At 59.5% G+C, this 57,671-nt stretch carries 47 protein-coding genes (1 of these 47 running past the window's edge); 9 read left to right on the forward strand and 38 right to left on the reverse strand.

Annotated features, from left to right (window positions below):
* From JH15_RS14835 to fliD, 13 genes are all read right to left on the reverse strand, one after another.
* Positions 1–1,591, reverse strand: a 1,591-nt coding sequence (locus JH15_RS14835) for a methyl-accepting chemotaxis protein (protein ID WP_043531796.1), incomplete at its 3' end; no start/stop codon positions are given.
* 66 nt (positions 1,592–1,657) lie between these two features.
* Entirely contained in the window at positions 1,658–3,361 is a 1,704-nt protein-coding gene (locus JH15_RS18485) for a methyl-accepting chemotaxis protein (RefSeq protein WP_043531798.1), read from the reverse strand.
* A 210-nt stretch (positions 3,362–3,571) separates the two neighbouring features.
* Positions 3,572–4,063 carry a chemotaxis protein CheW gene (gene cheW, locus JH15_RS14845; RefSeq protein ID WP_043531800.1) on the reverse strand — a complete coding sequence of 164 codons (492 nt, stop codon included), beginning with the start codon at positions 4,061–4,063 and terminating at the stop codon, positions 3,572–3,574.
* Positions 4,060–6,150 carry a chemotaxis protein CheA gene (gene cheA / locus JH15_RS14850; protein WP_043531802.1) on the reverse strand — a complete coding sequence of 697 codons (2,091 nt, stop codon included), beginning with the start codon at positions 6,148–6,150 and terminating at the stop codon, positions 4,060–4,062. The genes cheW and cheA overlap by 4 nt, the downstream gene beginning before the upstream one ends.
* Positions 6,151–6,208: 58 nt before the next feature.
* On the reverse strand, positions 6,209–7,156 hold the full coding sequence (gene motB / locus JH15_RS14855; protein WP_043531804.1) for a flagellar motor protein MotB: 948 nt from the start codon (positions 7,154–7,156) through the stop codon (positions 6,209–6,211).
* On the reverse strand, positions 7,153–8,028 hold the full coding sequence (gene motA, locus JH15_RS14860) for a flagellar motor stator protein MotA (RefSeq protein ID WP_043532495.1): 876 nt from the start codon (positions 8,026–8,028) through the stop codon (positions 7,153–7,155). Before motA ends, motB begins: the two co-directional genes overlap by 4 nt.
* A gap of 188 nt (positions 8,029–8,216) precedes the next feature.
* Entirely contained in the window at positions 8,217–8,798 is a 582-nt protein-coding gene (flhC, locus tag JH15_RS14865) for a flagellar transcriptional regulator FlhC (RefSeq protein ID WP_043532497.1), read from the reverse strand.
* 12 nt (positions 8,799–8,810) lie between these two features.
* Positions 8,811–9,134, reverse strand: coding sequence for a flagellar transcriptional regulator FlhD (gene flhD, locus JH15_RS14870; protein WP_043531806.1), 324 nt, complete (start codon positions 9,132–9,134; stop codon positions 8,811–8,813).
* Positions 9,135–9,450: 316 nt separating this feature from the next.
* A complete protein-coding gene (locus tag JH15_RS14875; protein ID WP_043532499.1) occupies positions 9,451–9,738 on the reverse strand; it encodes an EscU/YscU/HrcU family type III secretion system export apparatus switch protein in 288 nt (95 codons plus the stop codon).
* On the reverse strand, positions 9,728–10,999 hold the full coding sequence (fliK, locus tag JH15_RS14880) for a flagellar hook-length control protein FliK (protein WP_052384152.1): 1,272 nt from the start codon (positions 10,997–10,999) through the stop codon (positions 9,728–9,730). Before fliK ends, JH15_RS14875 begins: the two co-directional genes overlap by 11 nt.
* Complete coding sequence (locus JH15_RS14885; RefSeq protein ID WP_043531808.1) at positions 10,996–11,373, reverse strand: flagellar protein FliT; 378 nt, start codon at positions 11,371–11,373, stop codon at positions 10,996–10,998. Before JH15_RS14885 ends, fliK begins: the two co-directional genes overlap by 4 nt.
* A gap of 17 nt (positions 11,374–11,390) precedes the next feature.
* Entirely contained in the window at positions 11,391–11,810 is a 420-nt protein-coding gene (gene fliS / locus JH15_RS14890; RefSeq protein WP_043531810.1) for a flagellar export chaperone FliS, read from the reverse strand.
* Positions 11,811–11,865: 55 nt separating this feature from the next.
* Positions 11,866–13,212, reverse strand: a complete 1,347-nt coding sequence (gene fliD / locus JH15_RS14895) for a flagellar filament capping protein FliD (RefSeq protein ID WP_043531816.1) — start codon at positions 13,210–13,212, stop codon at positions 11,866–11,868.
* 353 nt (positions 13,213–13,565) lie between these two features.
* Between fliD and JH15_RS14900 the strand changes: the two genes are divergently transcribed.
* Genes JH15_RS14900 through JH15_RS14910 form a run of 3 tightly spaced genes read left to right on the forward strand, consistent with a single transcriptional unit; the run spans position 13,566 to position 15,865 of the window.
* On the forward strand, positions 13,566–14,069 hold the full coding sequence (locus JH15_RS14900; RefSeq protein WP_043531818.1) for a hypothetical protein: 504 nt from the start codon (positions 13,566–13,568) through the stop codon (positions 14,067–14,069).
* Between the two features lie 7 nt (positions 14,070–14,076).
* Positions 14,077–14,643, forward strand: coding sequence for a hypothetical protein (locus JH15_RS14905; RefSeq protein WP_043531821.1), 567 nt, complete (start codon positions 14,077–14,079; stop codon positions 14,641–14,643).
* On the forward strand, positions 14,633–15,865 hold the full coding sequence (locus JH15_RS14910; protein ID WP_043531823.1) for a CynX/NimT family MFS transporter: 1,233 nt from the start codon (positions 14,633–14,635) through the stop codon (positions 15,863–15,865). The genes JH15_RS14905 and JH15_RS14910 overlap by 11 nt, the downstream gene beginning before the upstream one ends.
* Before the next feature lie 11 nt (positions 15,866–15,876).
* Here JH15_RS14910 and pyrC read toward each other — a convergent pair whose 3' ends face one another.
* The 21 genes from pyrC to JH15_RS15015 form a co-directional block, all read right to left on the reverse strand.
* The gene (gene pyrC / locus JH15_RS14915; protein ID WP_043531825.1) at positions 15,877–16,923 is read right to left on the reverse strand and encodes a dihydroorotase; all 1,047 of its coding nucleotides are present in this window, start codon (positions 16,921–16,923) and stop codon (positions 15,877–15,879) included.
* A 110-nt stretch (positions 16,924–17,033) separates the two neighbouring features.
* Positions 17,034–18,017 carry a glycosyltransferase family A protein gene (locus JH15_RS17595; protein ID WP_081949060.1) on the reverse strand — a complete coding sequence of 328 codons (984 nt, stop codon included), beginning with the start codon at positions 18,015–18,017 and terminating at the stop codon, positions 17,034–17,036.
* Between the two features lie 31 nt (positions 18,018–18,048).
* Positions 18,049–19,053 (reverse strand): UDP-glucuronic acid decarboxylase family protein, encoded by a 1,005-nt coding sequence (locus tag JH15_RS14925; protein WP_052384155.1) that lies wholly within the window; start codon positions 19,051–19,053, stop codon positions 18,049–18,051.
* 42 nt (positions 19,054–19,095) lie between these two features.
* Positions 19,096–26,955 (reverse strand): malectin domain-containing carbohydrate-binding protein, encoded by a 7,860-nt coding sequence (locus tag JH15_RS14930; RefSeq protein ID WP_043531827.1) that lies wholly within the window; start codon positions 26,953–26,955, stop codon positions 19,096–19,098.
* A gap of 275 nt (positions 26,956–27,230) precedes the next feature.
* Positions 27,231–28,517, reverse strand: coding sequence for an O-antigen ligase family protein (locus JH15_RS14935; RefSeq protein WP_081949061.1), 1,287 nt, complete (start codon positions 28,515–28,517; stop codon positions 27,231–27,233).
* A gap of 6 nt (positions 28,518–28,523) precedes the next feature.
* Positions 28,524–29,702: a DegT/DnrJ/EryC1/StrS family aminotransferase gene (locus JH15_RS14940; protein WP_231566454.1), complete on the reverse strand. Its 1,179-nt coding sequence runs from the start codon at positions 29,700–29,702 to the stop codon at positions 28,524–28,526.
* Positions 29,703–29,717: 15 nt separating this feature from the next.
* Complete coding sequence (locus JH15_RS14945; protein ID WP_231566455.1) at positions 29,718–30,380, reverse strand: sugar transferase; 663 nt, start codon at positions 30,378–30,380, stop codon at positions 29,718–29,720.
* A complete protein-coding gene (locus JH15_RS14950) occupies positions 30,377–31,585 on the reverse strand; it encodes a carboxylate--amine ligase (protein WP_043531831.1) in 1,209 nt (402 codons plus the stop codon). Before JH15_RS14950 ends, JH15_RS14945 begins: the two co-directional genes overlap by 4 nt.
* A gap of 10 nt (positions 31,586–31,595) precedes the next feature.
* Positions 31,596–32,558: a phosphoribosyltransferase family protein gene (locus tag JH15_RS14955; RefSeq protein WP_043531834.1), complete on the reverse strand. Its 963-nt coding sequence runs from the start codon at positions 32,556–32,558 to the stop codon at positions 31,596–31,598.
* 29 nt (positions 32,559–32,587) lie between these two features.
* Entirely contained in the window at positions 32,588–33,391 is an 804-nt protein-coding gene (locus tag JH15_RS14960; RefSeq protein WP_052384157.1) for a glycosyltransferase family 2 protein, read from the reverse strand.
* A gap of 21 nt (positions 33,392–33,412) precedes the next feature.
* The gene (locus tag JH15_RS14965) at positions 33,413–34,333 is read right to left on the reverse strand and encodes a glycosyltransferase family A protein (protein WP_043531836.1); all 921 of its coding nucleotides are present in this window, start codon (positions 34,331–34,333) and stop codon (positions 33,413–33,415) included.
* Between the two features lie 3 nt (positions 34,334–34,336).
* Complete coding sequence (locus tag JH15_RS14970) at positions 34,337–36,250, reverse strand: polysaccharide biosynthesis protein (RefSeq protein WP_043531839.1); 1,914 nt, start codon at positions 36,248–36,250, stop codon at positions 34,337–34,339.
* Positions 36,251–36,314: 64 nt separating this feature from the next.
* On the reverse strand, positions 36,315–37,283 hold the full coding sequence (locus JH15_RS14975; protein ID WP_043531841.1) for a D-2-hydroxyacid dehydrogenase: 969 nt from the start codon (positions 37,281–37,283) through the stop codon (positions 36,315–36,317).
* Entirely contained in the window at positions 37,277–38,128 is an 852-nt protein-coding gene (locus tag JH15_RS14980) for an aldolase/citrate lyase family protein (protein ID WP_197053334.1), read from the reverse strand. Before JH15_RS14980 ends, JH15_RS14975 begins: the two co-directional genes overlap by 7 nt.
* Positions 38,125–38,769: a sugar transferase gene (locus JH15_RS14985; protein ID WP_043531842.1), complete on the reverse strand. Its 645-nt coding sequence runs from the start codon at positions 38,767–38,769 to the stop codon at positions 38,125–38,127. Before JH15_RS14985 ends, JH15_RS14980 begins: the two co-directional genes overlap by 4 nt.
* Positions 38,766–39,905: a glycosyltransferase family 4 protein gene (locus tag JH15_RS14990; RefSeq protein WP_043531844.1), complete on the reverse strand. Its 1,140-nt coding sequence runs from the start codon at positions 39,903–39,905 to the stop codon at positions 38,766–38,768. Before JH15_RS14990 ends, JH15_RS14985 begins: the two co-directional genes overlap by 4 nt.
* Positions 39,906–39,969: 64 nt before the next feature.
* Positions 39,970–41,145, reverse strand: coding sequence for an O-antigen ligase family protein (locus tag JH15_RS14995; protein WP_043531846.1), 1,176 nt, complete (start codon positions 41,143–41,145; stop codon positions 39,970–39,972).
* A gap of 27 nt (positions 41,146–41,172) precedes the next feature.
* Positions 41,173–42,981, reverse strand: coding sequence for an ABC transporter ATP-binding protein (locus tag JH15_RS15000; RefSeq protein ID WP_043531848.1), 1,809 nt, complete (start codon positions 42,979–42,981; stop codon positions 41,173–41,175).
* Positions 42,982–43,020: 39 nt separating this feature from the next.
* Positions 43,021–45,291 (reverse strand): polysaccharide biosynthesis tyrosine autokinase, encoded by a 2,271-nt coding sequence (locus tag JH15_RS15005; protein WP_043531849.1) that lies wholly within the window; start codon positions 45,289–45,291, stop codon positions 43,021–43,023.
* A 72-nt stretch (positions 45,292–45,363) separates the two neighbouring features.
* A complete protein-coding gene (locus JH15_RS15010; protein ID WP_081949062.1) occupies positions 45,364–46,503 on the reverse strand; it encodes a polysaccharide export protein in 1,140 nt (379 codons plus the stop codon).
* 482 nt (positions 46,504–46,985) lie between these two features.
* A complete protein-coding gene (locus tag JH15_RS15015; protein ID WP_043532516.1) occupies positions 46,986–47,423 on the reverse strand; it encodes a low molecular weight protein-tyrosine-phosphatase in 438 nt (145 codons plus the stop codon).
* A gap of 116 nt (positions 47,424–47,539) precedes the next feature.
* On the opposite strand from JH15_RS15015, the gene JH15_RS15020 reads away from it, so the two are divergent.
* Complete coding sequence (locus JH15_RS15020; protein WP_052384158.1) at positions 47,540–48,031, forward strand: hypothetical protein; 492 nt, start codon at positions 47,540–47,542, stop codon at positions 48,029–48,031.
* Between the two features lie 36 nt (positions 48,032–48,067).
* Here JH15_RS15020 and JH15_RS15025 read toward each other — a convergent pair whose 3' ends face one another.
* From JH15_RS15025 to JH15_RS15040, 4 genes are all read right to left on the reverse strand, one after another.
* The gene (locus JH15_RS15025; protein ID WP_043531850.1) at positions 48,068–48,940 is read right to left on the reverse strand and encodes an OmpA family protein; all 873 of its coding nucleotides are present in this window, start codon (positions 48,938–48,940) and stop codon (positions 48,068–48,070) included.
* Positions 48,933–49,784: a motility protein A gene (locus JH15_RS15030; protein WP_052384159.1), complete on the reverse strand. Its 852-nt coding sequence runs from the start codon at positions 49,782–49,784 to the stop codon at positions 48,933–48,935. The genes JH15_RS15025 and JH15_RS15030 overlap by 8 nt, the downstream gene beginning before the upstream one ends.
* Positions 49,785–50,090: 306 nt before the next feature.
* The gene (locus tag JH15_RS15035) at positions 50,091–51,371 is read right to left on the reverse strand and encodes an ArgE/DapE family deacylase (RefSeq protein WP_043531851.1); all 1,281 of its coding nucleotides are present in this window, start codon (positions 51,369–51,371) and stop codon (positions 50,091–50,093) included.
* 47 nt (positions 51,372–51,418) lie between these two features.
* A complete protein-coding gene (locus JH15_RS15040) occupies positions 51,419–52,108 on the reverse strand; it encodes a GntR family transcriptional regulator (RefSeq protein WP_043531852.1) in 690 nt (229 codons plus the stop codon).
* A gap of 233 nt (positions 52,109–52,341) precedes the next feature.
* On the opposite strand from JH15_RS15040, the gene JH15_RS15045 reads away from it, so the two are divergent.
* The 5 genes from JH15_RS15045 to JH15_RS15065 all read left to right on the forward strand — a co-directional run.
* Positions 52,342–53,892: an ABC transporter substrate-binding protein gene (locus JH15_RS15045; RefSeq protein ID WP_043531853.1), complete on the forward strand. Its 1,551-nt coding sequence runs from the start codon at positions 52,342–52,344 to the stop codon at positions 53,890–53,892.
* A gap of 62 nt (positions 53,893–53,954) precedes the next feature.
* Complete coding sequence (locus JH15_RS15050) at positions 53,955–54,932, forward strand: ABC transporter permease (RefSeq protein ID WP_043531854.1); 978 nt, start codon at positions 53,955–53,957, stop codon at positions 54,930–54,932.
* Entirely contained in the window at positions 54,929–55,765 is an 837-nt protein-coding gene (locus tag JH15_RS15055; protein ID WP_043531855.1) for an ABC transporter permease, read from the forward strand. The genes JH15_RS15050 and JH15_RS15055 overlap by 4 nt, the downstream gene beginning before the upstream one ends.
* A 14-nt stretch (positions 55,766–55,779) precedes the next feature.
* A complete protein-coding gene (locus tag JH15_RS15060; RefSeq protein WP_043531858.1) occupies positions 55,780–57,396 on the forward strand; it encodes an ABC transporter ATP-binding protein in 1,617 nt (538 codons plus the stop codon).
* 11 nt (positions 57,397–57,407) lie between these two features.
* Positions 57,408–57,671, forward strand: the beginning of a protein-coding gene (locus tag JH15_RS15065; RefSeq protein WP_043531860.1) for an FAD-binding oxidoreductase. Its footprint extends 1,149 nt past the window's final position; the window shows 264 of its 1,413 coding nt (coding positions 1–264); the start codon lies at positions 57,408–57,410; the stop codon falls past the right edge of the window.

The raw sequence follows: 57,671 nt of genomic DNA on the forward strand, positions 1-57,671 counted from the left end.
TGGTCTGGAAGGCGATCGAATCGATGACGTTGATGATGTCGGTCATCTTGCGTGAGCTCTCGGTGATACGGCCCATGGTCGACACCACATCGTTCATCAGCTCACCGGTCGCCTGCACCCGGCTGGCATTATCCACGGCCAGGCCGCTCGCCTGACGGGCGTTGTCAGCGTTCTGCCGCACGGTGGCCGTCATCTCTTCCATGCTCGAGGCCGTTTCCTGCAATGAGGCGGCCTGCTGCTCGGTACGCGAGGAGAGGTCCTCGTTGCCCTGGGAGATGTCCCGGGCCGCGGGCGTGACGACAGCGACACCGCTATTCACGTTCCCCACGATACTGCCCAGGCTCTTGCGCATCACGTCCAGGGCACGCATCAATTGCCCGGCTTCGTCGTTGCGATGCGACGGCATCGAGGCCGCCAGGTTCCCCGCTGCGATCTGCAGCGTGAAGTGCATCGACTCGCGAAGCGGCTTCATCAGGGCGCGCAGCGTGAGTGTACCCATCAGGATCAAGAGCATCAGACCGCCCAACAGCAGGGCCCCTTGCGCGACCATAATCTGCTGACGACGATCCCGGGCCTGGGTGGCCAACGCCTGGGCATGCTCGAGTTTTTCCGTGACCAGGGCATTGACGGCGGCAGTGATGCCAGCCCCGGCGGCCTGCATGGGCGCAAGGTTGACCTTCAATGCCTGGTAGGCCTCAAAGGGCTCTTCCCCGGTCAGCGCCGTGGCCATTGGCTGGGCATGCTCCTGCCGAAACTGGGCCAACGCATCACCTAATGTGCTTGCCGAAACGGTGCGGTTGACCTCCCGTTGTGCGAAGCCCTGCCAGATGGTGTCCAGGTTGGACACCACGGCCGACAAACGGGCGCCTTCCTCTTCCCTACCCTCCATGAGGTCCATGTGGCTGCCGGTGGACAAGCGTTGATGGCTCTGGGTAACACCCTGGTCAATCTGCAGCAGCCGGGCGACGTCCTCGAGCCCGTCCCGACTCAGGGTTTGAAGACGCTCGCCGGACTCCTGGAGGCCATACAGCCCCAAGCCACCACTCGCCATCAGCAGGACGGCAGACACCGCGATCATGCTGACGAGTCGTGCCCGCTGCGTTCGCATATTGACGCGGCCCATCAGCCCCACCAATCCACGCCGCTGTAGCCGGCCTCGATTCAACTGCAGATGCCTGGCCTTGCCCTCGCTGAGCGCACGGTATGCCTTGTCAGCTTCTTCAATGGCTTCGCGCTCCGCCTTGATACGGACCGAGGCATAGCCAAGTACCTCACCGCCCTCGATGATCGGGGTCACCGTGGCGTTGACCCAATAGTGATCGCCATCCTTGCGGCGATTCTTGACCAGGCCTGTCCAAGTCTCGCCGGCCTTCAGGGTTTCCCAGAGGTTCTGAAAGGCGACCTCGGGCATGTCGGGATGACGCACCAAGTTGTGGGACGCACCAATCAGCTCCTCATGCTCGTATCCGCTGACCTTGACGAAGGCAGGGTTGGCATACGTGATCCGGCCCTTCAGGTCCGTGCGTGTGATGAGGAAATCGTGATCGGCAAGGGAGTATTCCCGCTGTGTCACTGGCTGATTGTTGCGCATCTATTGTTATCCCCAGCAGTGGCGAACGACGTTGGGCGTCGTTCGCCTAGAGTTATTAGTTATGGTTTAAAACGCTTCCCAGTCGTCATCATTCGCCCGTGATGCTGCAGGCAGCGAGGCTGACTTGGGCTTGGGCTCACTCACGGCCGTGGCTGTCTTGAGATCGGGCAGCCAGCGCGCGAGTGTCTTGTCTTCCTGAGCCTGGGGCTCGGACTGGGAAAGGCGGAACAGCGCTACCGCTTCACGCAGCCGTGTGGCTTCCAGCTCCAGTTCACTCGCAGCCGAAGCTGCCTGCTGAACGAGCGTGGCGTTTTGTTGCGTGACGTGATCCATCTGGGTGATGGCCTGGTTGACCTGCCCGATGCCGTTGCTCTGCTCCTGCGAGGCAGACGCGATCTCGTCCATGATGTCGGTCACTTTCTGCACCGAGGCAACGATCTCTTCCATGGTGTCACCTGCCTGATCGACCAGTGCCGTGCCTGCCTCCACCTTGGAGACCGAGGCCTCGATCAGCGTGCGGATCTCCTTGGAAGCATCGGCGCTGCGGCCGGCAAGATTACGAACCTCTCCCGCGACAACGGCAAAGCCGCGCCCCTGCTCACCGGCGCGGGCCGCCTCGACAGAGGCATTCAGCGCGAGGATATTGGTCTGGAAGGCGATCGAGTCGATCACCTTGATGATCTCGGTCACCTTATGCGAGCTCTCGCTGATATCGCGCATCGTGGTCACGACATCACCCACGACCGCGCCGCCACGGCTGGCCGTCTGTGACGCACTCGCGGCCAGTTGGCTTGCCTGGCGTGCGTTATCGGCATTCTGGCCAACGGTCGAGGTCAGCTCTTCCATGCTGGAGGCGGTCTCCTCCAGCGAGGCGGCCTGCTGCTCAGTGCGCGAAGAAAGATCGTTATTGCCGTTCGAGATTTCCTGCGCGCCCTGGTAAATGGATTGGCTGCTATCACGTACCGTCGCCACGGTGCGTGAGAGGCTATGCTGCATATGTGCCAGGGAGGCATAGAGCTTGCCGATCTCGTTGTTGCCCCGTGAATCGATGCGCTCTGACAGGTCGCCTTCCGCCATGCGCTCGAAATGCCCGACGACCCGGGACAAGGGACGAATGACATTGACGGTGACACCCCAAAGCACAACGGCAATAGTGGCAACGGCCACGAACAGCACCGCAGCAATGGCGAATTCAACCAGGCGGGAGACACTGAAGAAATCGTTGTACAGGGTCCGGCCCGAGCTTTCAGCGGCGTCTGAAAAACTCACGGCATGTTGGTAGAAGACTTCGTTCAATGTCGTCGAGCGAGTGGAAAGCCGGGCGGCAAGGCGGGTATCCCAATCGTCCAGCGCAACGAACTGAGGCCGGAGCCCCTCCTGCATCAACGCCCTGAACGAGGCTTCAAGGGGTTCGATCAGAGCATCCTGCCCAGGCTGACGCGGCAGGGCCAGAAACGACTCGAAGGTGGCTTCGGCCGCATCGAGGCGCGACGCAATCTCGTCCATCCCGATCTCGGACGATGAGGCCCCGCTCCCCGCCAGATTTTCGTATGCTTCACCCATGGCGACCCGGGCATCCAGCATCTGGGCATTGGCCCGATTCAACATGCCCTGCTGTTCGACGTTGACGTCATTGTAGGTGGCCAACGCCTCTTCACTGTACTTCACGGCATAGAGCCCAAGCCCGCTCAGTACCGCTATCAGCAAGGCAAACACCGCTAGAACCAGGGCCCAGCTGACCCTGACCGTCATGTTGTCCAGTAACTTCACGCTTATCCCTCGTAATCGTGCGTGTCACGACATCTTCCCAAGCGTCGCGACTCAGTCCGGCATGGACGATACCGCGTCGCCAATGCCCTGATTGGCCTGCCCGCGAACAGAGCGGTCTTCACACCCTGTATCGGCCAGGACAGCGTTTCCTTGAGCCCGGACACAAAAAAGGCGAGGGAGCAAACTGCTCCCTCGCCTCGAGGCCATCGATCACTCGGTGATATGATCGACGAGTGCCATTTCCTCACTGTTCAGCAATTTTTCGATATCCACCAGGACCAACATGCGATCATCGAGGCTACCGAGGCCACTCAAGTAATCGGAGGACAAGGTGACGCCGAATTCCGGTGCCGGCTTGATCTGCTCCGGAGTCAGGGTCATGACATCGGAGACCCCATCGACCACGATGCCTACGACGCGCTCACCCACATTGACCACGATGACCACGGTCTGACCGCCGTATTCCACCTTGCTGAGGTGGAACTTGATGCGCAGATCGACGATCGGCACGATCACGCCGCGCAGGTTGGTCACCCCCTTGATGAAATCCGGCGCGTTGGCGATTCGCGTCACGTTCTCGTAACCACGAATCTCCTGCACCTTGAGGATATCGATCGCGTATTCCTCTTCACCCAGCGAGAAGACCAGGAATTCACGACTATGGGCGTCTACAGTGGCGACGCTGGCGGCATTCATGTTCATGACGGCTCTACCTCCTTCAAAGGCATTGGCTTGTGCATCGAAGCAGGCAGGCGCAGCCGCCCTGCTTCCTTCTTGGTTCGGCTCAGGCGATGCATGTCGGCGATATCGAGGATCAACGCGACACTGCCATCACCGAGAATCGTGGCGGCGGAAACGCCCGGCACCTTGCGATAGTTCGTTTCGAGGTTCTTGACCACCACTTGCTGCTGTCCGACCAGGTCGTCGACCAGCAGGGCGTAGCGACGCCCCTCGCCTTGGACGATGACGGCAATACATTCGGTCGGCTCGGTATTGGCATTCGCCACATCAAGGACTTCCTGCACCGCGATCACCGGCAGATACTCGTCACGCACCTTGATCAACAGGTCGTCACCGGCCATGGCATACAGATCGTCCCCGGTCGGCTGCAGCGACTCGAGTACGGCACCCAGCGGCAGGATGAATATCTCCTTGCCAACCTTGATCGACATGCCATCGAGAATGGCCAGCGTCAGCGGCAGAACGATACGTGTCGTCGTGCCTTCGCCGGGACGCGACACGATTTCGACGTGCCCACCCATGGCCTGGATGTTTCGCTTGACCACGTCCATGCCGACGCCCCGCCCGGACACATCACTGACTTGTTCAGCGGTGGAGAAGCCCGGCGCGAAGATCAATTGCCAGACTTCGTCGTCACTCATGTTGTCCGAGACATTCAGCCCATTGGAGCGCGCCTTGGCCAGCAGCTTATCGCGATTAAGGCCGGCCCCGTCATCGATGACTTCGATCAGTATATTGCCGCCTTGATGCTGGGCGGAGAGCGTCAGCTTGCCGGTGCTTGGCTTGCCGGCCGCTACGCGTTTTTCCGGCGTCTCGATACCATGATCGAGACTGTTCCGCACGAGGTGGGTCAATGGGTCGATGATGCGCTCGGTCAGGCTCTTGTCGAGCTCCGTGGACTTGCCTTCGGTAACCAGTTCCACATCCTTGTTGAGCTTGGCCGCAAGATCGCGCACCAACCGCGGGAAGCGGCTGAAGACATAGTCCATCGGCACCATGCGGATCGACATGACCGCTTCTTGCAGATCCCGCGCGTTGCGCTGAAGCAACCCCATGCCATTGACCAATGAACCATGCGCGACACCGTCCATCTCGCTGACGGTCTGGTCGAGCATCGACTGGGTAATGATCAGCTCGCCGACCAGGTTGATGATCTGGTCGACCTTATCCACTGGCACACGAATCGAGGTCGATTCCGCCCCGGATTTGGCTGGCCCTGCGGCAGCCTTCGGCTTGGAAGTAGGCGGCTTGGCAGGGGCTTGTGTCACCGGAGCTGCCGCTTTTGGAGCCGTTTCGACCACCTGGGCCGAGGGTTCCGCGGTGCTGGAGACCTCCACGACACCCTTGCCGGCGTCTACCGACGGGGCTGAAGCCTCGATCTCGATCTGTTCAGGCTCGACGATGAAACACAGCACGACTTCGATGTCGTCGGGGCTCGAGGTGGTCTCGAGAGTGATGACGTAGCGCTTGGCATCCCCTTGCTCACTGACGACCTTGCCGAAATTGCCGAGCTCCTCGACCAAGGTGGCACGGTCTTTCTCGCTGACGTCCAGAAGGACGACATTCAGGCAGCCGGATGCCACTGGCGACTCGGGCGCCGCTTCCACAGGCTTGGGTTGGGGGGCAGGCTCCGGCGCAGCCCCGCCGTCGACACTCTGGCCCATTTCCTGGAGCGCCAATGCCTGCAAGGTCTTGCAGATTCGATCATAGGCGTCAGCATCAGGCTCCTGACCGTTACGGTAGGCATCAAGCTGATCGTGCAACATGTCCTTGGTTTCCAGAAAGGTGTCGACGATATCGCGACGCAGCGCCATCTCACCGCGGCGAGCAAAATCGAGCAGATTCTCGAGCAGATGGGTGGTGTGTTGAAGAATGTCGAAGCCGAACGTACCGGCGCCACCCTTGATCGAATGAGCCGCCCGGAAAATGGCGTTCAGCTGCTCGGCATCCGGATCGTCGATATCCAGCTCGAGCAGATGTTGCTCCATGTCCCCGAGAAGCTCTTCGGCCTCTTCGAAAAACGTATCGTAAAAATCGCTGATATCCATGCTCGTTCCCGCACGTATGATGGTGAGCGACCGGCGTACCGGTACGCGTTATCTCTGGTCAGTCGTCTGTGACGGCTTCCCTCAACCCCTTGGAAAACTGTTCGATGGGCGACGGTCCGGCATCGACCGACAAACCAACCCCCGCGGGTGATGGCACCGCTGCCTGCTCCCCACCCGGCAGCCCCTGCGAGCGAATCTGACGTGCCGCCCGTTCGTCGAGAACGACGACGGCGATACGGCGGTTGATCGCTGCATCGGGAGCGGTATCCGCCAACGGAACCCGTTCCCCCAATCCTGATACCCGCAACAGCTTGTTGGCGTCCAGGCCACCGAAGATCAATTCCCGGCGCGACGCATTGGCACGGTCGGTGGAAAGCTCCCAGTTGCTGTAGCCACGCTCTCCCCCGATATAGGCCAGATTGTCGGTATGCCCGCTGATGCTCAGTTCGTTGGGCATCTCGTTGAGCAACGGAGCAATGGCACGCAGGAGATCACGCATGTACGACTCCATTTGCGCACTGCCGATTTCGAACATGGGCCGCTGGTCGGTATCCACCAACTGGATGCGCAGACCCTCCGGTGTCATGTCGAAGCGAATCTGTGCACTCATGGCGCGCAGCTGCGGATCGCCCTGTATCAGGCTTTCCATGCGCTTCTGCAACTGCTCGAATGAACGCCGCTCGTCGCTGGGCCGCGTCTGCGTACGCAGATCGACACGCAGCCGCTCTCCTTCGGTATGCACCGGATCGGGGCCGCCCCCCGGAATCACGTTGCTACTCGTCGACGTCCTTTCGCCACTGGTGATCGCCGACATCAGCGGCGTACTGAAGTATTCGGCGATCCCCTTGAGCTCTGTCTCGGTGGCCGTCGCCAGGATCCACATCACCAGGAACAGCGCCATCAAAGCCGTCATGAAGTCAGCCAATGCAATCTTCCAGCTGCCACCATGGTGGCCATGCACGACTTTCTTGCGCTTGATGATGATGGGCGCGCGATCCTGACTCATGCCCCAGCCGCTCCATTACCCTTGGCCGAACGCACATGCTCTTCGAGCTCGGAGAAGGAGGGACGCTCAGCGGTATGCAGCGCCTTACGCCCGAATTCCACGGCCAATTGGGGTGCATAGCCATTGAGGCTCGCCAGCAGCGTCACACGAATGCACTGCAGCATCTTGACGGCCTCGTTGACCTGGCGGTCGACCCGGCTCGAAAGCGGATTGACGAAACCGTAGGCCAGCAGAATGCCCAGAAACGTTCCCACCAGTGCATGGGCAATCATGATGCCCATCTGCTCGGCGCCCGCATCAGCATTGCTCAGCGCCTTGATGACCCCCATGACCGCGGCCACGATACCGAAGGCCGGCAATCCATCCCCCACCTTGGCCAAGGCGTCGGCGGGAATGTGAGCTTCATGCTCGAACGCCTCGATCTCGTGTTCCATCAACTCGTCGATCTGATGGGGGTCCATGTTCCCGCTGATCATCAAGCGCAGATAATCGGTCAGGAAGTTCATGATCATGGGATCGGCCTGGATCCTGGGGTACTCTGCGAATAACGCACTATCCTTGGGATTGTCGATATCCCGCTCGATAGCCAGCATGCCGTCACGGCGTGCCTTCGAGAGCAACTTGTACTGGAGCGCCATGAGTTCCATGTACATCGCCTTGTTATACTTGACGGTACGCTTGAGCTTCGAAGTGCTACGGAATACCGCCATCATCGCCTTGCCATTATTGGCAGCGATGAAGGCGCCGATCGCGGCACCACAGATCATGAGAATCTCGGTGGGCTGGTATAGCGGCCCAAGATGTCCGCCTGCCAGCGCATAGCCGCCAAACACGGACAGGATCACGATGATGAATCCAATGGGTATCAGCACAGCCATGTTTCCCTTGTTACAAGACACAGTGCGGCCAGGAGTTCGCCGCCTGTAAAATCTATCGGCAAACGAGTCGGCAACTTGAGGTACTCAAACCACTTATTGCGGCTTCTTTTCCGAATAACGGACAAGAAAAAGCCCCTCCCGACAGCACGGAAAAGGGGCTCGTCAGGCATGACTGCAAGCGATTAGCCGAGGGCAGCAACCTTGACTGGCATGAACGTCAACGGCTCAGCCAGGGCATCGGCCTCACGACGCTTGCGTGTCTTGCCGGCACGTGAAGGCGGCTGGCAGATACCACACACGAAATGATGGCTTGGCGAGTGTGCATGGGCCACGAAATGGCCAGTGCAGCTGGTACACTCCGAAAGCTGAAGCATATCGCTCTCGAAGAAGCGAACCAGTGTCCAGGCACGTGTCAGGCCCAATACCGGCTCAGCATCATCGAGTTGCATCTGCTCCAGATACAAGCGGAATGCCTTGACGAAGGCTTCCATTCGCTCACAGCCCGCGCTCTCGATCAGACGAAGATAAATATTGTAAAAAAGCGAGGAATGAATATTGGGCAACCAGGTAATGAACCAATCCGTGGAGAACGGAAGCATTCCCTTGGGCGGAGACATGCCCCGGACTTCTTTATACAGCTTGATCAAGCGAGCCCGACTCAAGTCAGTTTCAGTTTCGAGTACCTGAAGACGTGCGCCGAGTTCGATCAATTCGATCGCCATCTGTACCTGCAGCATTTCGCTGACGAGACTCTTGTCTGCCATGGTCATGACCCCCTAAGCGAAACGTGCGCCGAAACCGGTAGAAGACGCCATCAACAGCGAAGCGTGCGTCTGGGAGAGCCCCTGCTCGCGCTGATTATGGGTTAACTTGCGGACCTGCTCGGGGTCGTCATAGCAGAGCCTGCAGAGCAACTGGTTGGTGCGCGACAACTTGTTGAGCTGCTTCGCGGAAAGGGAGGCAATGAGATCGGCCATCGACTCGCTAATCTTGAGCCGGAACATGGCGGTCGCGCGATCTTCATTCAATAGACGTTGCACAAGAAGTAGGTAGGACAAGTTGATATCCTGGATCTCTTCCAGAACGCTATCTATAGTCATTAGTTTTAACCCTGCGGTAATCGCGTTAATCGAAGGCAGTCTCACGACCGCCCAGTTCTTGTTTGACCCTTCAGGTCAGTGGCTCTCTGTCTTGGCCACTTTATGTCACACATTGTGAGACTTTTTTATGAAAGGAAGCAACACCTATCACGTACGTGGTTAGTAGAAGGCTCAAACTATCGATAATCAGGCTTGTAATTATATTGGCTCAAAACAATCATTTAGGTGACCTCACGGAGCCTCGGGGTAGTCATTTGTCGCTTTAATTCGACGGGCTGCAAACAAATATTTACAAAAACACACGCGTTTGAAACAGTTAAGCGGGCTTTCGAGCCGCTACTGGCGCAATATCGTTCACCCAAACGAGCAATTCGGCGATGACCTGATAGAGTTCGGCGGGGATATGCTCGTCGAGATTGAGTTGCATCAGCAACGCAACCAGCTCAGGCGCATCATGAACGAAGATGCCCTGGCGCCCGGCCTCGGCGATGATCCGTTCGGCCAGCTCACCATAGCCCTTGGCCAGCACACGGGGCGCACGGTCTTCACCGTGATAGGCCAATGCAACCGCCTGTTGCCGGCGTCCCGGCCTGTCATGCTTCATATTGTGGCCCATCACTATTGTCGAGATTGACCCGCAACGCCGCCTCCTCGATACCACACCGCTCGAGCCGCTGCTTGAGTAGCCCGAGGCCGTCCTCGAGCTGCGCCGCGACTTCTGGTGTGTGTGCCGTGAGTGTCATCGTCACGCGCTTGCTCTTGAGCCGCAGATGTACCCCCACCGTACCCAGTCGCTCAGTGGTCAACGTGAGCTGCGAGTTCCAAGCGGGATCTTCGTTCTCGTCTCCACCTTGGCCCTGGGATTGCCCCTCCCCCTGCCGGGCGTGTACCAACTGGGGCACCTGTATCGCCAATGCCATGAACAGGCCTGACCATACATCACCTTCCCACCGCAGCACTGGCGACACCAACAATTCCAGTTGATGACGAACGATCCCTTGCAACGACTCGCTGACGGGATCGGCAGGCAACGTTGCCGTGGCCTGGCGTGCATGACCGGACAACTCGTTGTCGCTCCCCTTGCTCGACGCAGCCCCTGGGGGGACGAGAGGAGCGGTGGACGGAACTGCCTGCTGGGCGCTCGCTGCTCCTTGTGAGGCTCCGGCCGATGCCGCCGATTGCGAAGCTACAGGGGCCGAGGCGGTTGCCTCTCGCGGTGACACTGCGCGAGGCTCATTCATTGACAGGTAACCTGCCAATTTAGGCATGAAAGGGGCCGCAGGCATGGAAACTTGCAAGGTGCGCAGTCCTCCCCCCTGCACTAGCGATTCGGTCGTCATGGTCCGCAGCGTCTGGGTGCGCAGCATTTGCGGCTCCCGCTCGAGCGCCTGACGCGACAACTCACCACGAAACCACTTGCCGAGGTGCGATTCGTAGAACGAACCACTCTCGCGTATCGACGCTTGCAGCCGCTCAGCCACTTTCGGCGCAGCGGGTATCGATTCGCTCGTGGGTATCAGCGGTGTGGCCGGCCTGATCGCTGAAGGGGGTGCCGGAAACTTGACCAGCAGATCGGCAATGGTGGTTGCCGTGGGGCTGAAATGCGTGGTCGTTGACGGGGGCGGGCCGCCCTGCGGCGTCGGTTGTGCCGCTGGCGAAGGTAGCCCCCTTGCTGCGGCTCCCGTCAAGGGAGCCAGAGGGGGCTGGCGTGCATCGAGACGTGAGTCGCTTTGCAGCGAACGCAAGGCCTCGTTGGGATCGGTCGGCTGGACCGGTTCAGTCAAGGGCCGCGCTGAAGGTACATCGACGCGCTTGCCCAGCACCTGATGTAGCAGTGTATCGAGGATTGGCGTGATGCCACTCACGAGTGGCCTTCAGGTAGAGGACTTGCACCTGCTGGTGGCCGATAGGCCCGGTTGAGATCACGCTTGCGCTGCGATGAGCCAATCAGCTCACTCAAGGCATCGCGCCGCGCCATGAGGCGTTGACGAATCTCCAGGTCATTTTCCAGCACCCGCTCCAACAGCTGGGCTCGCCGCTCTTGCTGTGAAGCATCGAGCAGCAGCGTGCCATCCACTTGTGATAGACGTTCAACCTCGATCACATACTGGGATTCCTCATTGACGAGGGCATTCCAATCTTCTTGCCGTGCCCAGTCCAGCATGCGACAGGAGCGCTGCAGGAGTGTTTCATAAGCGACGATCAGTTGTTCCTGGGTCATCGGCCGCAGCGTTCCCATATTAGATACCACCTGGATTAGATACCACCGGGTTGAGGACCGATCTGGCGCCATGCCGAGCCGATATCCTCGAGTAATTGAGCCGCTTCCTGCAGGCTCTTGTCATCATTATGCAAATTGGCCGACAACAGCAGGCGCGAAATGTAATCGTACAGCGATCCCAAGCGCTCTGCGATCTCACCGCCGCGCTCGGCATCCAGCGCGGCCAACAAACCATTGTTGACGATATCGATCGCCTTGGAGATCGATTTTCCCTTTTCTTGCACGTTGCCTTCGGCCATATGCAGCCGAGCAGCACGTATGGAGCTCAGAGCGCCATCGAACAAGAGCACAATCAATTGATGGGGACTGGCCGAAAGAACACCGCTTTCGACGCCCACTTTAGCGTAGGCCCCTGCTCCCCTGGCGTAGGCGCCGGCACCGCGTATGGTATTCATCGTCATGCTTCCTCACAGCGAACCTGTTTCATTACCCGATAGTCAAACGGTCTGCTTAGCCCTTGCCTAGCTGAGCGTTCATCATGTCGAACTGCTGCATCAGGTAACCGCTCATCTGGTTCATGGATGAGAGCATGCCGTCGAGTTGTGCGAATTGCTTTCTATAGCGCTCAATGGTGGATTCAATGCTTTTTTCTACATTCGCATAGCGCTGATCGAGACTCTTGATCGATGACTCCAGGCCACTGGTCGCTGAGTCCAGCGAGCCGTCGCTTTTCAGCATGAGGTCCAGCGACTTGCCCAACTTTCCAGCAAGCCCACCGTCCTTGGTCGTGCCACCAAAGAAAAGGCTCAGATCCTGGGTACCGTTGGCCACCACCTCGTCAAGCTTGGCTTCATCGAGCTGCAGAGTGCCATCCACCTTGAGAGTGATGCCGATATCCCGGAGGTAACCGAAGGTTCCCTCTTCCACGCCACTGGTGAGATCCGAGCGCAGCTGCGAGGCAATGCTCCTTACGGTACTGTTCCCGATCAGCCCCCCTGCCGTATCGGTCGCAGCGTTATATTTCGTCAGGTCCTTGATCGTCTTGTTCAGCGCATTGTAGCTTTCGACGAAGCCCTTGACGGACTCCTTGATGGCTGCATCGTCACGACTGATCGTCAGCGTCGAAGCACCCATTTCATTCAGATCCAGGGTGACGCCCTGGATCGCTTCGCTAATCCGATTGGTCTGGCTCGTAATCTTAATACCATTGACTTCTAGCTCGGCATCTACCGCTGAAAGCTTTGTGTCTGTGTCTTCTTCTAGGCCAAGAAGGCCGTTAAAAGTAACAGAAGAAATACTCGCCTGCGTGCCTGTCTCCGTCGAGGCCAATACTAGGCGATAGGCAGCGCCTTCGGTGCCGTCATTGATGATGGATGCGCTGATTCCAGCGTTCTTGGCATTGATTGCGTCGCGAATGCCCTCAAGGGAACTTTTCTCTTCCGTGACTTCAACATTGATTGTTTTGCTACCGACGACGATATCCACGGAGCCCGCACCCAGCTTCCTCGTCTTGTCGTCAACGCCGTTTGTTGCCACGCTGGAGGCTTTCGCCAAGCTAGTGACATTGACTTCATAACGACCAACAGGCGCATCGGTGTTCGATGCGGCAGTAATGCTAGAGCCCGTCACTTGACTGGTCACGCCCTTGAAGCTTTTCGCATCGTTGAGCGTGTTCACTGACGTCTGAAACTTGGTCAGGGCGGATTCGAGCTTACCGAAGGCGGAGATCTTCGCCTTGTAGCTCTGCTGTTGCTGGACGATCGGGGTCAGCTTCTGACGCTCGGCACTTCTCAGCTGAGTCAGAAGTCCATTTAGGTCCAGTCCCGATCCCACACCCAGTGCTGAAATAGTAGCCATGACGCTCCTTCCTGAATGGTGTCCTTTTTACCAGCCTCGTCGCGAGGACAACGCGACAAAAAGGCCATGGTTGGACGGTCTATTCCTTCTATCGGCCATCAAGTGGGCTTCTTTAGTGTGATTTTGTGTCAAAAACGACTGTGCCCGGCATAGCCGGGCACAGGTCGTGACAGGGCAGTACGCATCCCCTTGGGCGGCTCGGACCAGCGTGGTATCGAAGCTGGAAAGCGTCGCCGTCACGGGGAAGCTGCCTACCGAATGGCGTTGGCTAAGTACTGCGCGAGCACATCTCGACGGGAAAACCCATTTGTGAGAACGTTAACGATTACAACCGAGCCATCACAGGAGTACACATGGACGCGTCGTCTCTCATCGCCGAGTATCGCCGATGGCTGGTATTCCAACGCCAGGAGCAGCTGAGTCAGGAACACCGCGGCGCTTCAGAACGTATGGCCAAAGCCGGTGTCGCCTCCAATCGTGTTGTCGAGGCCTATCGCAGCATGGCGGACAAGGGCAGTCGCGAAGGGGCATGCTATAGAGCGCTATTCATGCGCCAGCGCGGTAGCGACGATGTATTGCCCTGCGAAGGGTGGCTCTTCGTACGTCGGGTATTGGCCGAAGGTGGCATGACCCGGGTGCGAGCCCACCTGCTCGAAACCTTCACGCTCGAAGATGGCATCATCGAGCCCGGTGACAAGCCGGCAACGAAGATCACGCTGGAGATCTACGACGAACTCAAGGTCGAGCGCTCGATGTCGACCGTCAGCCGTGTCGACCGCATCGATGCCCGAGGCGACACCCACTTCATCACCCTGCTGGACGCCGTCCGTGGCGACCTGCGCAAGTACATGACCTGACGCCGCCGTGCTCAACTGGCTTAAACCCGCCAAACCGCCCCGTGTCTGGGTCGTCAAGCAGATCGACTCGGATGTGCTGCATCTCTGCGGCCAGGGTATTGTCGAAGGCAAGCAGAAGCACAAGGAAAAACTGGCCGCTCTATCACGCGGCCACTATCAAGGTCCGGTTCGCCTGGCCAGTGGTGGCATCGTGCTCAATTCGGCCCTCTTCCAAGCCTTGATCCCTTTCGACGACTTGATGATCGATGACGACGATCAGGCGCACTGGCGAGACCGACGCTTCCGTATTGCCTGGGTCCCGCAACGCTGCTGGGCCTATACCGGCAGGCTCGCCACCCAGGCGGTTTTGATGAATGGCCAGCCCAGCTTGAGCAGCATCGAGGATGTGTCCGGCATACGCGCCAAGGCCTCGCCTAGCGCTGCCAAGGATCATGCGGGCGCTCCCCTGTTCGTGCCCCTCGATGCCCTGGGCGATGACGTACCCCATCGCCAGAAAGGCTCCTCGAATATTTCCCCTCGACACCTGCCGGGTGGAAGATCCCGGGAATGGCAACGCAGCGACGATGACCGATAACCCAGCGAAACCAAGAACATCCACCAGACAGATCGCCGCGTTTCTCGCCCTGATGGTACTGGTCGGGCTGAACCTCAGACCGGCACTCTCATCGCTGTCTCCGTTGCTGGCACGCATACAGGAGGACACCGGGCTCAGTGCAGTGGGTATCGGGGCCTTGACCACACTACCGGTGCTCTGCCTGGGGATTTTTGCGCCGCTCGCCCCTTGGCTGGCCAAGCGTCTTGGGCCGGAGCGCACCCTCTCCCTGGCACTGCTGGTACTCGGCTCGGCCCTGTTCCTGCGAGCCAGTCACGACGCCTGGCGGCTCTACGCCGGCACCCTGTTGGTGGGTGCCGCCATCGGCATTTTAGGCGCCCTGCTCCCCGCCCTGGTCAAACGCGAGCTACCGCGGGGTGCCGACCTGATGACCGGCGTCTACACCATGGCGCTATGCCTGGGAGGAGCGCTCGGCGCCGGCCTGAGCGTTCCCCTGGCGGATTTTTTCGAGGACTGGCGCTTCAGCCTGTCAAGCTGGGGCCTGTTGGCAGTGGCAGCGTTGATTGCTTGGCGAACGCGCATGCCACACCCATGGCCCCAACGCACCACAGACGAGCCCAAGCCTCCCGCGGTTCGCTTGTCGAGCGCACCGTTGGCTTGGCAGGTCACGGGGCTAATGGGCTCACAATCCTCACTGGCATATATCGTTTTCGGCTGGCTCCCGGTGCTACTTCAGCGGCGAGGGATGAGTGAGGGAGAAGCCGGCTGGCTGTTGGCGTTCTCGGTCATGGTCCAGTTGATTTCCGCGTTGGGAGCCCCCTGGCTTGCCCGATTGGGCCGGGATCAGCGACCGGCCATTCTCATGGTTCTGACATCCACGGCAGGCGGACTCGCCATCTTGCTGGTCGGTCCTGTCGCTTGGCGATGGACGGGGGCTGTCCTGCTTGGCCTAGGCCAGGGCGGAAGCTTCAGCTTGGCGCTTACCCTGATCGTGCTTCGCAGTGGCGACTCCCGCTTGGCAGGCAAGTTGTCCGGCATGGCACAGGGTCTGGGCTACACCCTGGCCTCGCTAGGCCCTCTGGGTATTGGCCTGTTGCTGCAAACCGATGCCGGTCTCGCTCAGATCTGTGCCGTGCTCATGGGGGTATGCATTGTCGCCGCCTTGTTCGCTCTCAAGGCCGGTCGCAACTACCGGTTGGAACTCGACCCCGAGGGACGATTGATCACCCGGCAGTCACGGTGAAGCCCCCTTTTTTAAGCCTGGGGTTGCATCAGCTTCCAGGGCAGTGTCTCTCCGGCAAGCAAGGGAACGATGACTTCACCGCTGGTATAGGGAAGCGTTTCCGGTAGCGACCACGGCTCGCGGCTCAAGGTGATGCGCTCGGCGTTTCGCGGCAGGCCGTAGAAGTCCGGTCCGAAATGGCTCGCAAACCCCTCCAACCGCTCCAGGGCGCCGGCCTGATCGAACGCCATGGCATACAGTTCGATGGCGGAAGGCGCCGTAAACGCCCCTGCGCAACCGCAGGCGGACTCCTTCGCACCACGCGTATGCGGTGCACTGTCGGTGCCCAGAAAGAACTTGCCGCTACCGGACGTTGCCGCTTCAAGCAGCGCATGGCGATGCGTTTCTCGCTTGAGTACCGGCAGGCAGAAATAGTGGGGCCGTATACCCCCCACCAGCATGTGGTTGCGGTTGAACAGCAGATGGTGTGCCGTGATCGTGGCGGCGATATTGGCGGGCGCTTCACGCACGAATTCAGCGGCATCTCGGGTCGTGATGTGCTCGAATACCACCTTGAGAGCGGGGAAGCGATCCAGCAGCGGCTTCATTACCCGCTCGATGAACACCGCTTCACGATCGAAGATATCGATCTCGGCGCTGGTTACTTCGCCATGCACCAGCAATGGCATTCCCACCCGTGCCAAGGCTTCGATCGCCGTATCGCAGTGACGTATATCCGTCACGCCCGAGTCGGAATTCGTCGTGGCCCCTGCCGGGTAGAGCTTGACGGCATGCACGATACCGCTGTCCTTGGCCCGTTCGATTTCCTCGGCCGGGGTCCGATCGGTAAGGTACAGCGTCATCAAGGGCTCGAAATCGCTCCCTTCAGGCAAGGCTGCCAGGATACGTTGACGATAGGCGATCGCCTGTTCCGTCGTGGTTACCGGTGGCGTCAGGTTGGGCATGATGATGGCGCGACCGAACTGGCGCGCGCTATGCGAGATGACGGCGCTCATCGCCTCGCCGTCGCGTACATGCAGGTGCCAATCGTCGGGGCGGGTCAGGGTAATCTGGTTCACGGGCGGCTCTGATCGAAGTTTCAGCAAGTCAGCGGCCGCACAGTATAGCCCGGGCTAATGGGGATGCCAGCCCCCAGCAAGATCGATGCGCCTCATGGAAGGTCTGTACGCTACTTGCGCGAAAAAGCGAGAATCGGCTTTAACAGCCCCTGCAGCAATGATTGCATCCTGCTGCTTTGCGTACGATAAACGGCTCTGGCCAATAACATCGGGCTTCGCAATTTGGCAGCGCAGCGAACGATTTCCGCATGGTCCACCCGCATGCCCAGCGCCTTGCAGGCACTGACATGCTTCGACGCAAAGATCCCCGCCCTTCGCTTCATGATACGTCGAGTCAAGCGGTCGTTACCCTCATACTCGCTACACAATTTCAACATGGAGCGCATCACGACACCATATCCGTGAGCCTTCTTGGGATCATTGGGTGAGGTCATGAAGGAATTGGGGCGTATTCGCCGGTAAAAGAATACGTTCTTGATAACGCTGACCGTCCTGGCAGCGAGTATCAGGGGAAAAAGCACCTCTTCATCTTCGTAGGAAGAAGCGGGAAACTCGATGCCATTGGCCCCCCACAGGCCTCGCTTGCTGATATATAGGCAAGGTTGAGAGACGAAGCGTCCCGATTCATTGAACGCACGTATCGCCTTTTCCGATGTCGCATTTTTCAATTCAAAACTGCGCTGATAATCGGGCGAGAATTCCGTATAGAATTCGTCCGTGGAAAAGCACTGACCCGAGAAGAAAATGAGATCCGGGCGCGACTGTTCGATGATGATCGCCTTTATTTTTTCGACAAACCGCCTATCGACGAGGTCATCCGAATCGAAAAAATAAATGTAATCACCCGTAGCATGCGACATGCCAACGTTTCTCGCCACGCCCTGCCCTTCGTTCTCCTTGGCTATCAGAGTGAAGTTATCATGGATCCTGTATTGCTCCAGAATAGTCAGTGTGCCATCGATACTTCCGTCATCGACCACGATGACTTCATCGAAGGGTTCCGTCTGTTCATAAAGGGAGTCTATCGATGCTTGGACGTAATCCTTTACGTTGTAGGCGGGTACCACCACACTTACCGTGACGCCTTTCATCATTGTTCCCTCGGACAGAAAAATAAGCACAGTGTCATGCAAGCTTCCTCAAGTAGGCTTCGGCAGCGGCATGCGCACGCGGCAAAACTGTGAGCGTCCCCTGCGTTGCAACCAGGTCCCGGAAGTAGTCGATCGTTTGGCGCAGCCCCTGCTCGAGCCCTACCTTGGGCGTCCAGCCAAGCAGTTCGCGAGCCAGCCTCAAGTCGGGACGACGTTGCTTCGGATCATCCATGGGAAGCGGATGAATGCTGAGCCTGCTTGAGCTTTGGGTCAGTCTCAAAACGGTATCAGCAAGCTGGGCAATGGTGAATTCGGCATCATTGCCGATATTCACCGGCCCCTGGCATCCCTCAGCCCGCATCAGCCGCACCAGGCCGTCGATGAGATCGTCGACATAACAGAAGCTGCGCGTCTGGTTGCCTCGCCCGTATATCGTCAAGTCCTTGTCTTGCAGCGCTTGCATGATGAAATTGCTGACCACGCGGCCATCGTCGGGGTGCATCCGGGGTCCATAGGTATTGAATATCCGTGCCACCCGGATATCGACGCCATACTGCCTCTGGTAATCGAAGAAAAGCGTTTCCGCGCAGCGCTTTCCTTCATCGTAGCAACTTCGTGGGCCGATGGGGTTGACCACACCCCAATAGCTTTCCGGTTGTGGGTGGACTTCAGGATCGCCATAAACCTCGCTGGTCGAGGCTTGAAGGATCCGCGCTTGCGTGCGTTTTGCCAATCCCAGCATATTGATGGCGCCATGCACACTCGTCTTGGTGGTCTGTACCGGATCGTACTGGTAGTGGACCGGGCTCGCAGGACAAGCGAGATTATAGATCTCCTCGACTTCCACATAGAGCGGAAAATTGACGTCGTGGCGAATGACCTCGAAATTGGGGTTATTCATCAAGTGAAAGATATTGCTCTTCCGCCCCGTATAGAAGTTATCCACGCAGATGACTTCATTACCCTCATCCAACAACCTTTCACAGAGATGCGACCCCAGAAAACCTGCGCCACCTGTTACCAGGATACTCTTACCCATAGGAATCTCCCTCACTCGTCCCTGACGTAATGCTCTTGTATTTCAAGCGATTTCAATGTCATCACCCACGTAAGGGCTGACCCCTAGAATGGTTACACTGTCGTCATGCAGGGCAGTGGCTACCGAATCATCATGCTGCAAATAGATGGGCGAGGAGACCGGGCCTACTGCCATGGCGCCCTGGCCCGACGAATCCATGACGGCCGCGACGAAACCGAGAGGCAGCCTATCGCTTCCCTCGAAAGCGACCGTTCCATTGAGGAACGTGTCGTAGGCAAAACGTTCGGTGACATCGGCATAGCCATTGACGTCGAGTTGGATATCGACAAATTGGAACTCCGCCGCGTTATTGACCGGGAACGCCTCTCCCGACAAGCGCCAGTCAACGATATCCCCCACGCCGACTTGTTCGCCGACTACCGGCTGGTGGCCCTTAGTCATGATGACCCGCACCCAGGCCCCTGCTTCACCAAACACTTCGACACTCGGCGCGCTGTCCTGATACGTACCATCCTCGCCGGGAAGTAGACTGTTGACTTCCAGAGAGACCTCGGCGTCACGCATGCCTTCGCTGACCAGGGCCCTGGCACCGGACTGGCTCGTGTCTCCCATCAGTTGCCCACTGGCAATCGAGCCGTCGGTAAATTGAACATGCACCGTGGAGCCAATCAGTTCTGCGCCGGAGATCCCGCCCACATCCCACTGCGGCTGTGAATTCGTATCGACCCCGTACGTCCCTTCCTTCTGCATCCCTGCGATGGAGTTGGGATCCATATCGCCGCTGAATCCCACCTTTTCACCTGGATTGAAGCCGCCATCGGTGGTTGCGGAGAATTTCAACAATGCCCCATGAAACCCACCGTTATTGGCCGCGTTCGTTGGATCAGGGTCGGCGCCTCGCAAGAAGTAATGTTCGTACTGAGAGGGGGAAATGGCGCCGGTGTTGCCAGCAGTATCGAGGCTCCAATCCTTGTAGGCGGTATCGCCGCCCTTGCCGTCGGGATCGAACACACTGTCGCCATACAGGGCGGACCTGACATCGAAAAAGACCGCGGCAATTTTCTTGTCGCCGATGTTGGTGACCTCGAAAGAATTGACGCCAAAGTTCGATTTCTGCACACCGCCACCAGGGGTCACTGTGACCAGGACGGAACCTATATGGCCCGCCGCATAGCTATCGGGGATCTCGATGGCGGCCTGGGCGAATACCTCGCTAGCCGTCATGGGCTCCGGGTCGTCGTCTTCCAGGACCGTACCCAGGGCGCGGTAGGCCTGGCCATCGATGACATACGCGTTATCAAGCGCGTCGATCAGCTCCACCGTGACGATGTCGACCCCGTCGTAGCTCTCGTCATTGACGATATCGATACTCAGCGAGGCATGTCCGTCGACGAACGCTACCGTTTGGAAGGCAGTGGTCACGCCGCCATCGAGCGAGTACTCGATCGCCATCTCGGCATTGACATCGTCGTCGGTCGTCAAGGGGAAAAGGAGGCGTGTCGCACCACTATCCCCGCTCTCGATGAGTGTCGGCGCATCGTCGATCGCAATGACTGTCGGCTCGCCTGAGCCATCGCTTCCGGGGCCGGTCACCTCGAGATAGTCCCACCGTGCTTCGAAGGAACCGAAGCTGCCGTAATCGTTGGAGGTCACCCCCACGGCGGTGGGCACAGCGGAATCCAGTAGGTTATCCAGCACCGCCGCTGGCAGGTTCTCGGCTTTCGCCGTGACGAAACCCGGCGTCGCTTCGCTGCGCAGGCCGCCGATCACCGCACCACTCTTGGCATAGAGCGTCACCCAGGGGGTGACCGTGCCCACCGCCTTGTCGATCGACAGCGTCATTTCGATGTCGGCAACAGCCTCCAGACCCAACGCACTGTCGGCTAGCATGTCGTCGAGCTGGTAGCTCGTCTTGATGCCGTTCTTGCCATCGGGGTTCGACCAGATTTGCACCACATTGCCGCCGATACCGCCGAAGACCAGTTTCACCACTTCGTTCTTGCCCTGCGTGCCCAGGCCAAACAGCAGCCCCTGCTGGGCGTAGTCGGGAATCACATCGGCCGCCTTGCCCTGCGCCGCCAAGGCGGCCGGGAAGGGGTTGGCGAAGCGGGTGCTGACTTGCACCTCGTTGAGCGAGGCATCGCTCAGGTCGGTGTACTTGATGAAGTCGTTGGCGCTGTTGTTCTTGTAGATGTCACCGTTGGAGGTCTGGACCACCAGGTCGCCGCCTTCGATGCGAGCGATGACCGAACTGTCGCTGATGCCGCCGAGCACACCATCGAAGCCGCCCTCATCCAGCGGGTCGCCCGCGGTCTCGAAGTCGAGCATGAACAGCGTCTCTGGATCGGGCTCGGGCGATGGGATCCCATCGTCTTCCTCGATATCGCCACTCGCCGTACTGGCTTGGGAATCGATAGCGACGTCGCCGCTCTCTACGCTGACCAGCTCGACAGTGACTGACGTGGTACCGGTATCGATATCGTCGTTGGCAACGTCGATGAGCAAGGTGGCCTGACCGTCGATGAAGACCACCGACTGGGATTGCTGGGATCCGCCATCGATACGATAGGTGACGGTCAGGCTACCCTCGATCGGGGAATCGGCGGTGAGTGGGAAAAGCAGACTCGTCACACCGCTATCCCCGCTCTCGACCAGGGTCGGGGCATCGCCGAGCGCCAACAGAGTCGGCTCCACAGGGGGCTGGCCACTACCATCGCCTGGTGTCGTCACGTTGAGATAGTCCCACCGCGCTTCGAAGGAACCGAAGCTGCCGTAATCGTTCGAGGTCACCCCCACGGCAGTGGGCACAGCGGAATCCAGCAGGTTATCCAGCACAGCCGCTGGCAGGTTCTCGGCTTTCGCCGTGACGAACCCCGGCGTCGCTTCGCTGCGCAGGCCGCCGATCACCGCACCACTCTCGTCATAGAGCGTCACCCAGGGGGTGACCGTGCCCGCCGCCTTGTCGATCGACAGCGTCATTTCGATGTCGGCAACATCCTCCAGACCCAGCGCACTGTCGGCTAGCATGTCGTCTAGCTGGTAGCTCGTCTTGATGCCGTTCTTGCCATCGGGGTTCGACCAGATTTGCACCACATTGCCGCCGATACCGCCGAAGACCAGTTTCACCACTTCGTTCTTGCCCTGCGTGCCCAGGCCAAACAGCAGCCCCTGCTGGGCGTAGTCGGGAATCACATCGGCCGCCTTGCCCTGCGCCGCCAAGGCGGCCGGGAAGGGGTTGGCGAAGCGGGTGCTGACTTGCATCTCGTTGAGCGAGGCATCGCTCAGGTCGGTGTACTTGATGAAATCGTTGGCGCTGTTGTTCTTGTAGATATCGCCGTTGGAGGTCTGGACCACCAGGTCGCCGCCTTCGATGTGCGTAATGACCGAGCTGTCGCTTATGCCGCCGAGCACACCATCGAAGCCGCCCTCATCCAGCGGGTCGCCCGCGGTCTCGAAGCCGAGCATGAACAGTGTCTCGGGATCGGGCGTGCCGTCATTCAACGAAAAGGCTGCTTCATAGTACCTGCTGGCATTACCGGCAAGGTCGACGAAGGCCCCTTCCGCCACGCCGACCTTATAGGTGCCGTCCGGCCAGGCATTGTTGTTGTCAGGAGGCGATACGCTATAAGTCACCGTGACGACCTTGCCGCCCTCCGTGGAGGTGGTACCTCCAGGCACCAGGCTGACGCTTCCCGGCTCGAGGCCGGTAAACACCAATTCGTTCCCCGCAATACTCTCCAGGTCGATTCCTTGATCATCCGACAACGAGACAATGACCTGCAGCGGGCTATCATTATCCAGGGGTGTTTCGACGACGATACCTGTCACCACAGGCGCCTGTTCATCTGCAGGGGCCTCGCCGAAGGCCAAGTGACGGATTTCGATCCCGTTGACCTTGGGATTCTGGTCAACGTGTTGAAATACCAGGTTCAACGTATCGTCGCCCGCCGTCAGGTAGTACGTTCGAGACAACCCGAGTCCCAGCACCTCTGCTTCAGTGGCGTCCTCACCCAATGCTGCATAGGCTTCGCTGAGCGGATTGATACTCTTGAACGCATCCGGTACAGCACCTTCCACGGCAACGTCGAAGAGTCGATCCCCTGCATAATCGAAAATGCCGTTCCAGTTCTCGGAATAGAAGAGTGTGACGGAATACATCTCGCCGTTGAGGACGGGGAAGGCATATTCCAGCGCAGGGCTGGCGCTTTTGCCGTCGTATCGCTCCGTGGCAAACAATTGCCAGGGTACATTTGCCGAAAGCTGGCCCAGGTCGACTTCATGTATTTCATCGGTCGCCGGGGATAGATAGGCGTCCTTGGTGTTGCCGGACAGATAGGCGAAGTTCGAGCTCGTATCGCCCTGCCACTCGAGGCCGCCATCGGTTGCAGCCAGTGTTTCGCCACCGGCGTTGACGCGGTAGACCACCTGGGAGGAATCGAAGGTGATCCGGGTTCCGGTGGGCGTTGTTTCGATATTGAAGAAGTTCTCGAGCTGCCCCGCATTCGGGTTCGCAAACAGGAGGCCTTCGAGCCAGATCGAGGCCTGTTCGTTCGTCTCAGGATCGTTCAAGGTCAGCTTCACACGACCGTCTTGCTGCGAATAGGTCACATCCGAAGCGTGCAATGCAGCATCGATAACGAGCAATTCATCGTCGGGCAGGAAATCCGTGATGACCGTACCGTCAATGGTATCGAATGTGCCACGTATGCTGTCTTTCCCCCCCGCCCCCGTGAACGTGTTCTGACCCGAGCCAGCGATAAGAATATTGTCGCCGCTGTTGCCCGTGGCCACGAAATCGGCCACCGATTGACTACCGTCGAAATTCTCGACACTGGCGTGGAGTGCGGAAAGTTGGGTATCGCTGCCCGAATAGACCAGCGTATCGGTCCCCTCGGTGCCCATGGTGCCGACTGCCGCCCCTGTCGTCGCGGCGATATCATTGCCTCGCGCCTCGATATTCAGATCGTAGAAATCGATGGCCGACAGGCCCTGATCGCTGGCTGCGTCCTCGGGGGATGTCTCGGCAACGAAGCCCACCGCCGCACCGGAAGGAACACTGATGCCCCCCTGCTGTATGGCATGCTTGCCGGTCAAGACATCCTGCAGAACACCGGAAGGCAGATGAAAACCGCCAAGATCGAACCCCGTAACCGCCTGTTCGCCCTGGGCTGAATAGCCCGCAGTGACGGCGAAGTCATCCCCCAGATCGACTTCGAGGTGCAACGTCAGGGAATCGATATCGCCCTGGCTCAGCTCCGGTGCGGCAACCGTGGCCACTGGGGTATAGCTGTCCCCAAGCTCATAGCCCACTTCGAAACCGGCAGCGAGCACGCCATCCACCATGACCGCCCCGAAAACCAGCCGCAGGAAATTGGCCTGAGTCCCATCGCCCAGGGTAATGCCTGTGAGTTGGCCCGCCTTGAGCCCACCGCTGACCGAGGGAACCCAGTTTTTGACCTGGGAACTGATGAGCAATCTATCGACATCGCTCGCCGGACGGATGCCGACATGCATGGCATCCCTGGCGGTATTGTCCACGCCCACCATCGTACCGCCCGCGACGTTCTTGATCTGGAAGATCGGCGCGTTTCCGCCGGGGATGATGTTGCCGCCAAGGTCGTAGAGCCCCTCACGCTGCTGGTCAGCGGAGAATCCCTCGTCGGCGGTACGTGCGTCGCGATTGGGCGTAATGCCATCCAGTGCCGCACCCATCAAGCCCGTATCGAGCAATGTTCCCGGATAGGGGTTACCCGTAGGCTGGAAATCCAGCGTGATACGCTCGCCGACAGCCAGCGCCATGCCATTCGTGTCGCTGAACTCGAACGGATCATGGACATGGTCGAGGCCATCCATGTCATGATCGCTATCATTGACGACAACCGTTCCGGCCAGAGGTACCTTGCCGTTGGCCGGTTGCAATATCTCGATCAATGGCCCGTTCTGCTTGAAGACCGTCGTCCAGATCGAGCCTTGAAACGCGTTCTGTCCGCCGAAGGCGCTCAGGTCGTCCCCGAGCGACGCCAGGCCCAGGGGAGCCCCGCTGACATCGATCACTGTCCGATTGGCAGCCAATGTCTGGCCACTTCCACCGACGACCGTTTGCATGACGCCATTTTCGTCACGTCCCATGACAATCAGGGTGCCCTGGTTGAGACTGGCAGCCAGTATCGACCCCGACATCTTTACGCCACTCTCGGGATCGTCGAGCACTGTCGAGGTGTATTCCGTCAGGCCATTGATCGAGCCTTTACCGGAATCCAGCGCGCCATCGGTATAGCCCCCTTCGAGATAGTTGCCCTCGATGGGATTGAGCGTGGCCACGACCTGGTCAAAATCGGCCGGCATGCCCGTCTCGCCGAGCACCGTTTCACCATTGATGCTCTCAGGCGCGTCGGGATACGCGCTGGCCAGGTACGCCTTGCCCGCATCGGTGACGTAATAGCGCTCTCCCGGCGTGACAGCGATGAGCCGACCGGTCAGTTCATTTTCGGCATCACTGCCATATTGGGTCTCGACACTCGATAGCCAGGCATGAACGGCGGCGTAATCACTACTGCCAGGCCCCTCCTTATCGACATTGGAGAGCAGCAGATACGCATCGGCCACCCCATCCTTGGGCGTGAAAAGCAAGCCCGACTGTCCGCCGCTGGCCCGTGTCGGGTTGGGGTGCCCTCCGTAAACCAGGGTCAGGAGTTCACCGGTTTCGGCATCCTCCCACTCATAGGACGACGCCCCACCCTGGCCCGACGAAAGGTCACGGCCAGCCAGATCGTCTGAGCGAGTAACCTCATGGAACTGGTCATAGTTCTTGGGACTCCAACTCTCCAGGTTGATGGTGTCACCCGGGTTGATATCGCCATTGTTCAAGTTGGTCGCGATATACCCCAGCAACTGGGAATAATCGGTGTTCTTGCCGTTATCCCCGGCTTCCCCGATGGGTCGCCCGCCCCAGCTATTGTTGGCGCCATTGTCATAGGTCCAGATACGGCCATCGTCGCTGACTTCGACGTCGTAGGCGTTCCTGTATCCGGCCGAGTAAATCTGGACTGGCCCATCGGGATCGATCTTGCCGCCGTTGAGACCATCGTTACCGCCGAAGGGATCGTTGGCATCCGGTGTTCCGTCGCGAGTGGGATCGTCCAACGTAGGGATGTCATAGAGAAAAAGACGCCCGGATTGCGCATCGGTCTGCAGGGGCATTACCGCCAGTTGATCGAGATCCACTTCGAGAATGGCCGCGCTGTAGGCCGTTTCCTGCTGACCAGCAAAATTGTTCGAAGGCGCCCCACTATTGGTATTGCCGCCATTGGCGACGATCAGCCGTTGGCTGAGCAATGCGCCGGTATCGTCCAGCGTCTGGATGACCTCGAGCCCGTTGAGCGAATGGTTCTCCTCGGATCGCGCCAGGCCACGAACGATATCCACCGCCTGCCAGCCGTCACTGGTCTGATCGATCCGCGTGATGACCCCTGAATTGGTATCGAGTCCGATATCGCTTCCGTTACCGCCGGCGCCAATACGGCTGTCGCTCGAGGTGACGTAGACGCTGACCGCAGGTTTACCCGCGATATATACAGGCTGCCCCTCGGCATCGAACTGCTGAACCACATCAATGCCCGTCACCTGGCGATTCGTGCCGCTGGCTAGCGAACCGTCATCGTCATGATTGGGGATGTCCTTGACGAGATCGAGCGTTTGCGCCTCAGTGACATGGAAATAGCTTGCCTGGTCGGCATCGCCGGGATTCGTGTCGCCAAAGGCAACCGTAAGTACCTTGACGCTCCCTGAAACCTCGGTGACATACAGCTTTCCATCGGGCCCCCATACCAGCGCAGTAGGTTGGGTCAGTGAAACCTTGCCGTTGAGGTCGAGGCTACTCTTGGAAAAATCGTTACTGACCATGGTCGTGACCCTGCACTTTGAAAGAGCGCTCTAGCGGAATGCGATAGCCCAATACATGAAGTTAAAATAGAGCCTGATTACCTAACTTTACAAGCATGAACATTGCGAACAAATAAGATGATTAAGCACTAATCACTGAAGTAGTTAATCAGATTTTTAAATAACTTTTTAATGAGGCGGGCAAACTATAAAAGTATGAATAAAACGACTCATGGCCGCTTAGCGAAGCCAATACAGGCGCCAGGCCCATTCAACGGGGAGAAAAAGGGTTGCAATCACGTCCGTGCCAGGGACGTTTTCAGCATCGACCACAAGGCGACCGCGAAGACCAGATACGCCGCGAAGCCCCTTGGGTCACGTAGCATGGTTTGAGTCAGGCCAAATATCATGAAAGCCAGTACGAGAATGACACCCGAAAGTGCGAGACCGCGTACCTGCAAGTTGTCCGCGCGAATATGCTGCGAAAAATAGCCCAGCGGAACCAGGTACAGCGTCCCCAACACGATGAGACCTAACAGACCACGGCGAGCCGCCGTATCGATGACATCACTGTGCAACTGGTCATGTTGAAGGCCGGCTGGAGGCAGTTCTCCGTTTTCGACGCGGCGATCGCGTTCGGGGGCCACCCCGGCTTCGCCCCAGCCCAACCACGGCCGATCCGCAAACAGCACGAGCCCAGCCCGCCAGAGTTCGATACGGGTGCCCACCGAACCACTTGTCGTTTCACCCGAAAAATAGCGGGTACTGGCCTCAACGGCCTGGTTCCAGCGTTTGGCGACCCGGGCATCCGGCCAGGCTGCTGTCATCAGTACGAAGCCGACCGTCAGGATGACCACGAGTGTGGATAGGCGTCGTGCGGACCCGCGACCCAATGAAAACCAGACCACCGCAAACAACAAGGGGACCGCGATCCACCCGCCTCGCGTGCCGGAAAGCAGTGAGGCAACAAGTCCCCCGATCGCTGCAATCCAGGCCAACAGGCCCAGCATCCAGCCATTCGCTGGAATAATATTGCGTGCGGTCATCGCCGGGATCAAAGCGAACATACCTAATAACAACGACAGGTTGCCAAAGGGGATGGCATTCATCCCGTTGTCTGGACGAACATCCCCGTGGATGAACCGTTCGACAAGCGCAATCGCCCCGGCCCCAAGGGCTCCCATGCAAACGCCCATCCACCAGAAAAACGTCGAAGGAGGATGCTGGCGAAGCCAGACCAGCCCCAGGGCCGCGAGCCACGGCCAGCTTGCCAATGGCAGCCAGGAGGTATCCGACGCGGCAGGCCCACGCAAAAGGACGTCGAGACAGCCATACAGGCCCGCCGCCATAAGCACCGACACCCAGATACCATCGCTACGGTCTAGCGTGTTGCCCTGCCAACCTCGCCAGAGCACTAACCCTGAGCCTATCCAGACCAGGGGGATCAGGGCATAGCCGATGGGCACGACGACCAGGCTCGCTGCGAACAGCGCGATCAACGCTCCATTCCAGCGATGTAGCGCCTGCTGGTTCCCGCATCCAATCCCCTGGTGATTCCTGCCCGACACCTGGCTACCTTGCATATGTCATCACTCGGTGCGATGGACAGGCGAGCTCGCCTGGGCCATGACACGACTGACCACCCGTGCCTGATGACGCATGTCGCTTACGCTGTAGGTGGGGTCGACCATGAACATCAGGCTGGTCTCACCGAGCCGGCGTGCCACCGGAAACCGCACACGGGGTGCAAACGGCGTCGCCTCAAAGGCGCGCTCGAGATAGACCTCGCTACATCCCCCATGCATGCAGCTCACCCCGCCACGCTGAAGCTCAGCCACGACACGGTCACGGCTCCAGCCACGCCGCAATTCGTCCGGCCGTATATACGCGTAGAAACGATAATAGGCGTGACCCGCCTCGGCAGGCGGCACAGGGATGCGAAGCGCCGGCACGTTGGACAACCCCGCTGCAAGCGCCCGCGCATTCTCCCGGCGCTGCGCTAGCCATGTCGACAGTTTACGTAGCTGCAAACGGCCTATGGCAGACTGCATTTCGGTGAGACGCCAATTGGTACCGAAGGACTCATGCAGCCAGCGAAACCCGGGCGGATGCGAGCGATGCATGACGGCATCCCAGTCCTTGCCGTGGTCCTTGTAGCTCCAGGCCCGCTTCCAGGCGTCTTCATCCTGCAATAGCAACATACCGCCCTCGCCGCCTGTCGACATGATCTTGTCCGTACAAAAGGAGAAGGCGGCGGCATCGCCGAAGCTGCCGACCGGCTGGCCATTCCAGGTCGCACCATGCGCCTGGGCACAGTCTTCGATCAGGGCGAGCCGGTGATATCGGGCCAACCGACCCAACCTATCCATATTGCAGGGCCAACCCGAGTGATGCACGGCGATAATGGCACGTGTCCGTTCGCTCAAGACCGCCTGGACGCTGTCGACGGTAATGTTTCCAGACGCTTCATCGACATCGGCGAATACAGGGGTCGCGCCCTGCAGAGCGATACTGCTCGCTGAGGCGATGAAGGTCCGTGGCGACACCACCACTTCATCCCCCGCCCCGATGCCCAGGGCAATCAAGGCAAGTTCCAGTGCCACCGTGCCATTCGCGAGCGCAATGCCGAAATTCGCCTGATGATAGGCAGCAAACTCCTGTTCGAAAGATTGGCCTTCCTGGCCGCTCCAGTAGTTGACCTTGCCGGAACGCAGGATATTGGCGACGGCGAGTTGCTCGTCCTCACTGTATTGGGGCCATCGAAGCATCTGCATTTATCCTGCTTAGTGATTGAAAACGGTGCGCCACATATAGCCAATATCCTTTTTTATCGACCATTCAATGACATAACGGCGATTGATCCGTGTCTTGTCAGGGAAAATCACCTCGCGGCTGAAACGCTCGGGGTCGGCCACGTCGGCCAGGAGGCTTTCCTCGTTCCGGTACTTCAAGGAGGCCGGGCCAGTGATGCCCGGCCTGACACTCATGACGATACGATCCTCGCCATGGAGCGTATCCATGACAGCCGGCATATCGGGCCGGGGGCCGACAAAGCTCATGTCGCCGACAAGCACGTTATATAACTGTGGCAGTTCATCCAGCTTGGCCTGACGCAATCGCCGCCCGAGTCGGGTAATGCGCGGATCCGTCACCGTCGTCTCGGTGGTCATCACCCCTTCGCATCGCCGCATGGTGCGGATCTTGACGATGCGAAACGGCTTGCCATACTGGCCGGACCGAGTCTGAACGAAGAAGCCCGACTCCCCAGTATCCCGCCAGGCGATGAAGGCGGTCACGAGGATGATCGGCCAGAGCAGCAGTAACAGGACAAGCGCCAGCCCCAGATCAAATCCGCGCTTGAGCCACGCTTGTGGTCGCGACAAACCACGGCAAGGTAGCGCCAGGGCCGAGTCATCGCGTAGGCTTTCGCTGGTTCCCTCGTTCACCGTACCATCCCCGGTTCGCGCGGATTCAGGCTGAATGAACTCACCCCCTTGGCCAGGTAATGGAATGCCTCGCCACAGAAGATCCAGGGATCGTCGCGCTTGATATCGTCATAGGACGACACCGCGACCTGGCCCGGCAGGCTACGAGACAGCGCCGCCCCGAACTGCCGCTGTCTGGCCAGCGTCAGGCGACGAATGATATCCCCGAGCAACCACTTGGCGACGACCCCATCACGCCCCTTGGTCGCCAGCGCCAGGACGGCTTCCGGTCCCTGGGTCTGGGCCAGGTACAACAGATACGCGAAATTGACCCCCGACGAGAGCGCCAGGTCGAACGAGCCCCACAGACGCGGATTGATTTCAATGAAGTAGCCCTGCTTGTGCGTAGGCTCATACTTGAATTCGATCATGGCCAGCCCGTGCCATTGCAGCCGCTCGAGAAGCGTATGGGCATAGGATTCGAGAAGCGGATTCGAGTCGCTGATACGCAGCGTACTCGTCCCGCCACTGGCGACCTTTTCCTGCAGACGGCGATGGGTGAACGATGCAAGCGCTTGACCGTGCCAATAAAGGCAGGACACGCCCCAACCCTCCCCACCAACGACTTCCTGCACCACCGGCAGGCGTTGGGGATCGAGTTCGAAATCCGATTGCATGTCCCTTACCAGCGTGCCAAGCGACGCGCCACCCCGGGAATAACGCACCCCCTTGGAGCTATTCCCCCGTCTTGCGCGGGCAATGTAATGCCGCTCGGGATCCGTCAAGCCAGCGAGCTGGCTCACATTGGTGTACGCGACCATTGGCGCGACCGGCACCCCAGCCTGCTCAGCGAAGCACGTCATTCGATGCTTGTCGTTGACCAGCGCCAGGCTTTCCGACGAAGCCAATGGCAGTGAAGCGGGCGTATCGAAACGCCCCTGATCGCGAGCCTCGGCCAACAACTCGCCTTCGTCATGCCCCGGGAGAATCATTGCTACGCCCGCGTCACGACTGAGCCGCTCGATGTCACTGACGAACCCGGCAGGATCGAGATGGGGCGAGGCATAGCGTGCCCGTGCATGCGCCAGTCGCGAGGCACGACACATCCCCGTTCGATGGTGGTCGGCCGCGACGACACGCACCCCTTCCTGGGCGAGTCCCCTCAATGCCGCATAGCTGCTTCTACACCAGCCATAGGTCAGTAATACATCGGCTTCGTTACTCATAGGCCCTACGTTATAAATTGAGACGTTTGAACTGGCGAAATAAAAAGCGCAGGCACACTTTTATCGGAGAAGGGAAAAACTGACTACGATGCTTCAAGCCTGCCCACCAGTTGGGTGCCTGGTGCGACAGACCGCGCAGGAAGGGACCACGGAAGATCTCGCTATTTCCAATGGCCAATACAGGCTTACCCGTTAACGTTGCCATTTCGGCAGCGGTCCGATCATTGAACTCGATGGCAAATTTCGCCCCGATTTCGCCATAAGTCCGAGCCTTCCACGCAACGATCTCGTCCGCCGTATTCATGGCGTCAGGCAGCCAATGAATCTGCCCATGATCAATGCCATAACGTTCGAGCATTGTTTCGACGTCATGCCGCAAGCTGATGGGAAATTCAGCTAACAGATGGCCGATTCGATAGCTTGGAATAAAAGCAGGCTCCAGCTCACCCGACAATATGCGCGCGCTGTCGACTCGACTCTCATTGGGTCTGCAGAAGAGCGCATCCAGGCTAATACATGCGTGTTCGATTGACGACCGGTGGAAAAGATTCCATTCGAATGTCCGGGGCTTGGGCACGTATTCAAGGAAAAGGTCGATATCGCTTCGGTTCTTCAGTGACGAATAGATGGCCAGCGTCGTCACTGTACCGGCGTAAACGGCATCGACTTTTTCCTTGGCAAAGCGCATTTCACGCCCCGACATGATGCTGTCGTCGACTAGAAGCACTCGCTTGGCATTTTGGGCCAGTGCGACTGTGCGTGAGCTTTTCCGCGTCTTGCCATTAGCGATGCTGCCATTATTCAAGAAGGTAGGCAGGTCCACGCAAGAAATGTTGAGATAAAGAGCGATCATATAAGCCGGTATCATGCCACTTCGAGGCACCCCGACGATAAGATCGAATTTATGGGCTTGAAGCGAGGGCAGGTGATTACGTATATCGTGACTCAGATTCTCATAAGTTTTATAAATCATCGAATTCGCTCATCATAACCGGTGTCAGGTTAATGCCATTTTCTGGCAAGGATACGCAACCGCTGCGGTAGGATCCCGCCTGCCAGTCGCAATAGCATATAGCCCGTATCCCCTACGCCCCCGCTCAGGTCTCTTATTATTTTTCGCTGCAATAACACACTGGAAAACAGATAACGAAGACGGTCCTTGTTTTCATAGGATTGCAATGCATGAATGCGTTTTGCCGATAGCTTGGCATCCAGCTTATACAGTCGATAGCCATGGCGCGCCAACCTGCCCCATAGCTCGTAATCGATTTGTCGGGTCCGGATTTCATCGTATCCTCCGACCCGCAGCAGCGCCCGCTTGCGCATCATGACCGAGGAATGTCCGAAGGGATTGCTGCGTTTCAAGCGCGCAGTCACATCCTCACTCTTGTCAGCATCATCGATCGCTTCCCAGGCAAAGTCCTGCAGGGTTTCGAAATACACGGCGTGACAGGCCACCAGGGCCGCGCTTGCGTCCGCCCGGGCCAGAAGGCGTTGCTGGATCTCTGCACGTTGCGGATGGGCCAGGTCGTCCGCGTCGAGATTGGCGATATACTCGCCCCGCGTATGGTTGACCGCCAGGTTCAATGCCTTGCCACGACCGATCCCTGACGTTGGAATAACCACAAGCCGTGGGTCCCGTTCCGCTTCATCCTTGAGTACCTCCAAGGTGCCATCAGTCGACCCGTCGTCCACGATGACCGCTTCCCAATTCGGGTAGGTCTGACGCTGCAGGCTTTCTATGGCCTCACGCACCATAGGCAAACCGTTTCGCACGGTCATGAAAAAGCTGACAAGTGGTGGCATGGATGAGGTCCGGTAGGTGAATTAGCGCAATAACGCACGAGTGAACGAAAACAGCGACAACGGGAATAGCAGGCATAGGGTGTAACACCATTGCCTGGGCCTCATGACGTCATAAAACAGATTGACGATATCGTCGCGTATCGATTTCCCCGCTGATTTCTTCTCAATCGCCCACGCCAGGGACTTCCGATTGACGGCGATCTTGAGTCGTTTGACATCCAGCTCCGTCAGGGAAAAGCGTTCCTTCAAGAAGAGCTCCAGCGTGGGATGGGTGCCTACCAGATTGTCGTGGTTTCGGGTCACACCTCGATGATCCATGACCCACAGGCTGGTGACTTCCTTGGAATAATGTAGCCATTCCACGGTACACAGCAGCTTCAACCAGAAGTAGACGTCGCCACCTCGCCTGAATCGACCTTCAGGAAACCCACCAAGCCGCTCGAAGAGGCTGGCCTTGATGCATACGCCATTCATGTGAATGAAGTCGTTCTTGCCAAATGCCCCCAGTGCCTGCGAGCGGGATACACGCCCCTCGCTCAATTCACAGGTTCGTTGCCGCCGTGAGTTGCCTTCGAGCTTTTCGTAACCATTGACGAAGAATTCGATATCCGGGTGCTGCTCAATGGCGTCGTGGAACGTCTGTAGGTGCTGCTTGAACAGGACATCGTCGGCATCGAAGAAAAGCAGCCACTCTGCCGAGGCATGTCGTGCGCCGTGGTTTCGCGCCGCATACCCACCCGGTCCCGGCGGGTCCCGGTGCAATAGCCGGAGCTTTCCCTGCTGGGCTTCCTGCTCGAGAATGGACACGGAGCCATCACTCGAGCCGTCATCCACGGCAATGACTTCAAAGTCCCGGTACGTTTGCGAATACAGTGTCGACAAGGAAACCTCAAGGGATTCCGCCTTGTTATAGACCGGCACGATGACCGAAAACATGGGCATGGGTCAGCTCCTGGCTTCGAGCAGCAGGCCCTGCTCTTTCCAAATGTGATCGGTTATCCTGCCCTCGGGGCGATAATCCACCGGCGCATCGAGCAGCAATTGTTTGATACGTTCGTAGTTGGACTCGTTCATGGCGCGTTTCATCAAGCCCAAAAAGCGCTCGAGCTGATCCCTTTCCCAAAATACTTCCTTGGAACTCATGATGCGCGGGTGACGGGTCGACGTGACATCACCGCCGATCAGCAGCTCCTCGTAGAGCTTTTCTCCCGGGCGCAATCCGGTAAAGACAATCTCGATATCCCCTTCGGGATTCAATTCGTCTTTCACTTCCAGTCCCGATAAACGGATCATATTGGCGGCCAGGTCGTGGATGCATACCGGCTCCCCCATGTCGAGCACGAAGACTTCGCCGTTCGAGGCCATGGCGCCGGCCTGAATCACCAGTTGGGCCGCTTCCGGGATGGTCATGAAGTAGCGCGTGATGTTGGGGTGCGTGACCGCCACCGGCCCGCCGCGCTCGATCTGCTTGCGAAACAGGGGCACCACCGAACCGCTGGAGCCCAGTACGTTGCCGAAACGCACCATACTGAAGCGCGTGGCACCCTTTTCGGCAGCATAGGCCTGACAGACCAGCTCAGTGAGGCGCTTGGTCGCGCCCATCACGTTCGTGGGGCGGACTGCCTTGTCGGTCGAGACGAGCACGAACGTTTCGACCCCTCCTTCGACGGCAGCCTGCACCAGGTTGAGCGTGCCGAAGACATTGTTACGGATGCCCTCGATGAGATTGTTCTCGACCAGGGGCACGTGCTTGTAGGCTGCAGCGTGGTAGACCGTCTGGACATTGAAGGCCTCGATGATCGCATCGAGACGGTCGCGCTGCTGTACCGAGGCCAGCAAGGCTGTGATCGTCAGGTTGAGCCCGGTCTCCTGGGCGGTCTTGCTGAGCTCTTGCTCGATGGCGTAGAGCGCGTATTCACAGTTATCGAGCAGCAGTAGCTTGGCGGGGCCCTGGCCGAGAATCTGACGGCATAGCTCCGAGCCAATCGAGCCGCCGGCTCCTGAGACTAGAATGCACTTGTAGCGGATGTCGGAATCCATGAGTTCCGGATAGGGAGGCACCTGCTCACGCCCCAACAGATCCTCAACGGAGACGTCACGGATATCGCTGATTCGCGCCCGCCCCGACAGCACATCGGCGGTGCCCGGGACGGTCTGTACCGGGATCTGCTGCTCGGCCAGTCCCGACAGGATTTCGCGTCGGCGGTAACGGGGGGCACTGGGTATCGCCAGCAGCACGAGCTCGGCGGCATGACGTTCCATGAGCGCACTGAGTTCTGCCGGTCGATGAACGGGCAAGCCTTCAACCAGAGCGCCTTCCAGTCCTCTCCAGTCATCGACGAAAGCGACAGGAACGTAGTCGCCCCCATGACGTAGCGAATTGACCAATTCGCACCCCGTCGTGCCTGCTCCGTAAATAATGACCGGCTTACGATGGTTATTCACGCTATGTAGATAGAGTTCGCGCAGGAAGAAGCGAACGCCGCCCACCGTCAGAATCGCCAATAAGGTAAAAATCAGTGGTACTGCCAAGATCAACGCGTTGCCAGTGACCATGTTGAGTGTCAGCAGCACCAGGCCGGTGGCAGCGACCGCTTGCAGAATCAGCAGCGCTCCCTTCTCGTTCATGAAGCGGATCACCATCCGATACAGGCCGAGATAATGGAAAATCAATTGGCTGGCCACCACCGTGACGAGCAGCGACCACAGCGCCCCGCTCTGCCATAGCTGCTGCCACTCGGTGAACTGAATGAGAATGGCCAGCAGCAGGCTTATGGAGACCAGCACGGCATCCGCGGCACGCAGGACATGGCGCTTTCTCTGCCGGGGTAATCTGAGTAATGGTTCAATTGATTTCATCCCTGTTGTTCCTTTTTTACTTTTCCTTGAATATCCACAGCGCCGCCATCCATCGCAGATGGCGTCAATACCCTGCGTTGACGTCGATCGCCGTCAGTGGAGGACGGCCTTCCTGAAGCGCGCGCACATTGTCTTTGAAGATGCCGAGCGCTCGGTCGAGGTAGAAAGGGGTCGTCCCCGAGACATGGGGGGTGACCAGCACCTCCTCCCGCTTCCACAACGGTGAGCTTTCGGGCAGGGGATAACGTTCGAAGACATCCAGTGCGGCCCCCTTCAGCCGGCCCTGGTCGATGGCCTCGGAAACCGCGTCGCTACACACGACCCCGCCCCGGGAAACATCGATCAGCACCGCACCCGGCTTGAGGCAAGAAAGCAGCTGTTTCCCCACGAAGCCACGCGTCTCGTCGGTGAGCGGCAAGCTCACTACCAGGTAATCGGTCTCGCCCAGATAAGGCCAGATGGCATCCTGGGCAACGACCCCCGAAACGCAAGGCACATGACCCGGGCACCGTTTGGTGCCGATCACGTGCATATCAAAGGCACGCGCACGCCGTGCAATCGCCTTGCCCACGTGGCCAAGCCCAAGGATCGTCAGCCGGGCCCCGGTGAGCTCATCGAGCCAATAGCGCTCCCATCGGCACTGGTCCGAATTACGCACGTAACGATTGAACCGCTTGGCGAAATGCAGCATGGCGCCAATGACGTACTCGCTGATCGGCGCGGCATGCACTCCGCTGCTCTTGGTCATGAGCACGCCCTGCTTGTCGAAGGGCATGTCCCAGATTCTCTCGATGCCCGAGGACAGGAAATGCAACCAGCGATAGCGGCCCAGGCGCGACAGGGCGTCACTCAGCCAGGGAAGCGTGGGGGTAATGACCACATCCACCTTCAGGCCCTCGGGAACCGCGTCCACACAATCCGCAAAGGTCAGTTGAACGTCAGGGATGGCCTCGCGAAGCTGTTCGAGCACAGTGGCTTGCTGCCCACCGAGCACATCAGCGCGTTGCAGGTAAAGGACGTGTCGAATCAACATGAGCCGACTTCGCTCAAGGTTCTTGGCTCGACGATCCCGAAGACGCGCTCGACAAGCTGATGCCGATTGGTCTCGAGCCGATCCGGCTTCGCCGTTGCCCACCGTCGTGCCACCGTGTCGAGCGCCGCCAGTTCCGCAGCGAAATCCAGCTCCTGAAGCAATTGCGCGACACTCGATGCCGAGTTATGGAACACCCGGCTCAAGATGACCCAGGTCGAGCCCAGCCGGACATGCTCTCCCAATACCTGCTCGGCGGGCAGCTCGTTCATGCCTACCCGGCCCACGCCCCCCATCCCCCAGGTGATATCCGCTTTCTTGAGCAGTGACGCCGCGGGATCCAGAATGCCTCCCGCAAGGGGCTCGAAGAGAAACTCGAGGCGCAGCCCCAAGGAAAGATCGTTAAGGCCCAGGTGCACCTCATCGACACCGGGGGTGAGATACTTCTGCCAGCCCGGCATCCTGACCAACGCCTGTGGCGTTTCGGCGAGGTAGGTCACGGGAACCCGCCCATCGACCAGGCGGTCGAAGCGCTTTACTTCGTCGCAGGTGGTGAACATCGGCAGCATCAGGCGCTGGGCGCCATGATCGATGGCGGCCTCCACCTCTTCTGCCGTACCGTCATGAAAGGGGTTGATGCGCACCATCAACTCAGCACGTTGGAGGCACTGTGCAACCGCGGCGATCGCTTCCAGGCTATGACAGGCCTTATGCGTATTGAGGTGCCCTTGCCTGGCAGCTTTCCCGATTACCTCGCGATCCATGAAAATGCGATCCACCCCATGGCATTCGACAAACGCTGCCACTTCGGGGCTGTCGGTAATCATCATGTACTTGAGTTCGCTCACGCTTCCTCCCTCCGTGAAGGATCGGTTGCTTGATAGGCCCGCCAGTTGTTTGCCTCGTCGCCGTAGACATCCTTGGAAGCGACCACCACCCATACCGTCCTGGCCATGATGAGCAGGTCGCGCCAGACACTCTGCTTGAGTACGTACTCTCGATCGCAGGCCAATTGATCCAGCCAACCCAGGCTGCGACGTCCGCGTACCTGCGCCAGCCCCGTCAGGCCAGGTGCCGCATCGAACCGACTCGCGAATTCCGCAGGAACGACCTCGAGTTGCTCTTCGATGATCGGACGAGGGCCCACCAGGCTCATGTCCCCGCGCAGCACGTTCCATAGCTGGGGAAGTTCATCGAGACTGGTCGAGCGCAGGATCCGCCCGGCGCGTGTGATTCGCGGATCGCTGGTGCCCTTGAGCGTCCCTTCGGCGCGTTGATCGATGGCTTCGGCGGGACGGTCGACCATGCTGCGAAACTTGAGAATGTGGAAACGTCGGCGACCCTGACCGATGCGGACCTGGCGGAAGATCACTGGCCCGGGGCTGTCGAGGCGGATCCACAATGCAATCGCAGCCAGGAGCGGGGAAAACGCGATCAACGCCACGGCGCTGAGAACGATGTCCAGCGCCCGTTTAAGGGAGAGCGTCATGACAGCTCCATGGAGTCGAGCAGGACCCGGTTGACCTTGACCACGTCATACTTTTCCTCGACCAGCGCCCGGGACGCGCGCCCCTGGGTAACGGCCAGCTCCGGGTGGTCGATGAATCGCTGCATGGTCTCGACGAGCGTATCCACCGAGCGTGGCGGCACCAGGAACCCATTGACGCCCTCCATCACCGTCTCCCGACAGCCGGGCGCATCCGACGTGATCACTGCGCGTCCGACGCTCATCGCCTCCAGGACGCAGCGCGGTGTGCCCTCGCGATAACAGGAAGGAAAAACAAAGACCGAACATTCGTTCAGATACGGGCGCACGTCCTTGACCCCGCCCACGAATTCCACACCGCCGAGCGCTTTCCAGCGCGCCAATTCCTCTTCCGAGCAGGCACCCGGTAGCGAAGGATCGTGCGGCCCCACGACCACGAAACGGGCATTCGGATGGCGCGCCTTGATCTGCTGCGCCGCTTCAGAGAATACCCCGACACCCTTTTCGCGCAGCAGGCGACCCACATACAGGAAAACCGGCGCCCCCTGGGGCACGGCAGATTCCCGAAAACGCTCCAGGTTCACCCCCGAGCCATTGATGCGTACCGCCTTTTCGACCTCCCGGATGACACCTTGGGCGCGAAATTCATTCAGGTCGTCGGGGTTCTGGAAGAAGACATGATCATTACGCGCCAGCGCAACGGCATAGAGCTTGGATACCACACGGCGCAACCAACGGCGCCGTTGCCCCTCTTCCTCACCGAAGACATAGCCCAGCCCGGTGATCATCGAATAGACGCGCGGCACCCCAGCCAGGCGGGCCGCCAGGCTACCGTAGACAACCGGCTTCACGGTGTACGAGAACACCACGGTGGGCCGAAAACGGCGCATGGTCTTCCACAGCGAGAAAAGGGTGCGTATGTCCTTGAGCGGGCTTACTGTCGCGCGGGCCATATCGAAGCGCACAACCTCGATACCCAAGCTCTCGGCCTCAGGCAGATAATCCGCGTTGGGAATGGCCGCGCAGACGTGCAATCCCCGCGCTTGCAAGCTCTTGATCAGGTCACCGCGGTTGGCGATCAAGGAGCGGGCATTACCCGCCACGATCAAGATATCGGTGTTCTTTTTCGATGTCGTCATGAGGGTTCCCGACTCCAGAAAACGATCTGTTTGCCCATGCCGCGACGGCCTTGGGTTCGGATAATCAATGTGCTGTCGGAGGAAGCGCATCGGGACTGAAACGAGACAGGTGCCTGGGCTGTGGCGTGAGACGAGGCGACTCCTGCCTCACCTGATAGACGTGCCAGAGCACCACCAGCATGATCCAGAAGATGCTTGTCCTGAATCCGTTATGGGAAACGGCGTAAAGCAGCGGCCCGGACAGCGCGACCCACCCATAGAGAGGGGCCCGCCTGACCGCCAGAAAGATCACGGCAAGAAACAACGACAGCCCGGGAATGCCGTAGGAAAAGAGCATGTTCCCGAACGAGGAATGGATTTCGCCGCCGTCATAGGGATAGAAGCGTTCGCGGCTGCCCTCGCCCGCTCCCAATATATTGAGGTGATAGAACTCGACGATGCGTTCGTACTTTCGTTCTTCATACATGTTTTCCAATTTGGATGGGGCCCGGTCCAGACGCGTCATGACGTTGTCACGCACCTTTCCATCGGTCTGGATATCGAAGACGATGAGCCCAGCCACCAGCACCGGCAGAATCAACAGGAACTTGAGCGCATGCTTCACCTTCGAGGCATTGGCCAATCCCCAACTGACGAAAAGCAGGGCCATGCCCGACATCGCTGCGAGCGACGATGCCGAGAAGATGCTGACCACAGCGGCCCCGATGGCCACCAGCAACAAGGGGCGTGCCGGCAGCTTGAAATCATGGATCGTCAGGAGGATCACGAGCGAACACAGGGAGAAATAAGCCAGCTGGTTCGGGTTGTTGAATGTCCCGACAGCACGAACCGACCCGGTTCCCAGGTCGAACACGACCTTGGCAAAGCAAATTAGAATGGCAACGATGATGCCCTTCTCTACCCAGGCAATACGCCCAGGGTGGAGTTGCAGCAGGCGTATCAGGGAAACCCCGACCAGCAGGTTATAGATGAAGAATTGCGCATAGCGGAAGAAACTATCGCTCTGGTGAACCAGCATCCAGGCAACGCAGACCAGGCTGACCCAGAACACCAGCATGCCCCAGACCACCACGAAACCATGGTCCAGATAGCCCTCGTCATCGCGTAACGCCATGACGAGAGAAAACGCAACGAACAGGAGGAGCACGAAATCGCCGGGCTGGGGATTCCCACTTGGGAACACATACAGCGAGCCCAGCGAGAGCCCCAAGAACATGAAAACGGATGCAATGTAATTCATAGCCGTGGCCTCATGGCGAAGGACCCGTTACAGGCTCGCCATTTTTCTGAACACTGAATTGCGGTCCACGAGTTCGTCGTAGGTTCCGCAATCCTGGACCTTGCCTTCGGCGACGAGATAGATCAGGTCGCAGCCCTTAACGGTCGCCAAGCGATGCGCGACCATGACGATCGTGCGCTCCTGGGAGAACTTCTGGATGTCGGCCATCACGAGCTTTTCCGTGATACCGTCGAGCGCACTGGTGGCTTCATCCAGCACCAGCACATGCGGCTGCTGATAGAGCGCCCGCGCAATACCGATCCGCTGCCGCTGCCCGCCAGAAAGCTGTACGCCCCGTTCGCCGACGTGGGTCTCGAGCCCCTCGGGCATGGCCGCCACCAAGGCATCGAGCTGGGCCATCTGCAGGGCTACCTGCACGCGTTCATCGTCGATCTCTTCCTGTGGAATGCCGAACGCGACGTTTTCACGCACGCTGGCATCCGACAGGAAGATGTGCTGCGGAACGAAACCCACCGCGTTTTGCCACTCCCCACGATTGGCTTCGGTCAAGGGAGCGTCATCGATGCGAACATGGCCCCGCTCCGGCATGATCAGCCCAAGCAAAAGATCGACGGCGGTGGACTTGCCTGACCCTGAGGCGCCCACCAACCCCACGACACCCTGCGCAGGGATCGTCAGCGACAACCCATCCAATGCCGGCTCGTCCTTGCCCGGATAATGAAAGGTCACGTTATCCAGGGTGATGTCCCGTCGGGGCACCCATGCAGTCGTGAGGTCATGGTTTGCGGTGCGCTCGCGCAGTGCCAGGTCATGTTCATGACTGGCCTTGAGATCGCCCCGGATGGCCTCGAATGCGGACATGTTGCCGCGCATGTTCGAGACACTGGAGTAGATTTTCTGGAAGGCCGGCAGGAGCTTGAACCCGGCCAGTGCATAGATCGACAGCATCGGCAGGATGGCCCCCAGGTCCCCCTGGTGGGTGTTCAGCAAAAACAGCACGAGGAAGATCACCGACCCGTAGGCCACCACTTCGATGGCATAGCGCGGCGCATCGCTCAAGGCCTGGGTCAGGCCCGTCCCGCGAGCCATGTGTCGGCTCGCCTTGTCGAACTGACCGGTGAATGCACCCTGGCGTCTCAGTAGCAGCACTTCCTTGATGCCACCGAAGCCTTCGGTCATGAGTCGAAAGCGATCCTCGTGCGAGCGAGAGACCTGCTTGCCATTGGTGATCAACAACCGCCGCACCGTCTTGTAGAGCAACAGGTAGGTGACAATGAAGATCGCGATGCCGGTCAGCGCGACCATCGGGTTGTAGATCACCAGCGCCAGCCCCATCAGGCTGACCATCACCAGCTTGGCATTGAGCTGCAGCACCGGATTGATGATCTTGGTCGTGATCCGCTGTGATTCCTGCGACACGCGGCTGATCAACAGGCCGCTACTGCCCGAGGAGTGAAATAGCCAGGGCTGGTGCATGTAGTAGCGGTACAACCGGCTCGAGAGCTCCGCCCCGACATGCGCGCCATATAGGGATAGCCGCCAGGTCGTGAACATCGAGAACAGGCCGGCGATGACCAGTGCTACCAGCACGCCTATCCCAACCAGCGTCATGAATCCCTGTGGCGTCTCGAAGCCGCTGGCCTGGTAGAGCTGTCCCATGATGCCGTCACCGTGAAGGCGATCCATGTCCCCCACCAGGGACATGAAAGGGCCAATGGCGACCACGCTGACAATCTCGGCAAAAGCCATGACGATGATGAGCAGTTGCAGACCCAGCAGCTTTCGGCGTTGCTTGCCCGTCAGCAGCGAATGCAGCTCGCGAAGTTGCTTCAGCATGTACCCCCCTCCTTGGCTACTACTGTCCCGACATCCCTGTCACTTGTAGGCATAGTGATAATCTCCGTAGTAGCCGTAAGTGGCACTTGCGGTACGCTCCATGCCGTTCAGGATGGCGCCCTTCAATCTCACCCCGGCACTATCGAGGCGACGCTTGGCGGCCCTGATCTCCTTGGTAGGTGTCTTGCCGTAACGGGCCACCATGAGGCTCGTCCCGACCTGCTTGCCGATGACCGCGGCATCGGTAACGGCCAATACGGGCGGCGTGTCGATGATGACCAGGTCGTAGCGCTCACTGACCTGCTCGAGAAAATCGTGGAAGCTTCGCTGCATCAGCAGCTCGGACGGGTTGGGGGGTACCGTGCCGCGGGAGATATAATCGAGCCCCTCGACATCGCTGTGGCGAATGGCGTCTGCCATTTCAATGCGCTGGGCCAGCAGTTCCGACAAGCCGCCAGCACTCTGACCGCGGAAGGCCAAATGCAAATGCCCCTTGCGCATGTCGCCATCCACGACCAGCACCCGCTGGCCAGCCTGGGCGCAGACCACGGCGAGGTTGGCGGAAACGAAACTCTTGCCCACCTCCGGGCTCGTACCGGCGATCATCAGGCGGTTGTCACGCGACTCGAGCATCGCGAAGTAAAGGCTGGTACGCAGTCCGCGCAAGGCCTCGACCGAAATATCCGCCGGATGTGCCTGGGCGAGAAGACCACTGAACACGTTCTGACCTTGCTTGGAGCGCCGCTGCCGCACGCGTCGCGCCATCTTCGTCTGCTCGGCAGACGCCGGCAGGGTGGCGTATACCGATAGCCCCTCTTCTTCGAGCTGTTCCGGGGTTTCCACGGCGCGGTTGAGCACCATCTTCATCACCACGGCCAGCACACCCAGCATGGCGCCCAATATGGCACTGACCAGCGAGGTGAAGGGAATCTTGGGGGCGATCGCAGCGGGCTGGAGCACGGCCGGATCCAGAATGCGCACGTTGCCGACGGTACCCGCCTTCACCAGGCGCATTTCCTGCAACTGATTGAGCAGCTGGACATAAATCTGCTGGTTGACTTCGGTATCCCGGGTCAGTCGCAGCACTTCCTGCTGCGTCTCGGGCAGGTTGGCCACCTGGGCTTCCAACGCATCCTTCTCAGCCGTGAGTTGAGCGCGCTTGCGAAGCAAGGACTGGTAGTTGGGGTGGTTGGCAGTGAAACGCTCGGCCAGGTCGGCTTCGGCAAGTTTCAATTCAGACAATTGGTTGTCGACCTGAACGAGACTATTCAACAGGCTCTGTGTCTCGAACGTCAGATCGACCGAATCACGCTGCGCACGATATGAATTCAGATTGTTTTCGGCAGTCATCAACTGCGTATTGACATCGGGAATCTGTTCGTTGAGGAAGGAAATCTGTTTCTCGGCCTCTTCGGACTGACGGTTGATGTTCTGAGTCAGAAAGACTTCCGTGACCGTATTGAGGATATCTTCGACTTCATTCTTGTTTTCGCCTTGCAGGGTCAACTGGTACACGCCCGAATCGAGCCCCATGGGAACGATCGCAAAGCGAGAAGCGAGTTGGTTGATTGCATTCAGGCGTGAAACACGCGTGACATTGAATTCGGCCCCGGCGGGCGCCTCCAATTGGGTAATGAAGGTCCGATATCCCTCATTTTCACCCTCACCGTGAACAGGCTCACCGACCAGGCCACTCAGTACCGGCTGGTCTTCGTAACGCACCTCATAGCGCTGCTCATCGAGAATATGCAACGTGTGGGGAGCCCCGATCCGATAGTCAGGGACATCGAAGCGGGTGACATGCACCTCTTCGCCGGCCCATACGAAAGGACTGCCCTCTTGCGACGGCCACCAGCCTTTCTCGGCCAGCCAGTCACCGAGCCACGGCAGGTGCGTATCGCTGATCTGCTGTCGGGTCAGGCCATGCTCGACAAGAAAGTCGCCAATGACCGGCATGCGCCGCGGCTCGAGCTGGATCGTCAGGTCCAAGCGATCGACGGTGCCGCCCATGACCATGCGCGACTTGAGGATCTCGAGCTCGGCCGAGGCGGTATTCCCCGCCACAGGCCCTTCCTGGGTGAGCTCCACCCGACTCAACGTCGGGCTGGTCTCTTCGATTTGAATCATCGCGTCGGAGAGATAGACGCGGGGCTGAGAACTGGAATAGAAATAGCCGATCAGCATGAACACCACGCTGGTGCCGATGATCCACCACTTGTGATCCTTCAGTACCGCAACCAGTTTCCCCAAGCTGATTTCGCTGGTGTCACGGCTCGGCTGGGGTTCAGGACTTCCTGGGAACATTGTCATGTCGTCTCGACCTTCCCTGTTGCGTCGCCTTGGCGCATGCCAGGCGACGCAGGGTGTTTACGATGATTGTGATCAGAACTGTTCGACCGAGCGGCCGACATCACCCGGCAGCGTGACTGACGGCAGCAGGAGCGAGATCACGTTGTTCCACCGTGCCAGCGGCGCTGACGTCACGTAGACCACATCCTTGGGCTCGAGCGCGAAACGCGTACCGAGCAGCAGATTGGTGGCATCGGCGATGTCCAGTTGATAGACGGTGGCCAGCTTTTCGCTGCCGGGCTCGTTTCCACGAATAACGAAGATGCCTGACGGTTCGGCACGGCTTTCGTTAACCCCACCGGCTTGTGCCAGTGCACCTGTCAGGGTCAAGCGCTCGTTGCCCACGGCGATGGCGCCGGGGCGCAATACCTGGCCCAACACCACGACGTTCTGGTTCTCGGCAGGCGGTACATGCACCAGGTCGCCGCTTCGCAGCAGTCGGTTCTGTGTCATGTCGCCTTGATGCAGGAGCGCATAGAGGGAAATGTTTTCCTCGACGCCATCCCGTGCGAGAAGCACGTTGTGCCAATCGGCCGTCTCGGTAGCGCCTCCCGCCTGGCTGATGGCATCCAGCAGCGTCAGCGGCTCGAGATTGACGGGCTGAATACCCGGGTTATTGACCGCCCCGCTGACGTAGACCTTCTGAGAGCGGAAGGCCGCCATACCGACCTCGACCTGGGGCTCGCTGATCACGTTGGAGAGTCGACGTGTCAGCAGCGAGCGGACTTCCTCGAGGGTCATGCCCTCGACCCGGATGCGCCCCACATAGGGGTAAAACATCGTGCCGTCAGGCCTGACCCGGTTGCCGCTTTCAGCAGCGTCGCGCTCGGCGCCGGCCGGAATCGTCAATTCGGGATGGTCGTAGACGATGACGCTCAATACATCGCCTGGGCCGACCTTATAATCGTAGTCGCGCATCTGCTCGCGGAATTCGCTATCCACTGGCCGAGCGCTGCGTTTCATCGTATCCATGGCAGCAATCAGAGCCGGCGTAATGGGCTCCACATCGACCTGGTCTTCGAGCGAGTTACCCTCGGTGCCGTAATCGATATGCCCGCCGGGGGCCATGGCACAGCCGCTGATCAACATGACGGCCAATAGCGTTCCACCCAGCCCCAAGGCAGTTCGCCCCTTGCGACGTTTCCCTGCTGTTAGCGTACTTTCCTTATTCATATGGCCCCCTGATTTATCCCTTGTCACGCTACCGCCCCAAGGTTGTTTATTTGGCAATCCCTGAAGCCGTATTATTTTTACGATTAACTGAGTAAATACTCCGTAGAACCACACCCTTCGGTACGGCACGCCGGATTACACAAGCTTACATATAGGAGGCGCTTTTCACATACCCAATTTGATCGGTACATGGCATGGTAAAAATATGAGGAAAAACAAGACTGCGTCATGCCCAGCCATCATCTGAATGGATGGACGACGTCATACTCGAATATGAGATTGAAAAAATAATCGCGATAAAACAACGCGCAAGCGAATCTGTTTTAACGACGTATTAAGCGCCTTAATTAGAAATGTAGTACTGAATATTAATGTGGCTCTAATGGTAAAGCCTGGCCAAACAGCAGCGAATGCAGAGTCTTATTTACGATGCAGACACCAAATATTTTATAATTCGGGCGCTGCATCTCGTCGAGCATTGCCTAGATACGTTCACTCCACGCCCGGGCGGCTTTCAGGAGTCGCCCATGCACGTGCTCGAATACGTTTCGATCCAGGCCATAGGGGTCGGGAATCTCGCGCTCGGCAGGTTCCAGCCAGTGCCCGAACAACATCGTCTTGCCCAGGGCCGAGGGGTAGTTGTCCCCTACTGCACGGCGTTGGCCGTCACTCATGACCAGGACGAGGTCGGCACTGCCCAGCATACTGGCCTCGAGTTGTCGGGCGCGGTGGGCTGAAACATCCAAGCCATCGGCTTCGGCGAGTTCACGGCTGTGCGGTGCCACACCCCGTCCCACCAGTGCCCCCAGGCCCGCTGAAGTGATGTCGCGTTGCGGAAAATGCTTGCTTAACAGCGCGGCAGCAACGGGACTACGGCAAATGTTGCCGGTACAGACAACAAGGATGGCGTCGAATTTCACGATGCACTCTGGTCGATTGAATGTGTCCAGAGTATTGGCCAAAGCGGAATCGCTGTCGATTGGCGGAGTAGCGGATTGAGCGAGTATCATCAGGCGCAACAGTCAGGAGCGTTACCATGCATGTGATACGTCTATCCGCCGACCTCATCGCCCTGCTCGAGGGGCTATTGTGGTTGGCACTGGCCTGGTCGGTCAGCTTTGCCATCCATCAGGGGTCGACCCTGCCCCTCTTCGGGGCGCTCAGCCTGGTGGGCACCGTGCTGCTGGTGACATGGGCGCACCGGCCCATGCGAGTGATGCTGTCACGCTATCGGATCCGCAAGCGGCGTACCGAAATGTGGATGCATATTCTGGCTCTGCCCCTGCTGCTTGCGCTCTTTCTGGCGGTGGTGATCGAGATATTGCTCACGCCGCTCAGCGGTACTCAGAAGATGCTGCTATTCAATGTGATGGCCAGTGCAGGCTGGGTCGTCTTCGCCATAACACTTATATTGAAACAGGCCGTATTCAGCGTCAAAGGGCCACGCAAGCGTAAACGCAAACGCCGCCCCCAAAGCGAGGACGAGGCCGGCCACAACGCAGCCAGCGATACCCACACGCCAAGCTGAGGCCTCGCCAGGCGAAGGCCTTACTCAGTCATTTAGTCAGTTAAGATGGACAATGACCTCGACCCGTCGATTCCTGGCCCGCCCTTCAGGGGTTGCGTTGTCCGCCAACGGCCGGGTGTCGGCAAAACCCACTGCACGTAGACGCGAGCCGTCGATGCCTGCACGCTGCAGGTGGCGTAGCACTGCTGTGGCCCGGGCACTCGAGAGCTCCCAATTGGAGGGGAAGCGCTCGGTGCGGATCGACTGGCTATCGGAATGGCCTTCCACCGACACCTCGCCTTCGTAGCGCTCGATGATCGCCAGAAGACTATCGATGAGCGTCTGGCCGGTACCTATCAGCTCCGCGTTGGCCGAATCGAACAGCAGCGTATCCTCGACACGCAGGCTGATCCCTTCGGCCACGTGGGTGACCTCGACACCATCGAGCTCAGGCAGGGCCACCGCTTCCTGGGCGGCGACCGCCACGGCTTCAGCAAAGTGCGTTGCCGCCTGGATCGCTGTTGGCTCGATGATGGGTGCCTGCACGACAGCCGGTGCCTGTACCGGCCTGGGCGCCTGCCTTGCCACACCAAGCGCCACGACCACCGCGGCGGGATCGACCCGTACGCCGCTCATGGGTGCATTCATTGCCGGGTTTTCTACAACGGGAACGTCTGCAACCAGCGGGCGTTCTACAGCCGGCGCGACATGGGCCATCTCGGGGAGCGGTATCCCCAGGCGCATGGCCGCACTGACGGCAACCGCTTCGGATTCATTACTGTCGACACGCGCCGATACCGACAGGAGCAGCACGAAGGTGGCGACCAGCAGGGTCATGATGTCGATATAGCTGACCATCCAGCCCCCGCCGGTATCCTCCTGGGCGGCATCGTCGAAGACGGCCTCGTGACGCGCCCTGGCCTCACGCATCGGCCACGCCCGCTTCCTGGCTGCGGCGCAAGCGGTCGCGCAGGCGTGGACGAACCGGCACATCGCCCGGCTGAATCTCGCGGATTTCGTCCTGATGGTGAGCCATGAAGGAGTTCAGGGTGGCCTCGATGAACGATGGCAGGCGACGGCGCGAGATCAGCGAGATCCCCTCGAGCACCATGTTCATGGCGATCAGGCGCTCCTCGGTACGCCGTTCGAGTTTCACCGCGATGGGCTTGAAGACCAGGTTGGCCAGAACGATGCCGTAGAAGGTGGTAAGCAGGGCCACCGCCATGCGCTCGCCGATCAGGGCGAGCTCAGCACTGTCCATGACCTCGAGCATGTTCACCAGACCCACCAAGGTGCCGATCATGCCGAAGGCGGGCGCATACAGCGCCATGGTGCGGAAGATGTTCGCTTCGGCACGCTCGCGCGCTTTCATCCTCGCGATGCGCCATTGCAGCAGGTCGAGGATCTCCTCCTCGCGGGTATTGTCGATGACCAACTGGATGCCGGTACGCAGGAAGGGATTGCGCGTTGCTTCCAGCGCATTTTCCACCGACCGCACGTCGCCCCGAAACCATAGCCGCGCCATGCCCACCAGTTCCTGGATGTCGCTCTCGACATAGGAATTTTCTCGGCGGAACACCAGCCCCACCAGGCGGACCACACGTAGCACTTCACGTAGCGGATAGCTGATGAAGGTGGCCGCCAGCGTGCCCGTCAATACGATGGCCAGCCCCGGCAGGTTGATGAAACTCGACGCCGACTCGGCACTGAGTAGGAGAACACTGGCCAGCAGCAGGGTGCTGGCGACGATACCGATCAACGTGGAAGGATTCATTCAGGCGCCCAGAAACGATTCGCGAGCCGCCATGGTAAGCCGAAGTGAAGGGAGACGAATTTATGAAAAGCGAAAGGAACCGGGCGTTAATAGATAAAACCAGCCCGATTCCGTAGGCACGGAGCTATCTGCTGCGCGAGGGGTTCCTGGAATGGGCAACACATTCATCGCGCAGAAATCCGGATCGCCGGACCGTGCGCTTCTACAACACCTTTGCATTTTCAACTGCCGAGGGCGGCACTTACTCCATCACCCGTAGGAGCGCAGATTCTCTGCGCGAGGGGTTACTTGCTATGCCGCTGACCTCTATCCACCCCAACGGCAGATGAACAACGCGTAGGTCTTCAACACGTGGCGGATCGATTCGATATCGACGCACTCATCCACCCCGTGGATGCGCTCCGCCACCGGACCGTAACAGGTACCGGCCACGCCGGCCGCGACATGGAACGCCCGAAGATCCGTGGTACACGTCGAGAGATAATGCTCGGGATCGCTGCCAGTCAGCGAGCGGTGGCAGTCCCCAAGCAACCTGACACCCTCGCTCTCGAGGTCGACCAGGTGCCCTTCGGAACGGAATCCATGGAACTCGACACTCGGCGCGTCCACATTGCCTTTCAGCTCGGCATGCGCCCGATCGACAGCCTCGGTGAGTTTGCGCATGGCCGTCTCGGGGGACATTTCCGGCGCGAAGCCCAGGCGCCCTTCGAGAATGGCATGTGCCGGCACGCTCGAGGCCCAGTTGCCGCCCTCGAACTGGCCGATATTCAAATTGAACGGATGAGGTATCGCATCATAAGGCGCCTCACGCGGGGCCGCGTTGAGTTCTTCCTCGAGCGCCTTGAGATAGGGAATCATCGCCTGCAGGTATTCGATGGCATTGCTTCCCGCGCCGGTATCCAGCACGTGGGCCGGCACGCCATTGACGCGAATGCGAAAGCGCAGCACACCGATCTGACCGCTATAGATCCTGGCACCGAAAGGTTCGGGAATCAGCACGAAGTCACCGGCATAGCCGCAGTTCACGCAAGCCAGGGCACCATTGCCAGTACACTCCTCCTCGATCACGGTCTGCAGCGTCAGGGGGAAATCGATCGCCACGCCCGCTTCGCGTACCGCATGCACGGCCATGGTCATCGCGGCAATCCCGGCTTTCATGTCGCCCGCGCCGCGCCCGTACAGCCACCCGTCCTGTTGCCAGGGCGTCCAGGGCGGTTGCGTCCACATGTCGGTCGGCTCGGCAGGCACGACATCCATATGACCATTGAAGACCAGGTGCGGGCGCGATGAATCGGGATTGAGTCGAGACACGAGGTTATAGCGGCCCTGGCTCGACCAGGGGGCCGGTGCATAGTGCGGATGGCGATGCAGCTCGGGATCGTCCATGGCTACCTGCTCCACCGGCAAACCCAAACGCTCGAACCAGCCTCGCATGGTTTCCAGCGCGCCGCTTTCCTGGCCCAGTACGCTGTATTGGCCGACCAGATCGCGAGTCAGTGCCAGGGTATCGTCGAACAACGCATCGCATAGGGCCATGACGCGGGCTTCGCTGTCGCTCAGGCTGTGACTCGAGGGTATCTCGCTCATGTCAGGGTTCCTCCGGTCGTGTCATCCAGTCGTGTCATCCAGTCATGTCATCGCGCTGCCTGCGCTTCGCTGATGCCCTGGATAACGTAATCGCGGGCGACACCAATGTGGTAGTCCACTTCCTCCTCGCAGCGGGCAGGATCGCCACTGATCAAGGCATCGATCAGTCGCCAATGGCTGGTGGAAATGCTGTCAGGGGCGGAATGCGTGCGCCCGATCAGCGCCATGCACAATCGCAGTTCATGGGCGAGATCATCGAAGGTCTTGAGCAGTCGGCTGTTGCCTGCCATCTCGAAGATCATGCGGTGAAAGCGCAGATCCTCCTCGATCTTGCGATTGTCCTCCCTGTCCTTCGCCACGTCGCACATGATCTCGACCTGACGATTCAACGTCATGTGCATCTCGGGAGAAAAGGAGCTGACCAACAGCCGAAAGGCATGACGCTCGAGACACAGGCGCAGATCGAACACATCGTTCAAGTCATCGCGGTCGAGCTCACGCACGAAGAAGCCCCGTCGGGGACGGGATACCAGCAGACCGCGGCTTTCCAACAGGCGGGCCGCCTCCCGCACCGGCGCGCGGCTGATACCCATGTCTCGCGAGAGCTGTACTTCGGACAATCGCTCGCCCGGCTTGAAGCGGCGTTCGATGATGGCCTCGGTCAGCACATCGGCCACCTGGTCGACCAGATTGCGCTGCCGCAAATTGGGGAAATCACTACCGCGCTTGGCATCCATGTTATCGCGCTGCCTTATGATTATTTTGGCTTAATCACAACACTATGCGGGCTTTCCAGTTTTGTCGACCGTCGATGCCGACTGTCGACAGCTTATGCAACCGCTGCTATGGTCAAAACGTCTTCTTCAGAAACCAACGCTGCCGGAAACCGCCAGGTCACATCCCGGGCACTTGTCCTGAAAGGCCTTCCAGCCGGTAAGCAACTCCAAGAACAACGGAACGGAAGATTACAATGAAAACACCTCTCGCCTGTGCAATCGCTGCATGCGGCCTGGCCGCCCTGCCCGCCATGGCCGAACCTCAGTCCGGTGGCGTCATCAATACCGTCATCCAGCCGGAGCCGCCCGGCCTGGTACTGGGCATGATCCAGAATGCCCCGACACGTACCGTTGCCGGCAATATCTATGAAGGCCTCCTGCGCTACGACACCGATCTCAACCCCATGCCTCAGCTGGCAACATCCTGGGAAGAGAGCGACGATGGCCTGACCTACACCTTCCACCTGCGCGAAGACGTCACCTGGCACGATGGCGAACCGTTCACGGCCGAGGACGTGGTGTTCTCCGCCGATGTCTTCCATCGCGAACTCAACCCCAGTGCCCGCGCCGTGCTCCAGCATGTCGAAAGCATCGAGGCCACCGACGACCATACCGTGGTGTTCACGCTGTCGCAGCCCTTCGGGCCGTTCATGCTCTCGTTCGAAGCGGGGACCTTCACGATGGTGCCCAAGCACGTCTACGAGGGCACCGATTTCCGCAACAACGAAGCCAACAACCACCCCATCGGCACCGGGCCGTTCAAGTTCGAGAACTGGGACCGCGGCACGGTCATCGAGCTGGTCAAGAACGAGGACTATTACGAAGAGGGACTGCCCTACCTCGATGGCGTGAACTGGCACATCATTCCCGATGGCGCGTCCCGCGCCGTGGCATACGAGAACGGCACGGTCGATGTACTGCCCTACGGCACGGTCGAGAATTTCGATGTGCCGCGTCTGTCCGAGATGGAAAACACCTGCATCACCCAGGAAGGTCATGAGTATTTCAGCCCCTTCGCCATGCTGTGGATGAACAACCGCGAAGGGCCCACGGCTGACAAGCGTTTCCGTCAGGCGGTCATGTATGCCATGAATCGCGAGTTCGCCCGCGACGTGCTGTGGAACGGCCTGGGTGAAGTGCCGCTATCGGCCTTCGGTTCCAACGCCAGGTTCCAGAACGAAGACCTCGAGCCCTACGATCACGATCCCGAAAAGGCGCGTGAACTGCTCGACGAGATGGGCTACGACGGCGAGGAGGTCACGCTGCTGCCCCTGCCCTACGGCGAGACCTGGACCCGCTGGGCGGAAGCCGTCCAACAGAACCTCTCCGAAGTGGGCATCAACGTACGCACCGAGTCCACCGACGTGGGCGGCTGGAATCAGCGCCTGGGCGAATGGGATTACGACCTGGCGTTCACCTACCTCTATCAGTACGGCGACCCGGCATTGGGGATTTCACGAACCTACCTTTCCGACAATATCGAGAAAGGCTCGCCATGGAACAACGTCGAAGGCTATGAAAACGAGCGTGTCGACGAGCTGTTCAACGAAGCGGCCACGGCCTTTCCCGAGGAGAAGCGCGAGGAGCTCTATCACGAGGTCCAGGAAATCCTTCACGAGGACGTCCCCGTGGGCTGGCTGCTCGAACTCGGCTTCCCCACCATTTATCGTTGCAACGTCAAGAACCTGGTGACCTCCGGGGTCGGCGTCAACGACGGCTTCAAGGACGCCTGGATCGAAGAGTGATCCGTTACGAAGGGGCGCATCGCGCCCCTTCGTATACCTGGCTGGGTTTCGAGGTATAAAGCATGGTTTACGCTCGCCTGATCGCGATGCGGCTATTCAAGGCCGTGATCGTGCTGTTCATGATCATCGTATTCAATTTCTTCCTGATCCAGATGGCCCCCGGGGATCCCGCCGCCATCCTGGCCGGCGAAGCCGGCGCCACGGATCAAGAGTTTCTGCGCCAGTTGCGCGAACAGTTCGGGCTCGACCAGCCGTTGTACGTTCAGCTATGGCGCTACGTGTCAGGCATCGCCACGCTGGATTTCGGCTACTCCTACCGACAGCAAATGCCGGTGCTCGATCTGATTCTCGCGCGTCTCCCCGCCACGCTACTGCTGACCGGTACCGCCTTCGTGCTCTCGCTGGCCCTGGGTATATTCGCCGGCTCGATGGCGGCGGCTCGGGTCAAGAAAGTCTCGGGCTCGCTGATCATGGCGCTGGCCCTGGTCTTCTACGCCACCCCGCTGTTCTGGGTCGCGCTCATGGCCGTGCTGCTGTTCTCGGTCTATCTCGACTGGTTGCCCGCCTACGGCATGTTCACCGTGGGCGCGCACTACACCGGTTGGGCCCATGTGCTGGATGTCCTCAACCACCTCATCCTGCCGGCATCCACCCTGGCGCTGTTCTTCATGGCCATCTATACGCGCATGACCCGTGCCTCGATGCTCGAGGCCAGCCAACAGGACTACGTCAAGACGGCGCGGGCCAAGGGGCTCAAGGACCGTGTGATTCAGCGTCGCCATATCCTGCGCAACGCCCTGCTGCCGATCATCACCCTGGCCGGCCTGCAAGCGGGGCAGATGGTAGGCGGCGCCATCCTCACCGAAACCGTGTTCGCCTGGCCGGGGATCGGGCGCTTGATGTACGAGGCGCTGATGCAACGTGACTACAACCTGCTGCTCGGCATCTTCTTCTTCTCGGCCGCTTTGGTGATCGTGTTCAACATCTTCACCGACCTCGTCTATCGCCTCGCCGATCCGCGCATCAAGGGGGCCTCATGAGCTTTTTCGCACGCTTTGCACAAAACCGTGGCGCGCTGATCGGCCTGATCATCCTGATCGCGATCATTGCCATGGCGATACTCGCGCCGTTCCTGTTTCCCGAGTCGCCCTGGCGCATGGTTCAGCGCCCTTTCCTGGCCCCTTTTGAAGTCGACGGCTTCGCGCTGGGTACCGATACCATGGGCCGCAACGTTGCCGCGGGGCTGATGCACGGCGCCTGGGTGTCGCTGCTGATCGGCCTCGTGTCGACCAGCGTGGCACTGATCATCGGCGTGCCGCTGGGCGCCATCGCCGGTTACTACGGCGGCCTGGTCGACGATGCCCTGATGCGCTTTACCGAGTTCTTCCAGACCATTCCGAACTTTGCGCTGGCCATTGTGCTGGTCGCCATCATGCAGCCCAGCGTGACCTCCATCGTGCTGGCCATCGCCATCGTCAGTTGGCCGCCGGTGGCACGCCTGGTACGCGCCGAGTTCATGTCGCTGCGCAATCGTGAATACGTCGAAGCGGCCCGGCTGGTCGGCCAAGGCAATGCCACGATCATTCTCAAGCAGATCCTGCCCAATACCCTGTCGCCGATCATCGTGCTGGCCTCGCTGATGGTGGCCACGGCGATCCTGCTGGAATCGGCGCTGTCGTTCCTGGGGCTGGGCGATCCCAACGTCATGTCTTGGGGCTACATGATCGGTGCGGCGCGCACCGTGATCCGTCAGGCCTGGTGGCTGAGCTTCTTCCCGGGCATGGCGATCCTGCTCACCGTGCTGGCCCTGAATCTTGTCGGCGAAGGGCTCGATGACGCCCTGAACCCCAAGCTCGCCCGCGAACGCCAGTAGGAGGCAGAAAAGCCATGACCGATACCGTACTGAGCATTCGCAACCTGACCCTGGCGCTGCCCAAGGGCGCCGACCGCTCCTATGCGGCCGAAAGCGTCACCTACGATGTCGCCAAAGGCGAGATCATGTGCGTGGTCGGTGAGTCCGGCTCCGGCAAGTCGATGGCCGCCAACGCGGTCATGGGCCTCCTGCCCAAGGGCGTTCGACCTACCGATGGCGAGATCCTGTTTCACGGCGAGGACCTGTTGAAACTCGATGAGAAACGCCATCGGGAACTGCGGGGCCTGCGCATTGGCATGATCTTCCAGGAGCCGATGACGGCCCTGAACCCGCTGATGCGGGCCGGTGACCAGATCGCCGAAGTCTTCGAGGCCCACGGGTTGTATAACGCCAAGGAGCGCCAGCAACGCGCCTTGGCGCTGCTCGAGGAGGTAGGCATTCCGCAGCCCGAGAAAGCGATTCGTGCCTACCCGTTCGAGCTTTCCGGCGGGCAACGCCAGCGTGTGATGATTGCCATGGCACTAGCACTGGAGCCTGAACTGCTGATCGCCGACGAGCCCACCACGGCGCTGGATGTGACCACCCAGGCTCAGATCCTAGAATTGATTCGCGACCTGCAGAAGCGCCGCAACATGGCGGTGATGTTCATCACCCATGACTTCGGCGTGGTCGCCGAGATCGCCACCCGCGTCTGCGTCATGCGGCTGGGCAAGGTCGTCGAGTTGGGGCTGGCTCACAACGTACTGGACAACCCGCAACACGAATATACCCGATCGCTCATCAACGCCATTCCCAGCAATGCCGTACCGCCCACACGTGACGCCCGTGAGCCGGCCCCGTTGCTCGAGGTGCGCCAGCTCAACAAGGTGTTCCGCTCGCGGGGCGGGCTGTTCAAGCCCTCGCGAGAGGTTGTTGCACTGAATGACGTGTCGTTCACGCTCGACCGCGGCGAGACCGTGGGCATCGTGGGTGAATCCGGTTCCGGCAAGTCGACCCTGGGCCGCTGTGTGGTGCGTCTGGAACGACCAGACGATGGGGAACTGCTGCTCGATGGCGTCAACCTGGGTGCTCTCAAGGGCGATGCCCTGCGCCGCGAACGCAAGCGTGTGCAGATGGTGTTTCAGGACCCCTACGCCTCGCTGAACCCGCGTACCCGAGTCGGCCTGGCCATTGCCCAGGGGCCGATCGCCAATGGTGTCCCCCGTAAGGAGGCGCTCCAGCAGGCCGGCGACCTGCTCGACCTGGTGGGTCTCGGTGCTGCGTCTGCCGAACGCTTTCCCCACGAGTTCTCGGGGGGCCAGCGCCAGCGCATCGGTATCGCCCGCGCCCTGGCGCTCAAGCCCGAATTGATCGTCGCCGATGAGGCGGTGTCGGCACTGGACGTCTCGATCCAGGCCCAGATCCTCGAACTGCTCGAGGATCTCAAGCAGAAGCTCTCGCTGTCGCTCCTGTTCATCACTCATGACCTGCGCGTGGCCGCCCAGGTCTGCGATCGCATCATCGTCATGCAACATGGCCGTATCGTCGAACAGGGCACGGCTCAGGAGGTCTTCCTCTCGCCCCAGGAAGCCTATACCCGTGAATTGCTCGACGCGATCCCCGGCCGCGCCCACGTCGCTGCTGCTGTATGAAAAGGACGCCGATGGACGCCTTATTGACCGAGATCCAGGCCATCGTCGGCCCTAACGGGGTGATCCGTGATGAGGCCGTCAGCCAGCGCATCAACGACTGGTTGAGCGGTGCCCCCTGCCGCGCCGCGGCCATCGTGCGCCCGGCCGATACCCAGCAACTCGCGGCCGTGATGCGCTGTTGCCACGCGGCCGGCCAGCCCGTCGTCACCCAGAGCGGCATGACGGGGCTGGTTCATGGGGGTCAGGCTGAGCCCGACGAACTGGTGATCTCGCTG

Origin of the sequence: Litchfieldella xinjiangensis (assembly GCF_000759345.1) — a bacterium.
Taxonomy (GTDB): domain Bacteria; phylum Pseudomonadota; class Gammaproteobacteria; order Pseudomonadales; family Halomonadaceae; genus Litchfieldella_A; species Litchfieldella_A xinjiangensis.

Excerpts from the sequence above, each read along its gene's own strand:
- flhD (WP_043531806.1), bottom strand. The coding sequence starts at position 9,134 with ATGACTATAGATAGCGTTCTGGAAGAGATCCAGGATATCAACTTGTCC.
- fliS (WP_043531810.1), bottom strand. The coding sequence starts at position 11,810 with ATGAATACCATACGCGGTGCCGGCGCCTACGCCAGGGGAGCAGGGGCC.
- JH15_RS15025 (WP_043531850.1), bottom strand. The coding sequence starts at position 48,940 with ATGCGTGAGGCCAGGGCGCGTCACGAGGCCGTCTTCGACGATGCCGCC.
- JH15_RS14935 (WP_081949061.1), bottom strand. The coding sequence starts at position 28,517 with ATGCAAGGTAGCCAGGTGTCGGGCAGGAATCACCAGGGGATTGGATGC.
- JH15_RS15010 (WP_081949062.1), bottom strand. The coding sequence starts at position 46,503 with ATGAATAAGGAAAGTACGCTAACAGCAGGGAAACGTCGCAAGGGGCGA.
- JH15_RS14955 (WP_043531834.1), bottom strand. The coding sequence starts at position 32,558 with ATGATTTATAAAACTTATGAGAATCTGAGTCACGATATACGTAATCAC.
- flhC (WP_043532497.1), bottom strand. The coding sequence starts at position 8,798 with ATGGCAGACAAGAGTCTCGTCAGCGAAATGCTGCAGGTACAGATGGCG.
- fliD (WP_043531816.1), bottom strand. The coding sequence starts at position 13,212 with ATGGCTACTATTTCAGCACTGGGTGTGGGATCGGGACTGGACCTAAAT.
- JH15_RS15040 (WP_043531852.1), bottom strand. The coding sequence starts at position 52,108 with ATGGATGCCAAGCGCGGTAGTGATTTCCCCAATTTGCGGCAGCGCAAT.
- JH15_RS14910 (WP_043531823.1), top strand. The coding sequence starts at position 14,633 with ATGACCGATAACCCAGCGAAACCAAGAACATCCACCAGACAGATCGCC.
- JH15_RS15055 (WP_043531855.1), top strand. The coding sequence starts at position 54,929 with ATGAGCTTTTTCGCACGCTTTGCACAAAACCGTGGCGCGCTGATCGGC.
- JH15_RS15000 (WP_043531848.1), bottom strand. The coding sequence starts at position 42,981 with ATGCTGAAGCAACTTCGCGAGCTGCATTCGCTGCTGACGGGCAAGCAA.
- JH15_RS15050 (WP_043531854.1), top strand. The coding sequence starts at position 53,955 with ATGGTTTACGCTCGCCTGATCGCGATGCGGCTATTCAAGGCCGTGATC.
- motB (WP_043531804.1), bottom strand. The coding sequence starts at position 7,156 with ATGAGTCAGGATCGCGCGCCCATCATCATCAAGCGCAAGAAAGTCGTG.
- JH15_RS15035 (WP_043531851.1), bottom strand. The coding sequence starts at position 51,371 with ATGAGCGAGATACCCTCGAGTCACAGCCTGAGCGACAGCGAAGCCCGC.
- JH15_RS14950 (WP_043531831.1), bottom strand. The coding sequence starts at position 31,585 with ATGAGTAACGAAGCCGATGTATTACTGACCTATGGCTGGTGTAGAAGC.
- JH15_RS15005 (WP_043531849.1), bottom strand. The coding sequence starts at position 45,291 with ATGACAATGTTCCCAGGAAGTCCTGAACCCCAGCCGAGCCGTGACACC.
- JH15_RS14970 (WP_043531839.1), bottom strand. The coding sequence starts at position 36,250 with ATGAAATCAATTGAACCATTACTCAGATTACCCCGGCAGAGAAAGCGC.
- JH15_RS14930 (WP_043531827.1), bottom strand. The coding sequence starts at position 26,955 with ATGGTCAGTAACGATTTTTCCAAGAGTAGCCTCGACCTCAACGGCAAG.
- JH15_RS14990 (WP_043531844.1), bottom strand. The coding sequence starts at position 39,905 with ATGACGACATCGAAAAAGAACACCGATATCTTGATCGTGGCGGGTAAT.
- JH15_RS14940 (WP_231566454.1), bottom strand. The coding sequence starts at position 29,702 with ATGCTTCGATGGCCCCAATACAGTGAGGACGAGCAACTCGCCGTCGCC.
- JH15_RS14925 (WP_052384155.1), bottom strand. The coding sequence starts at position 19,053 with ATGGGTAAGAGTATCCTGGTAACAGGTGGCGCAGGTTTTCTGGGGTCG.
- JH15_RS14995 (WP_043531846.1), bottom strand. The coding sequence starts at position 41,145 with ATGAATTACATTGCATCCGTTTTCATGTTCTTGGGGCTCTCGCTGGGC.
- JH15_RS14900 (WP_043531818.1), top strand. The coding sequence starts at position 13,566 with ATGGACGCGTCGTCTCTCATCGCCGAGTATCGCCGATGGCTGGTATTC.
- JH15_RS15030 (WP_052384159.1), bottom strand. The coding sequence starts at position 49,784 with ATGAATCCTTCCACGTTGATCGGTATCGTCGCCAGCACCCTGCTGCTG.
- JH15_RS15060 (WP_043531858.1), top strand. The coding sequence starts at position 55,780 with ATGACCGATACCGTACTGAGCATTCGCAACCTGACCCTGGCGCTGCCC.
- JH15_RS14885 (WP_043531808.1), bottom strand. The coding sequence starts at position 11,373 with ATGGGAACGCTGCGGCCGATGACCCAGGAACAACTGATCGTCGCTTAT.
- JH15_RS14960 (WP_052384157.1), bottom strand. The coding sequence starts at position 33,391 with ATGCCACCACTTGTCAGCTTTTTCATGACCGTGCGAAACGGTTTGCCT.
- JH15_RS14875 (WP_043532499.1), bottom strand. The coding sequence starts at position 9,738 with ATGAAGCATGACAGGCCGGGACGCCGGCAACAGGCGGTTGCATTGGCC.
- JH15_RS14985 (WP_043531842.1), bottom strand. The coding sequence starts at position 38,769 with ATGACGCTCTCCCTTAAACGGGCGCTGGACATCGTTCTCAGCGCCGTG.
- cheW (WP_043531800.1), bottom strand. The coding sequence starts at position 4,063 with ATGAACATGAATGCCGCCAGCGTCGCCACTGTAGACGCCCATAGTCGT.
- JH15_RS17595 (WP_081949060.1), bottom strand. The coding sequence starts at position 18,017 with ATGATGAAAGGCGTCACGGTAAGTGTGGTGGTACCCGCCTACAACGTA.
- JH15_RS14975 (WP_043531841.1), bottom strand. The coding sequence starts at position 37,283 with ATGTTGATTCGACACGTCCTTTACCTGCAACGCGCTGATGTGCTCGGT.
- JH15_RS15045 (WP_043531853.1), top strand. The coding sequence starts at position 52,342 with ATGAAAACACCTCTCGCCTGTGCAATCGCTGCATGCGGCCTGGCCGCC.
- JH15_RS14965 (WP_043531836.1), bottom strand. The coding sequence starts at position 34,333 with ATGCCCATGTTTTCGGTCATCGTGCCGGTCTATAACAAGGCGGAATCC.
- JH15_RS15020 (WP_052384158.1), top strand. The coding sequence starts at position 47,540 with ATGCATGTGATACGTCTATCCGCCGACCTCATCGCCCTGCTCGAGGGG.
- cheA (WP_043531802.1), bottom strand. The coding sequence starts at position 6,150 with ATGGATATCAGCGATTTTTACGATACGTTTTTCGAAGAGGCCGAAGAG.